The following is a 57,671-nucleotide window of genomic DNA, read 5'->3' on the forward strand; positions in this document are numbered from 1 at the left end:
AAGCCGCGGACGCCTTCGACGTGCACGTCCCTGCGTAAGCCGGCGCTGCCGCCAACCCCAGTGCGAGGATGAGTAAGGATCTCGCGTGCCTCAGCTGCACCCGTAGGGAGGCTGCATCGCAGGGTTGCCGTTGGGGTCGCGGCAATAGGAAACCCGGGCCGAGAGCTGGCGTTCCACCTGGGCCAGACCGGCCCCGTAGGTTGCGGTCGACTTCAGCTGAAATACGCGGATGTTCCTTCCGACCTCGGTGAAATCGGCACACGAGCATTGGAGAGTCACGGTGTAGCCGGAAAGAACCGTCGCGGCCAGCGGGCCCGAGGGCATGGTGGCTGAAGTGGGGGAAGCTGCCGCCGGGCACGCATTGCCGACCGCGCCCGGACAGTTCGGCAGCGGCGCCGCGCCGGCACTGGCCGTGACGTTGAGCGGGTCGAGCACCTGGTAAGCGCCCCAGTCGAGTCCTGCACGGGCGGCCTGGTAGGCGCGCGACCCCTGCATGTCGCGGGCATGCCCGGTTTCGGTTTGCGTGGTGAGCAGGGTGATGGCCAACGCCAGCGCGGCCAAGACCACCAGGATGAAGATCGCGCTGACGATGGCGAAGCCGCGTTGGCCGCGCAAACTACGGCGTATTGTCAACATGGATCTGGTGCAGAAGGCTGACGCTCTCCCCGCTGTTCTGAAGCGTGATCCATGCCGACAACAGGCTGTCCCGCTCGGACGAGCCGGTGGTATAGGAGAAGCGGGCCGGCACGCTGCCGGCGACGACGGCGGGGCAGGACACATTGGTCGCCAGCGGGACTTTGCTGGTGGCGTTGGACAGCGGAGGCGCAGCCAGCGTCGAGACCTGGTGACGACCGCCCTCGATGCGCTCCAGGATTTCCAGCGAGCCGTCGGCGCTGACGGTTAACTGGTCCACGCCCTGGAACTGGTCGGTGATGCCGAGCAGTTCGCCGACGATCTGCAGCGTCGCGCCGGCGCCGCGGCTGGCGGATTCCCAGCCGCCGAAGATGAGCAGGCGCGCGGGATCGAGTGCGGGAATCGCCTTGATGGCAGCGGCGAGCGCAGCCGCGGTGGAGTGCGCGTCGGTGAAGCCGCCGGCGGGACCGTCGAGTGCGATCAATTCGAACGGAACCTTCTGCGCGACGGTCATCATCACTTGCTGCAGCTTTGCCTTCGGACCGAGGCTCAGCAGTGTGACCTTGCTCCCGGGATTTTTGGCGGCCAGATTCGCGGCTTCGTAGAGTGCGTGTCCGGCCCAGGGATCGAGCACGGCGGGCAGCATCATTTCGTTCTTCAGCGCGGGGCCGGTGGGTGTGCTGACCGGCTCCAGAGTTTGCAGCGGATCGGGAACAACGCTGCCGAGGACGATGATTTGGAAAGGCATAATCGAGGTTTCAGTTTCAGTTTCAGTTTCAGAAGTCCCGAGACGCGAGTCGCGAGCCAATAAACTCGGGACGCGGGACTCGCGGCTCGGGACTAATTCAACGCCGAATGCAGGCCGCCGGCGCCGGCGCGGAACTCGATGTTGGCGCTGTCGTCGCTGTTAAGCGTCTGCACGCAGTTCCACAGGCAGGCGCCGCAGTGTACACATTTTTCGCGATCGAAGACGGGCAATCCGCCGTCGCCGGGCGCGATTGCCTGGCCGGAGCACATCTCGATGCAGAGCTTGGCCTCGCACGCCTGGCAGACCTCGGGAAAGTGAAACACCACGTGGTCGGCGTACCCGGATGGCGCCTGCACTTTTCCGCCGAGCAGCAGCGCGTCCTGGTGCGACACCAGCAGCTTGTCGTCGAAGGGGATCTGCGGCCAGCCGCAGCGGTCCATTAATGCATCGTGAAGCGATGTGTTGGCCTGGACGCAGCGGCGGCGGATCTCTTCGAGCTCAGCTTGCGGGAAGCGCCCGGCGAAGTAGTGCTCGAGGGTGCTGACGCGGTCGTTGACGGAGCGCGGCTCGTGGCCGAGCGGAAAGCGGCCCTTGGTCAATCCGGCGAGCGCCATGCCGAGCACGCCGGTGACGACGCCGCGCTGGAAGCCGTCGCGGGCTTTTTCGGCGACGCGGCCTTCCTGTTCCACCCAACTGGCGCGGCGGCGGGCAACGTAGGCGCGATCAAGATTGTCGCGGGTGAACGGTTCGCCCGCGCCGAGTAATTCGACGACGGCTTCGGCGAGCAGCGTGCCGGTGGTCCAGGCTTCGTCCACGCCCGAGCCGGTGAGAACGTTGGTGCTGCCGGAGCCCTCGCCAATGCGCGCGTAGCCGTTGCCGGCGAGCACGGGCTCGCCGCGCTTGCCGGATTCCTGCAGCGACTTCGCGCCCCAGGAGCGCAACGTCCCACCCTCAAGGTAGCGCCACAGGTACGGGTGCATCATGAAATGCTGCAGGTAGCGATAGGCGGTGCGCACCGGGCTGCCGAACCACGAGGGCACGAAGATGCCGACGGAGGCGAGGCGGTCGGGATGGATGTAGAAGAAGCCGAAGATTTCCGGCTCGGGGAAGCCGAAGGTGTGGAAGACGGTGCCGGGTTCGAGGTCAACGCCCTCACGCAGCTCGACGACGAACTTCATGCCCACTGCCCACTCGCGGCGATGGTGGCCTTCGGGCATGCCGAATTGCTGGTCGAGTTGGCGGCCGACGGGCCCGACCGGACCGTCCGCGATAACGGTGAGATCGGCGCGCACGTCCATGCCGGGCATGAACGCGGCTTCGGGATTGCCGGTTTTGTCGGTGCCCTGGTCCACAAGGCGGATGCCGGTGACGCGGTCGTTTTCAATCAGCGCCTGCGCAACCGGCATTCCGGGCCAGATCTGCACCATGCCGCCGGCCGCGATTTGCGAGCCGACCCACTGATTGAACTGGCCGACAGAGAGGACGAACCCATTGTCCTTGCGCAGAAATTCGGGAAGGTAGGGCAGCTCGAGCGCGTGATCTTTGATCGGCAGCGCGAAGCGGAGCGCGCGAATCGCCGCGTCGGCGGAACGCAGGACGAACGACCGGCGGCTGGCGCCCAGCGGATCGAGAAGGTAAAGCATCTTCTCGCTGGTGACGCGCGCGGCCATGGGAATCTGCGCGGGATCGAGATCGGGGAAGCTGGCGCGAATGCCGCGGGCGCGCGTGACCACGCCGGAAACGCCCACTCCGAGATCGTCGGCGCGCTCGTAGCAGATGACCTGCGGAGGAAGGCCGCCGGAGCTCTGCAGGGAGCCGTCGGCGAGGGCGCGCGAGAGCGTGGTCAGGAAGCCGCCCATGGCGGGGCCGAAGCCGACGCAGGCGATGTCCACGGCGACGGATTCGCGCTCGATGATCTCCGTTTGCGCTTCCGGGCTCAGGTCCATAGGAGCACTCATGCCGGATAATCCAGCGCCTCGGGGATCATGACGCGGGCCACCGCTTCGGCGGCGCGGTCTTTCGCCAGGCGCGCGCCGGTGAGACAAGTGTCGAGCTTCTGCCGCAGCCAGAGGAACTGCGCGGCGTTGCCGGAGCAGCCGGCGCACGGGCCCGCCTTCGCTGGATGCGAGCCGTCGGCGGCGATGACGTCGGTAGCACAAGCGGCGATGCCGGGGATGAGGCCTTCGAGCGAATCGAGGTCCTCGGCCTGGAAGCAGCCGCGGTAGCCCTCCTGGTCCCACGCGGGATGGCGGTTGAAACCGAAGACCAGCTCGGCGCAGATGCGTCCCACTTCACCGGAGGCGCGCGCCGATTCGACGTGGCAGAGGTCGGTGAAGAAATTGACGAAGCCGGGCAGGCCTTCGGCGAGCGCCGAATTTTCCGCGCCGGCGTTTTCCAGTTCGAGCACGTCCAGGATTTGCTGGCGCGCGGCAAGCAGCCAGCAGAGCGCGTCGGCGAGGGGGAAGGTCACGCCCTGCCGCGGGCCGTGGTAGAGCCTGGCGCCGTTGGCGTCGGTGGAGACCTGGAGGTAGTCGAGCGACCACAGCCACATCATCATGGCGGTCGCGAGCGTGCACGCGCCGGTGCCGGGATGGGTGGAGGCGATCTGGCGCATTTCCTTAATCCAGTTGCGGAACTGCGCGAGGAAGACCTGGTTGGTCATGGTGACGGAGAGCTGGCGGCGCTGCACGCACTCGGGGCCTTCGTAGGTGGCCTCGAGTTGCGCGTCCATCCACTTGTGGCCGAGGAAGCCAGGGCAATCTTCGGTGATGCCGTAGCCGCCCATGAGGGAGACGGCCTCGCGCATCATGTTGGCGCCGTGGCCGGTGTTCCACAGTTTGGCGGCGGGGCAGAGGACGCCGGCTTCGCTGTCGAGAATGGCGAAGCGGACGAGCGGGTCGGACTCGAGCTGGAGGCGGGCCTTACTGCCAACCGGGAACGACAGAGCTTCGAGGGCGCGCTCCTCGGCGGCACGCATGGCTTTCATCTGGGCGCGCCCGCCGGTGATGTTGCGAAGCTGGAGAATGGAATCCTTTTCGCGCTCGAGAGGATCGACGACGTCGAAGGCGCGGGCGGCGGCAAAGGCGAGTGAGGCGCTGGCTTCGCCGGTGGCCCAGATGTCCACCAGGCGCTGAAGCGCGTCTTCGCGCTGCTGCAGGCCGAGCTCATAGCGGACGGCGCCGGGCGTGGCCTGCTCGGCGCCGCGAAAACGTCCGCGCTGGTAGCGGATGACAGGTTCGATGGCGGAGAGCAGTTTGGCCGCAGTCATGACGCCGACGGTGACGCGGGTGCGGCGGAAGACGGCCTCAATGATCTCGCCATGGCTGTAGTTGGGAACGATGACGCCGTCCTTGACGGTGTAGCCGCCGATGATGCGCGAGGCGGGAATTTTCAGGCTGAAGATCGGGTCGCCGGTGGAAGAGAGCTGGTGAACGAGCTTCTTGGTGGGCGTGCCGCGGTCGAAGATGCCGGGATCATTCTCTTCGAGGATCACCATGCAGGAGCCCTTGATGCGCGCATCGGCGGAGTCCACGGCGGCAGTGACAAAATTGGCGTAGGCGATGTTGGTGATGAAGCGTCCGCGTTTGTCCACCTGCAGCACAGGCTCTTGGCCTTCCTTCCACTCCGCGATGCGCAGTTTGCCGTTCAACATGCCGGTGTCCACGCCGACGTAGGGGATGGGCTCGGTGAGGCAAAAGGCGCCGCGCCAGTGCGGGCGGTCCTCGCCGGGAGCGGGCGGCACGGCGAGGCGCATGTAGTGTTCGACCTGCTCGTGCGTGCCGCGCTCGTGAATGGGCGCCAGCGCCAGACATCCGGCGAGGGAGGCAGTGGCGGCGCCGCCGTCAACCCAGGCAAGTTCAAAGGCCACCAGCGCCAGCGCGAGGTTCTTGGGGCCGGCGATGAAGCCGCCGTGCTCGGGGTCCATGAAGACGGCGGTGATGCCCGCGGCGTCGTAGGCCTGAAGCAGTTCGGACTTGCTCTTGGTCCAGTCGTGCGAGTGGCGTTCGCCGGCGGCGACCAGCCGGGCGACGGGGCCGCGGGCGACCGAGCGCGAAGACTGCACCAGCATCTGCAGGTCGTAGCGGTCGGCGAAGCGCCACATCAATTGGCGTACGTCGTCACCGGGAAGGGTGCGCAGGGTTTCCGGTTTGGGCTTCACGGCAGAGGTAGCCATGTGCAGGTCCTTTCGCGAGGCTTCCCATTCTGGAATCTGACCGCACTTGCGTCTGTGATATACGGCACAGGCTGGCGTGACATGGGCACAATCCGGGCATCGCTGATTGCCGATTGTGTGCCTGAAGCGAGCGCGCGTGATTCGGCGGGGTCGGAAGCGAGTTTACGACGCTGAGCAGCGCTTCGGGAGACAACGAAACACCGACAAATCCAGCCCGCCCTGTCGGCTCACTTTGGGTCATTTTGGCAGCAGTTCACGGGCAGGAGGCGGGAGATGTGCTGCGTTATAGCGATGCAAGAGGAGAAGAGCGCAGCCGCGCCAGCTTCGCGGCGGACGGCCCCGGGCCAAGGCACGTGATGCAGGTCACACTGCGGGCGAGGTAAGGGAGGTACGCTCTGGAGGAAGCAATTGCAGTCCGGACCCAAGCATTGTCCGGAGGCAGGCATGACAATTGCAGTTTACGTCGGCATTTATCTTGGCTTGCTGATCTTTCTCGCCGGATGCGTTCACCGCGTGATGCAGTATGCCCGAGCGCCGATCCACCTGCGCTGGGAGTTGTATCCGGTTCCGCATGAGGACCCCAAACTCGCCGCGCACGGGGGTTCCTCGTTCGAAACCAGCAACCGGTGGACCAGGCCGCCACACTTCAACTGGCGCGGCGAGCTGCGCGCCACGCTTCCGGAAATCGCCTTCCTGAAAGGATTGTGGGAATACAACCGCCGGCTGTGGTACGCGTCGTTCCTGTTCCATGCCGGCCTCTACCTGACGATCGCCACGGGGTTGCTGATCGCCGCAGCGGCGTCGTTGGGCTTGCATGCGAGCTTGGTTTTCTGGATGCGCGGCTTGTATCGCGCCACGGCTTACGCCGGCGTGGTGTTGACGTTGTGCGGAGCGGTAGCGCTCTTGTTCCACCGGCTTACCGACCCTGAACTGAAGAACTACACCAGCGCGGCCGACATTTTCAATTTGCACTTTTTCATCTTGACGTACGGGCTGGTCGCCGCGGGATATCTGGTTCGCAGCGAAGGGACAGCCAATGCCAGCGCGCTCTTGCGGGGACTGGTAACGTTCGACACTTCGCTGGCCATCAGCACCGGCTTCGCGGCCGGTCTGCTGCTGGCCTCGGCGCTGGTTGCCTACATCCCGTTCACGCACATGGCGCACTTCATCGCGAAGTACTTCACCTACCACGGCGTGCGCTGGGATGACCGAGCCAACTTGCGCGGCGGGCGGGTGGAAGCGAAAGTCGCCGAGTACCTGGCTTCCAAGCCGACCTGGGCGGCGGCACACATCGGGGCCGACGGGCAAAAAACCTGGGCGGAGATTGTGGCGGCGAATCCCGCGCAGGAGGTTCGCAAGTGAAAAGCCTGCTGAACATCGCGGATGTCGCTCGCCGCGATCGCGAGCCTGTCGCGCATCTCGAGAACAGTGACCTGATGCCCCTGCCTCCGCCGCTGGACGGCCATGACCGGGCGTGGGGAGCGCTCGCAGCGCAGATTCGGGACAAGTACGAATGCGGGCTGGATGACACTTGCGCGGTCAGCGTGCCGCAACCGAAGACGGCGGCCGAAGAGCAGCGCCTGGTGGCGCAGTTTCTCTCCGGTCTGGAAAAGCTGTTTACCCGGGAAAACAACTGGACCTTTCTGCAGCCGCTGCTGCTGACCATGGAGCACTGCACGCACTGCCAGACGTGCGCGGAAGCGTGCCACATCTTTGAAGCCAGCGGCCGGAACGAGCTCTACCGCCCCGTGTTCCGATCGGAAATCCTGCGGCGGCTCTACTTCAAGCACGTCAAGCACGGCGGCCTGGTCTCGGCGTGGCAGCACGGCGACGTGGAATTGAACTGGCCGCTGGTGGCGCGGCTGATTGAATTGTCGTATCGCTGCAACCTGTGCCGCCGTTGCGCGCAGACGTGCCCGATCGGCGCCGACAACGGGCTCGTCGCCCACGAACTCCGAAAGCTGTTCAGCCAGGAAATGGGAATCGCAGCCAAGGAACTGCACCAGCAAGGATCCATGCTGCAGTTGCAGGTCGGCTCGTCCACCGGCATGAGCCCGGAGGTGGTGAAGGACAATGTCGCCTTCATTGATGAAGACATCAGCGAGAGGACCGGCATCGAGGTGCACACACCGTGGGACGTCGAAGGCGCGGATGTGCTGCTGATTCACAATGCCGGCGAGATCATGGCATGGCCGGAGAATCCGGGAGCGTTCGCGCTGATCCTGAGCATGGCCGGAGTGAAGTGGACCATGTCGTCGGAGCTGGCGGGATACGACTCCATCAATTACGGCCTGTGGTACGACGACGTGCAATTCGCCCGCGTCGCGTTGCAGCACGCGGAAATCGCGCGCCAGCTCAAGGTCAAGAAGATCGTCGTAGGGGAATGTGGCCACGCGCACAAGGCGCTGTGCGTTGTCGCCGACCGCCTGCTGAGCGGTGACCTGAACGTTCCGCGCGAGAGTTCCCTCACCTTGCTGCGCGACATCGTCATGAGCGGGCGCATCAAGTTCGATCCTGCCCGCAATGACTTTCCTGTGACCTTGCATGATCCCTGCAATCTGGTGCGCTTAATGGGCGTGGTCGAGCCGCAACGCGAAGTGGTGCGCGCCTTGTGCCCGCGTTTCCGGGAAATGGAACCGCACGGCGTGGACAATTACTGCTGCGGCGGCGGCAGCGGCTTTGCCATCATGAGCGGGCACAACTTTCCCGATTGGCGGTTTCATGTGGCTGGGCGCAAGAAGCTGGAGCAGGTGCTGAACGCATTTTCCGACTGCCTGGAAGCGGAAATTCCCAAGTATCTCTGCGCGCCCTGCAGCAACTGCAAGGGCCAGTTCCGCGACATGCTGGCGTACTACAAGCTGTGGGAGCAGAACCGGATCCTCTACGGCGGTCTGGCGGAGCTGATCGTAAATGCGATGGTGGACGTGAAGCCCGGCTTCATTGAGTGGGAGTGGCGCTGAGCTGCAAGTTCAGCGGCCGGCGGGGGTGGTGCCGGCCTTCTCCGCAGCGGCCGCGCGGCGGCGGACAAAATCCTCATATGCTTCGCGGCTTGCAATCTGCTCCAGCAGCTCGCGACGCTGGTCTTCGGACATGTCACACGCCAGGATTTTTCGCCGCTCGCGGCCCACCTGCTCCACCCATTCCCCGTACTCAGGCCCGAACTGCTGTTCCAGTTCCACGCGCAGCCGGTGCGCCAGGGCGGGGCTGTGCCCGCCGGTGGAGATGGCGATCTGCAAACCTCCCCGATGCATCACAGCGGGATAATAAAAATCGCAATGCTCGGGATCGTCCACCACGTTGCACAGCACTCCGCGTTGCTTGCCGGCGCGAAAAACTTCTTCATTGACCGCCGGGGAATCGGTGGCGGCAATCACCAGGAACGCGCCCTCCAGGTCGGCAGGAATAAATTCGCGACAGCGCCATGTCAATGCTCCCGCGCGCGCCTGCTGCTGGACCGAGTCGGCGGCGTGCGGAGCGATCACCGTGACGTGTGCGCCGCAACCGAGAAGTGTGGCCGTTTTGGCCGCGGCAATCTCACCGGCGCCGACGACAACGCATTTCCTTGATTGCAGCCTGACCATAATGGGAAACAGGTCCATCTCATCCCTCGGCGCGAATCATCGCGCCGGCACCATGGTACCCGAGTGAGAGCCGCATCAACAGCGGTATTGACGGTGTTTTGGACCCGACCGCGACCGGCGTGTCGCGCGTCACACGCCACTGGTGACGGCGGATTCGCCCTCGCGTGATGTCGGCGGCATCACATCGGCGTTTGACCTCTATCACAGTATTGCCGCCCGTCCAGGCCTAGGCTCGGCTGTTAGAGGATTTGCGCCCGCACGGATCCGGGCGCAGGCAAGGGAGAAGCCAATGGCCGATGCCAAGAACGGAAAGCCGAAGACCGAGTTGCTCGACGAGCTGGAAAAGGGACCCTGGCCCAGCTTCGTCAAGGAAATCAAGTCTGCCGCCGAAAGCAGCGACAAGGCAGCGGGCCTGCTCCAGCAACTGGAACTCTCCTACAAGGAGAAGAAAGGACACTGGAAGCACGGCGGGATGGTCGGCGTGCTGGGCTACGGCGGAGGCGTGATCGGCCGCTACAGCGACCTCCCGGAGAAATTTCCTCAAGTCGCACATTTTCACACCATGCGTGTGAACCATCCCGCGGGATGGTTTTACACCAGCGATGCGCTGCGGACGATCTGTGACATCTGGGAGCGGCACGGCTCGGGCCTGACCAACATGCACGGCTCCACCGGCGACATCATTCTTCTGGGCACGACCACCGACCAACTCGAGCCCGCGTTCCAGGAACTGGCGCAGAACGGGTTCGATCTCGGCGGGTCCGGTTCGGCGGTGCGCACCCCCAACTGCTGCGTGGGCATGGCGCGCTGCGAGTGGGCCTGCTTCGACACCATGAAGCTGTGCTACGACGTCACTCAGAACTACCAGGACGAAATGCATCGCCCGGCATTCGCGTACAAGTTCAAGTTCAAATTTGCGGGCTGCCCGAACGATTGTGTCGCCTCCATCGCGCGCGCCGATCTTTCCGTCATCGGGACCTGGAAGGACCAGATCCAGGTGGACGATGCGGAGGTCGCGAAGTACGCCGCCGCGGGCGTGGATATCCAGAAAGAAGTCTGCGACCACTGTCCCACGAAAACCATGGGCTGGGACGGCAAGAAACTCGCGATCGACAACCGCGACTGCGTGCACTGCATGCACTGCATCAACGTGCTGCCGAAAGCGCTGCGGCCCGGCAAAGAGCGCGGCGCGGTGGTGCTGATCGGAGCCAAGGCGCCGATCATGCAGGGCGCGTTGCTTTCCTCCGTGCTCATCCCGTTCGTTCCCGCCGCCGAGTTGCTGGACACGCTGAAGGAACTGATCAAACGCATTTGGGATTTCTGGGACGAGTACGGCAACAACCGCGAGCGCGTCGGGGAATTGATCCAGCGCGTCGGCATGCCGGCGTTTCTTGAAGGCATCGGGCTGGACCCGGTGCCGGAGATGGTGGCGGCGCCGCGCGATAACCCCTACATCTTCTTCGAGACCAAGAACGGAGGCGCGAAATGACGACGGCAGCGAAAACTCCCCGCATCACCGATATTGGTCCGCCGCATTACGAAAAATTCCTGCCGCCGCTGGTGAAGAAGAACTACGGCCAATGGAAGTATCACGAAGTGCTGGCGCCGGGCGTGCTCTGCCATGTTGCCGAGTCGGGCGACCGGCTCTACACGGTGCGCGCCGCCACGCCGCGGCTGATGGCGGTGCAGACGCTGCGTAAGTTCGCTGACCTGGCGGACAAGTACTGCGGCGGGCACCTGCGGTTCACCAGCCGCAACAACATCGAGTTCCTGCTGGAAGACAAGAACAATATCGAGCCGCTGAAAAAAGATCTGGCAGCACTGGGATTTCCGGTAGGCGGGACGGCGAACTCGATCAGCAACGTGGTCCACACGCAGGGGTGGATCCACTGCCACTCGGCGGCCACCGATGCGTCCGGAATCGTGAAAGCGGTGATGGACGCGCTCTACGACCGCTTCACGCACCACGACCTGCCGGCGAAGTTGCGCCTGGCGCTGGCCTGCTGCCTGAACATGTGCGGCGCGGTGCATTGCTCCGACATTGCCATCCTCGGCATCCATACGGTCCCGCCGAAGATCCAGCACGCCACGCTGCCCAAGGTCTGCGAGGTGCCGACGCTGATCGCATCCTGCCCCACGGGCGCGATCCGGCCGGCGACGTATGAGGGCAAGCCCTCGGTGGAGTTGATCGAGGAGCAGTGCATGTTCTGCGGCAACTGCTACACCGTGTGCCCGGCGATGCCGATGAACGATCCCGAGCACGACGGGCTTTCGATCTGGGTGGGCGGCAAGGTGAGCAACGCGCGCAGCGCGCCCAGGTTCTCGAAACTGGCGGTCCCGTTTCTTCCCAACAATCCGCCGCGCTGGCCCGAGGTGGTGGATGCGGTGGTGAAGATCGTGGACGTGTACGCCGCGAACGCGCGTAAGTACGAACGTGTCGGCGAGTGGATCGAGCGCGTCGGCTGGCCGCGGTTCTTCCAGCTCACCGGGTTCGAGTTCACGCGCTACCACATTGACGACTTCAAGCATGCCGGGTTGACCTACGCGCGGTCGGCGCAGATCAAGTACTGACCGGGCGTGAGGCCCGCTGCGGCGGGAATGGGCTCATGGGGCTGTTCAAGGAAGTCAAGAAGCCGGTCATCAAGGGGGGGACAGCGGGCACTGGCGATATCAGCCCGTTGCGCCCCCGCTTTGTCGAAAGGACGCCGCCTTGCGCCGACCGGTGTCCTCACGGCAACCAGATTCGCGAGGTGCTGGTTGGCATCGCGCAGTACCAGGCGTACGGCCGGACGGCGCCGCAGGCGTTCGAACTGGCATGGAGACAAATCGCCGAGCGCCATCCATTTCCCGCGGTCTGCGGCCGAGTTTGCCAGCATCCTTGCGAGCTGGCGTGCAACCGCAAGGCGAAGGAGGGAGCGGTCGCCATCCACCAGATCGAGCGCTTCCTGGGCGATTATGCGATCGCGCACGGGTTCAAGCTCACCAAGTTGAATGGCGCATGCGCTGAAAAGGTTGCCGTCGTGGGCGCCGGCCCGGCTGGACTCTCCTGCGCCTACCACATGGCGCGGCGGGGCTATGCGGTGACGGTGTTCGATGCCGCGCCGCAACCGGGCGGCATGATGCGCTACCGAATGCCGCGCAGCGTGATCCCGGGTGAAGTGCTGGACGCGGAAATCGGCAACCTGCTCGAGCTCGGCGTCGAGATCAAGTGCGGCACGGCGATCGGCCGAGACGTAACTCTCGCCGACCTGCGCCGCGATCATGCCGCCGTGTTCTTTGCCGTGGGTTTGCAGAAGCCGTCGCAGCTCGCTCTACAACGCGAGGGCGAAGGCGCTGCCCTCGTGGGGGAACCTCGCACCGAGGCTCCCGCCGGCCCGTACACGGAAGTAAGCGAATTGGATGCGCGCGTCGCCAATACCATCAGCCCCGCCATTGCCCAGGGACGCGCCGTGGCGGAAGCGATGCACGCTTTTCTGCGCGGGCGCCAGCCGGAGAGCAAAGCGGCGCCTCCACCCGTGATCAAGCAGGAGCAGATGAAGCTCGAGTGGTACCCGACGGCGGCGCCGCACGCCGAGGTTCCCGCGGAAATCCAGCTCGGCCTCTCCGAAACCGAGTTGGTGGAAGAAGCCAAGCGCTGCATGTCGTGCGGCATGTGCATGGACTGCGAAACCTGCTGGATGTACTGCAGCGCCAATTGCTTCGTGAAACTTCCCAAAGGCGAGCATTACAAGATCAAGCTCGAACTCTGCAACGGCTGCAAGAAGTGCGCGGAAGCATGCCCTTGCGGATACATCGAGCTCAACTGAGAGCGAGGTCAGAACCGTGCCGGTATTTGAAATCGAAGGACGGAAATACGAAGTGGATGAAGACGGATTCCTGCAGGAGCCTGAACGCTGGAATGAAGACGTGGCCAAGGACTTTGCACAAACAGAAGCGGTCACCGACCTCACCGAGGGGCACTGGAAGGTGATCAATTACATCCGCAACTACTATGTCCAGTTCGGCATTGCGCCCATGGTGCGGAAGCTCTGCAAGGAGACGGGATACAAGCTCAACGAAATTTACCAGCTCTTCCCGTCGGGCCCGGCCAAGGGTGCGTGCAAGCTGGCGGGACTGCCCAAACCAACGGGCTGCGTGTGATGGTATGGCGAGCAGCGATGAACTTGTGGAGCAGTGGTTCGCGCAAACCCTGGAATCCTATCCGCACCTGGCCTCCCCGTTTCTGGCGTCGGAAAAGGATCCGTTCCGCAACCCCGTGGGCCACGCGTTGCGCAGTGGCATGGCGATCCTGCTGCAGGAATTGCTCGGCAACATGGACGCCGCCAACATCGCGCCGGCACTGGACAAAATCGTGCGCCTTCGCGTGGTGCAGGATTTCACGCCCAGCGAAGCCGTTGGGTTTGTATTCCTGGTGCGCTCTATCCTGCTGGGAACAAATCCGCCAAGGCCGGCCATGATCGAGGCGCACATCGATCAGCTCGCGCTCATGGCCTTCGACCAGTATATGAAATGCCGCGAGCAGATTGCCGAGGTTCGAGCCAACGAAGCCGGGCGCAGATTGCGAGTACGGCCGGCGCTTCACCGCAAGTGAGGTAGAAGGAATGCAGGCGGTCTATTCATTGGGCGCGGTCGGTGCGGTCATCGTTGCCGCCGCGCTGGCGGGACAGGTGATCGGCGGGAATGCATGGATGTCAGCCGTCGCCTACGCCGGCTTTGCCGTCTTCCTCGCCGGCTTCTGCTACCGCGTGGTGCGGTGGGCAGCAGCGCCCGTACCCTTTCGCATTCCGACCACCTGCGGGCAGCAAAGGTCTCTGCCCTGGATCAAGAGCGCCGCGCTGGAGAACCCCTCAACCACGGGCGGCGTGCTGGGCCGCATGGCCCTTGAAGTCTTCCTCTTTCGCTCGCTGTTCCGCAACAACCAGACGCGGCTTGATCAGGGGCGCGCGATCTTCACCGAGCAAAAGTACCTCTGGCTGGCGGCGCTGGCTTTTCACTGGTCGTTACTGACCATTCTCGTTCGCCACCTGCGGCTGCTGGTGGAGCCGGTGCCCGCCGTGCTGCTGCGAATCGAACGCGTGGACGGATTTTTCCAACTCGGCGCGCCGCCGCTGTATCTCTCGGACCTCGTATTCGCGTGCGCGCTGGCTTACCTGCTGCTGCGCCGATTCCAGGACCCGGTGGTCCGCTACATTTCCCAGTTCAGCGACTACTTCGCGCTGCTGGTGTTCATCGGCATCGCCGCATCCGGGATGCTCATGCGCTACGTGACCCGCGTGGACGTGGTCGGCGTCAAGCAGTTCGCGCTCGGCCTGGCGGCGTTTCACCCGGTGCGTACGGCGGCGCTGGGTTCGGTGTTCGCGGTCCACCTGGCGCTGATCAGCGTACTGGCGGCGTACTTCCCGTTCAGCAAGCTGATGCACATGGGCGGAGTGTTTCTCAGCCCGACGCGCAATCTGGCGAACAACAACCGCGCGACGCGGCACATCAATCCGTGGAATTACCCGGTCAAGACCCACAGCTATGCGGAGTGGGAGGAAGAATTCCGGGACAAGTTGAGAGGAGCGAACCTTCCGCTCGAGGCCGACCATGCCACAAGAGCTTCTGCAGATTGAGGCGAGGAAGCCGGACGGTGACTGGAAGAACCCTGCGGTTCAGTTCCGCAAGGGCTTCTTCTGCTATGGCGCCGCGGCCAAGAACGTCCGCTACCTCGGTCTGCCGAACCCGCGTGAGTGGCAGCCCTTCGATGCCGATTGGAAACTTCCGCCGGACTGGAAACAGATTCTGCTGGCGGGCATGAAGGAGCGGCTGCAAAAGTACCGCTCGTTCCGGCTGTTCATGGACATCTGCGTGCGCTGCGGCGCCTGTGCCGACAAATGTCATTTCTACCTCGGCTCCAGCGACCCGAAGAACATGCCGGTGGTGCGCGCCGAGCTGATGCGTTCCGTGTACCGCCGGTATTTCACCCTGACCGGCCGCATCTTCGGCGCGCTCGCGGGCGGGCGCGAGCTGACCGAGGACGTTGTCAAAGAATGGTTCTTCTATTTCTACCAGTGCACCGAATGCCGCCGCTGTTCTGTGTTCTGCCCTTACGGCATTGATACCGCCGAGATCACCATGATCGGCCGCGAGTTGCTGAACCTGATCGGCTGCAACACCAACTGGGTGCTGGAACCGGCGGCGAACTGCCTGCGCACCGGCAATCACCTCGGCATCCAGCCGCACGGTTTCAAGGACAGCCTGGAATTCGCCGCCGACGAACTGGAAGAGATCACCGGCATACGCGTCGAGGTGCCCATCAATCGCAAGGGCGCGGAAATCCTGTTCGTCATGCCCTCGGCCGACTACTTCGCCGAGCCGCATTACTACACCCTGCTCGGCTACATGATGCTGCTGCACGAGATCGGGCTGGATTTCACCTTCAGCGCCTTCGCCTCCGAGGGCGGCAACTTCGGGTTGTTCAGCTCGCACGAGCTGATGAAGCGCCTGAACGCGAAGGTGTACGAAGAAGCCCGGCGCCTGGGCGTGAAGTGGATCCTGGGCGGCGAGTGCGGCCACATGTGGCGCGTGCTCCACCAGTACATGGACACCATGAACGGCCCCGCCGATTTCCTGGAAGAGCCGGTCTCGCCGATCACGGGAACGAAGTTCGAGAACGCGCGCTCGACGCGCATGGTGCACATCTGCGAGTTCTCCGCCGACCTGATCCACCACGGCAAGCTGCGGCTTGATCCGGCGCGCAACGACCGCTGGACCGTGACCTTCCACGATTCCTGCAACCCGGCGCGTGCCATGGGCCTGCTGGAGGAGCCGCGCTACATCATCCGCAGCGCCTGCAACCGTTTCCATGAAATGCCGGAAAACACGATTCGCGAGCAGACGTTTTGCTGCGGCAGCGGCGCCGGCCTGGGTACGGATGAAAACCTGGAAATGCGCCTGCGCGGCGGTTTCCCGCGCGCCAACGCCGTCAAGTACGTGAAGGAAAAGCATGGCGTCAACCTGCTGGCCTGCATTTGCGCCATCGACAAGGCGACGCTGCCGACGCTGATGGATTACTGGGTGCCGGGCGTTCAGGTCGCCGGCGTGCACGAGCTGCTCGGCAACGCGCTGGTCATGCGCGGCGAAAAAGTACGCACCACCGATTTGCGCGGCGAGCCGCTGGCGGCGGAGGTGATCCATGCGTGACCGTGTCCTGATCGCCGTCGGCCTGCTCCTGTTCGTCTCGCTGGTGACGTACCCCGTGTGGCATGCGGTCTATGCAAGAACCACCACGGCAGGGCCGCAACTCAAACTGCCGCAGCAGTCGAAATCCTGCGTGGCGCCCGTGGCCCTCATGCGCGCCTCGCACATGAAGCTGCTCACCGACTGGCGCGAGGGCGCAGTGCGCGAGCGCCGCTTGGACTACACGTCGTACGACGGCAAGAAATACCGCGTCAATCTCTCCGGCACCTGTCTCGGCGAGTGCCACACCAATAAAGGGGAGTTCTGCGATCGCTGCCACACCTACGCTGCCGTTTCAGGCCCGTACTGCTGGGACTGCCATGTGGACCCGGCCTCCGTAGCCCGGAGGACGCCATGAAGATTACGCGCAAGGAGTTTCTGCGGATTGCGGGCTTCTCGGTGGCGGGAGCGGGCGCCGCCAAGGCCGTCCAGGTGATTGGCGCTGCGGATCGAGGGCCGCAATCTTCGGGTGCGGCAAAACGCTGGGGCATGGTGATCGACTTTCAGAAATGCCGTCCCGGCAACGACTGCGACGACTGCCTGAATGCCTGCCGCCTGGCACACAACCTTCCCGAGGTTCCCGAGCGCGACCGGGAAGTGAAGTGGGTGTGGAAGGAGCGCTACGAAAAAGTGTTCCCCTTCCAGCAAACCGACTACACGCGCCGCGCCTACGAAGGCCACGTCCTCCCGGTGTTGTGCAACCAGTGTGCGGAGCCGGCCTGCGTGCGCGTCTGCCCCACGGCGGCCACCTGGAAGCGCGAAGACGGAATCGTGATGATGGACTGGCACCGCTGCATCGGTTGCCGCTACTGCATGGCGGCGTGCCCGTATGGATCGCGAAGTTTCAACTGGTCGGATCCCCGGCCGTACATCCACAACCTGAAATCCGATTTTCCCACGCGCACCAAGGGCGTGGTGGAGAAATGCAATTTCTGCGAGGAGCGCCTGGCCAACGGCCGCGCGCCCGCTTGCGTTGAGGCCTGCCGGCAGAAAGCCATCGTGTTCGGTGACCTCAATGACGAACAGTCGACCGTGCGCCAACTGTTGCGCGCCCGCTATGCCGTGCAGCGCATGCCGGAACTGGGCACCGGGCCTTCAGTTTTCTATTTGGTTTGACCGCCATGTTCATGCTTGAAAAGGCGATGGCAGGCAGCCGCCGATACTGGGGCTGGCTCGCGTTCCTTCTGCTCCTGATCGCGCTCGGCGGTGCCTGCTACTTCCGCCAGCTCAGGGCCGGGTTGGCCATCACCGGCCTGAGCCGCGACGTTGCCTGGGGCCTGTACATCGCGCAGTTCACGTTTTTCGTCGGCGTGGCGGCGTCAGCGGTCATGGTGGTGCTGCCGTACTACCTGCACGACGTCAAGGCGTTCCGCAAGATCACCATTCTTGGCGAGTTGCTCGCGGTCTCCGCGGTGACCATGTGCCTGCTCTTCATCCTGGTGGACATGGGGCAGCCGGCGCGTGTGCTCAACGTGCTGCGCTATCCCACGCTCAGTTCGGTGATGTTCTGGGACATGGTCTCGCTCGCTGGCTACCTGCTGCTGAACGGCGTGATTTCCATCGTCATGCTCAGTTCCGAGCGCAGCGGTGTGCCCGCGCCGCGCTGGATCAAGCCGGTCATCATTGTTTCGATTCCGTGGGCCGTCTCCATTCACACGGTTACGGCATTTCTCTATAGCGGTCTGCCGGGCCGCACCTTCTGGATGACGGCCATCCTGGCGCCGCGCTTCTTGGCTTCGGCATTCGCCTCGGGGCCGGCGTTGCTGATCCTGCTGTGTCTGCTGCTGCGGCGGCTGACCTCGTTCGACGCCGGCGAAGACGCGATCCGCAAGCTCGGCGTGATCGTCGCCTACGCCATGTCGCTCAGTGTTTTCTTTGTTCTCCTCGAGCTGTTCACGGTCTTCTACAGCCGAATTCCGGAGGAGATGGAGCACTTCCGGTTCTTGTTCGTTGGGCTCGATGGCGATCGCCATCTGGCTCCCTGGATGTGGATATCGGCCGTCACGGGCATCGTCGCACTTGTTCTGCTGCTGGTCCCCAAGCTGCGCAACAACGAGACGATGCTGGCGGCCGCGGCCCTGCTGGTTTTTGTTTCTCTGTGGATTGAAAAAGGACTGGGGCTGATTGTCGGCGGCTTTGTTCCTTCGCCGCTGGGATCGGTCACTCGATACTCGCCCACCGCTCCGGAGTGGATCATCGTTCTGGGGGTGTGGGCGATAGGGGCTCTCTTGATCACCGTGTTCTACAAGATCACGGTCTCTGTTCGTGAGGTGAGGTGAACCATGGCAACATTGGTGGAAGCACCACCAAGACCTGCGCCACCGCCAGAAGTACGTCCTGCGGCTCCGCCACCACAACCGTGGCTGAGCGAGGATTGGCTGGCAGTGATCCTGGGTCTGGGGGTGTTCGTACTTTCCCTCGGCCTGCTGTTCGGGGCCGACATCCTGGGGTGGGTAGTCACGACGGCGGTTTGGACCGCGCCGACGAAGGCGCTCAACCCTGTGTCGAAAGCTTACAAATCCTTGCCGGGCCTGGTCTCTCTGCTCGGCACATATATATTCTTGCTGGCGATCCTACTGGCTGGCGCGAAGGCCTTGCGCGCCAACCTGAAATCATTCGCGAAAGGCTTTACCGGGGTTTTCTTCATCAGCTACTTGTGCTGGTTTCTTGGAAGCTGGGCCTACATTGCAGCCACTCCGGACAAACGGGCGGCGTTGAAGATTCCCTGGTCCCTGAACCTGACCAACGAGTCGGGATTCATTCTCGCCTTGCTGGCCGGGTTGATCGTAGGAAACTTCCTGCCGGGCGTTGCCAAAAGCATGAAAGAGGCAATCCGGCCCGAGCTCTACATTAAGACGGCGATTGTCATCCTGGGCGGGTTCCTGGGCATCGCCGCGCTGGAGCAGCGGGCTCTTGCCACTTCCGTGATTTTCCGCGGCGCGTGCGCCATCGTCGAGGCGTACCTGATTTACTGGCCGATCGTGTACTTCGTGTCGCGCCGGTATTTCGGGTTCAGCCGCGAGTGGGCGGCGCCGCTGGCGTCCGGTATCTCGATCTGCGGAGTGTCGGCGGCGATTGCCACCGGCAGCGCCATCAAGGCACGCCCGATTGTGCCCATCATGGTGTCTTCGCTGGTCGTGATTTTTGCCGTCGTCGAACTGATGATCCTTCCCTTCGCCGCGCAGCATTGGCTCTACAACCAGCCGATGGTGGCGGGCGCCTGGATGGGATTGGCGGTGAAGACCGACGGTGCGGCAGTGGCCAGCGGCGCGATTGCCGATTCCCTGATTCGCGCCAAGGCGATGGCCGCCACCGGCGTCAATTACGCTCCCAACTGGATCATGGGCGTCAGCACCACGGTGAAGGTGTTCATCGACATCTTTATCGGCGTGTGGGCATTCGTTCTGGCTTGGGTGTGGTCGGCAAAGATCGAGCATCGCGAGGGCGAGAAGGTGAAATTCAGCACGATCTGGCAGCGCTTCCCGAAATTCATCCTGGGATACGTGGCCACGTTCGCGATCGTGCTGGCCGTCGGCGTGCTGGTTCCGGCGCTGATCCCCAAAATCAAGGCTTCGATGGGGCAGGCCAATGTCCTTCGTGCCCTGTTCTTCGTGCTGACGTTCTTCGCCATTGGTGTGCTCTCCAACTTCCGCAAACTCTGGGAGGAAGGAATTGCCAAGCTGGCAGCCGTCTATGTGCTGTGCCTGTTCGGGTTCATCATCTGGGTCGGCCTGCTGATTTCCTGGCTGTTCTTCGCCGGAGTGTTGCCACCAATCGTAAAGGGGTGATGTATGGCAGATGTGCATTTGAAAGATGAAATGAAGAGAATGGAAGTCGAAAAGGAGCCCCTGCTTCCGATTGAGAAGAAGCTGATCTGGTACACCTTCGGAACCGGGGTCATCCTGCTGTTCGTGCTGGTTTTCATCAGCCGGGCATACCTGTAGAACACAGCGGGTTGCGGGCCACGCGCAAGCGCGGTCCGCAACCCAATGACGAATTTCATAGCCTCCGGACATTTATGCCGAAACTGGGAAAAGTCTATTTGGTGGGCGCAGGACCGGGACATCCCGAGCTGCTCACCATCAAGGCCGCCGAACTCATTAAGACCGGCGACGTGATCGTCTACGACCGTCTCATCCAGGAGGAAGTCATCGCCCTGGCACGCCCCTCCGCGGAGCGCATCTACATGGGCAAGCCCGTCGGCAAGCACGACTCGCGCCAGGATGAAGTCAACGAACTGCTGGTGCGAAAAGCGCGCGAGGGAAGAGTCGTCATCCGCCTCAAGGGCGGCGATCCGTTCGTCTTCGGACGCGGCGGCGAAGAGGCCGAGTACCTCGCCGACCACGGCATTCCGTTTGAAGTCATCCCCGGCGTCTGTTCCGCCTTGTCGGCGCCGTTAAGCGCGGGAATCCCCGTGACCCACCGCGATGCCGCATCCTCGGTCGCGATTGTTGCCGGCCACAATGCGAATGGAACGGAAGGGCGCATTGATTGGAACGCTCTGGCGCGAATAGACACCCTGGTTTTTCTGATGGGTGTTCACAATGTGGGCAAGATTGCGAAAAAACTTATTGCCGCCGGACGCTCTGCCGAGACTCCCGTGGCGATCGTCCAGATGGCGTTCTGGCCCGGTGAGCGCACGATTACTGGAACCCTTGCCACCATTGCCGAAGACTGTCGCCGGGCCCGGATTGAACCCCCGGCCACGCTTGTCATCGGCGAAGTAGTGCGTCTGCGCGAGAGGATCAGGGATGGAGCGCGTGATCTGGACCGCGCATGCGACTCAGCGGTCGTCGCTGCCGCCGCAGATTAGATTTCTCAGGAGGCCCTATGCCGGAAGCGGTACCCGTGGACAAAATTGCTGAAGAGATGTTCGCGCTCATTACGGAATGTGCTGGCAAGAAAAACCTGAAAGCCGGCGACCTCACCAAAGCGATGATCGCAAAGTTTGGCGAGGCAGCCTGCAGCAAGGAACAGTGCAAGCAGGCGATCCGAATCCTGATTGATTCCGGACGCTGCATCTACAGCTATCTTGGCGGTTCCTATATTCAGTTGCCGCCGAAAGAAGAAGAAGTGGGGAGCGCCGGATAACTGAGGCAGCGGGGATGAGCAACGATCACACATTGCCGCGCGTAGTAGTCGCCGGACTCGGTGGCGGCGCCGGGAAGACTGTCGTCTCCCTGGCGCTGGTGCTCGCGGCGCGCCGCCTCGGGAGGCAGGTGCGCGCGTTCAAGAAGGGTCCCGACTACATTGACGCGGCCTGGCTCACCTGGGCTTCGGGCAGTCCGGCGCGAAATCTCGATACCTATCTGATGGGCTTCGGCACGGCCGTCGGTTCCTTCGTCAGCAACGCCGTTTCCGATGGCTTGAACGTCGTGGAAGGCAACCGTGGCGTGTTCGACGGCATGGATGTGGCGGGCACGCACAGCAGTGCCGCGCTCGCCAAGGCGCTCGCAGCACCGGTGCTGCTGGTGCTGAACGTCGCCAAAGTGACGCGGACGGCCGCGGCGTACGTTCTGGGTGCTCAGAAACTCGACCCTGAACTCGACATTCGCGGACTGGTGCTGAACTACGTTAACGGACGGCGGCACGAGCAGATCGTGCGCGATGCGATCGCCTCCGTATGTGACATCCCGGTCGTCGGCGCGGTGCCGAGGCTGGACGCGGTCGGTCTCATCTCCGAACGTCATCTCGGCCTCATCATGCCCGAGGAACACGGCGGGCAGGAAATGCTCGAGCGAACCCTGCTGGACGAAGTTGTGCCCGGCCTCGATGTCGAAGCCATCTTGCGGATCGCGAGTGCGGCGCAGCCGCTCGGCGCCGAAGCGGTCACACTCGCCGGCTTGCCGGATGGCGCCGGGTTGAAGATCGGATACTTCAAGGATGCCGCGTTCAGTTTCTACTACGCCGAGAATCTTGAGGCGCTCGAGCGCTCCGGCGCTGAACTGGTGGCCATATCGCCGCTCGCCGCCGCTGCGTTACCGGCCGATCTCTCCGCCCTGTACATCGGCGGAGGGTTTCCCGAGGTGCAGGCCTCCGCGCTGGCCGCGAATCCCGGTTTCGTGCGCTCTCTGCACGAAGCCGCGCAGAACGGGTTGCCGATCTATGCCGAGTGCGGCGGGCTGATGGTGCTGTCGCGGGCGATTGTGTGGCAGGGCTCAAAGTATCCGATGGCCGCCGTGCTTCCTTTCGAGGCGCACGTGTGCAGCACGGCGCAGGGTCACGGCTATGCGGAGCTTCTCGTAGATCGCGCTAACCCGTTTTTCGCGACGGGCCTGAGCATCCGCGGCCACGAGTTCCACTACTCGAAAATCGTCCTGGAAAATGGCCGCCTTGAAACCGCATGCGAGGTGCGGCGCGGGAATGGCATCGGCCAGGGGCGGGACGGCGTCATCTTCAAGAATGTGTGGGCCGGCTACACGCATGTTCACGCGTTAGCCACACCGGAATGGGCCGCCGGAATGCTGCAAGCCGCGCGGCAATTCGATACTATGCACGGAACAGCTGACGGCCTAACAGCTGTGGTGTAGGTGGTTGGCGACGTGAAGAGTGTACGGGATCAGTGACGCGGAGCTGGAATCAAACTGCAGTGGAACAGGAGAGAAATTAAAAGGGCCGTGACATTGGTTATGGTCTAGCCGCCAACTCCTGCGAGGGAGTTGACAACGTGGACGCATGTACCGTCACAGCCCCTTGATGCGATCACTGCTTTCGCAGTTCCGAACCCCAACGTTACCTCGCAGCAACGTCGGTTTTTTCAGGTCCGGTCGCTCAACGAGTCGCCCCGTCTTGCGAATCACCCAGCTTACTTTGGACTGGCGACCGATGATTGGCGCCAACCCTTTCAACCGTCGACGCGCCGGATAGTAACACTGAACCAAAAGCTGTCAACGCCCAACATCGGGGCAGCGGAAACTAATTCCACATCGTTGTGCCCACAGCGCTTAGCGAAGATTTCCTCTAAGTTTCCACATCCGAGCGCTTCTTGAGCATTCGCCGCCGAAGAATTGCTCTTGCTTTGCGTGCGGAATCGATGTAGTCGAAGCAAGCGAGGCTCGCCATGCAAGAGCGCTTGGAATCGCTGGTGGTGCAAATGCACAGAGGTGGCATCCTCTATCAGGAAGCCGTACGCGAGTTCAAGAAGACCTTCATTTCTGCTGCGCTTCGAGACAACAAGGGCAATGTCAGTAAGACGGCGCCGGTCCTGGGTCTGCATCGCAACACCCTCGCGCGCATCTCCCTCGAACTTCAACTCGATATCCGAGGATTCCGGCCAAGCTCCCGTCGGCCCCCGAAGAGCGCGAACACAGCCCAGGTACCTAAACGGGCAGCTCGGTAACCTCTACGGCCCCGTGCGCAACCCTTGTGCGCACGGCGAACTGCTCGGCCGCATCTCTCGCCGGCAGGTTCATGGCCCGGCGACCAGCCATTCGATGCCTACCCATCAGTTTGCGAGTTCGCAGCGGCGGAAGATGCGAACACGTCGACTTGGCATCACGACCTGCGACAGTGTCTCGGCTACGACGCCACTCCGGCAAATTCACGGCGGTCGCCCAAGATGAAGGCTTCCATTGCGTTCGCGAATCCTTCATCTTCATTCGAGCTAGTCACAAATTGCGCCTGGCGCTGTACGTCGGCGCTGGCGTTCCCCATCGCGATGCTGAGTCCGCTCTTGCGAAACATGAGTACGTCGTTCGGCATGTCTCCGATCGTTGCTATCTGAGCTGGCGGGATAGACAGCACTTCGGAAAGCGCGGTGACCACGTGACCCTTGTTGGCATCGGGATGAGTGACGTCGAGATAATACGGCTGCGAGCGCGCCGCCGAGACGTGGTTGCCGCACTCGTGTTGCACGTCTGCTTCGCACGCGGCCACTGTCGTGTAGTTGTCGCTGACGCCGACGATCTTGGCCACGCGATCCAGGTGCGGAGCGAAATCGGCAACAATTCTAGGGGCGAACTTCACCGTCCATTGTTCACGCGCGACATGTGGAGCATTGGCGTCGCGCGCCAGCCAGTCACGGTCGGTGTAAACCCACACGTCCAGTCCGTGGCGCAGAACCGCGGTGATGACCTTGGCGGCAGTATCCGCCGGTAAGAAGCTCTGCGCCATCACCGACAGGTCGGGGTGGACGAGCACGCCACCGTTGAAGGCCGCTATAGGCTCCGTGAGGGCGAGCGCGTCAATCAACATTGCCATGCCAAGCGGTGGCCGGCCGCTGGTAATGCTGAACGCGATGCCCGCCCCCCGAAGACCTCTGACGGCCTCAATGGAGCGGGCCGTCAGTACCTTGTTCTGGGTAACCAGCGTGCCATCCACGTCGGCGATCACCAGCCGAGTGTTACTTCTCATGAAAACCTCATTTCCTGCCGGGCGACGAAACACATGGCCTTACTGCTCCTCATACGACCAGAGCAGGCCGCCATCCACGAACAGGGTGGTGCCGGTGATGTAATCTGCGTCGGCCGAGGCCAGAAACGCGGCCACCCCGGACACATCTTCGGGCATTCCCAGCCGCTTCAGGGGAATGTTTTCCAGCAGCGGCTTGAGCTTGGCTGGATCGTTCAGCAGCGCCTTATTGATGGGCGTTTCGATGGCACCCGGCGCGATGTTGTTGATGGTGATTCCGAACGGCGCGAGTTCGACGGCAAGATTGCGCGTCAACATTTTCAGCCCGCCCTTGCTGGCGCAGTAGGCGGCGAAATGCGGGAACGGCAACTCTTCGTGGACGGAACTGATATTGATAATCTTGCCCGCGTGTTTGGCGGCAATCCATTGTCGGACTACCGCCTGTGTGAGAAAAAACACGCCCTTCAGGTTCACATTGAGTACGAGGTCGTAGTCCTGTTCGCTCACCTCCCAGAAATCGGCGCGCCGCTCCAGGCCGGCGTTGTTGACCAGGATGTCGGCCGTCCCAAAGCGATCAAACACGGCCTCAATGAAAGTTCGCGCCTGCGTGATGTCGCTGAGATCCGCCTGCAAGGCCAGCGCTCTGCGGCCATTCCCCGCTCCCGCACCTCCGGCCGTAATGCGGTCCACCACTTCCTCGGCGCCGGCGCGGTTGGCGCGGTAACAAAAAGCGATGTCGGCGCCTTCTGCGGCCAAACGCAAGGCGATGGCGCGACCGATGCCCCGGTCGCCACCGGTGACGATCGCGACCTTTCCTTCCAGACGTTTGGTCACAGCGCTACTTTGCATGGTGGTGTCGCCAGTTAAGCGCGCCGCCGTTGGCGGCCGGTATCCGACACCAGGGCCGCAGCCGCGTCGTCCACCAGCCAGAGCAACTTGCCTTCGGGAACGATGAGCTGAGCGGGCAAACGCTCAGGGTCACGAGGGCCGAGCAGGACCTCGCGCAGGACCTGCGCCTTCTCTTGGCCCGCTACCAAGAACGCCACGGTGCGTCCGCGATTCAGCAGGGGAGCGCTCAGGCTGATGCGCCACGAGCTGACCTCGGCCACAAAGTCGGCCAGCACCAGCCGTGATGTTTCCTGCAGCGCCGGCGAGTGCGGAAACAACGAGGCCGTATGGCCGTTAGTGCCGAGTCCGAGATAGACGAGATCGAACTGCGGCACGGAAACGGAGTCCCGCAAGCTTTGCCGGATATCTTCTTCATACGCGCCGGCAGCGGCCCGAGGCGGGCTGATCTCCGTCGGCACTCGGTGAATGTTCGCCGAGGGCAGTGGAACGTGCCGCAACAGCGCCTCGTAAGTCATGCGGTAGTTGCTGTCGCGATCATTGGCGGGGACATAGCGCTCGTCTCCCCAGAAAATGTCGGCATGGTCCCAATCAACGCGGCTGCTGAACTCGTTTGTCGCCAGCAACTCGTACACGCGGCGCGGTGTGGAGCCCCCGGAAAGCGCCACCCGGAAACGGCCGCGCGCGCTGATGGATTCCGTCGCCACTTTGACGAACAGCTCTGCTGCGGCGCTGGCGAGTTGCTCAGCATCGCCATATACGAGAAGCTCGCTGGGGTACGCGGTCCTGGGTGCGCTCGTCATGTTCCCTCCGAACCCAACCTCACTATGCAGCGCGGCGTAGCGGCGGCGCGATGGTATGCCAGCCGCGCAATTCTTCGCTGATCAGCTCATTGGCGGGGTTGGGACCTTCGCTGCCGGCGGCATAGTTTGGAAATTCCGGCGGCGGCAGTTGCTCCCACGCCTCCTCGATCGGCGTAATGATGTTCCATTCCGCCTCAATCTCATCGCCGCGCGTAAACAGCGTGGCGTCGCCACGCATGGCATCGAGCAGCAGGGTCTCATAGGCGACTGGCGTGCTCCCGTCGAAAGCCGTGCGATAAGAAAAGTTCGCCTGCACGGGCACGACCTGCATGTGGCTGCCCGGCTTCTTCGCGCCGAACTGCAGCACAACACCTTCGTCCGGCTGGATGCTGATGACCACAACATTCGGTTCAATCTGCTCGTCGGGGGTGCGCGCGAACAGCGCCTGCGGCGTGCGCTTAAAGTGCACTCGCACTTCCGTCAGTTGGCGTGGCAAGCGCTTTCCCGTGCGCACGTAGAACGGCACGCCGGCCCAGCGCCAGTTATCGACATGAAATTCGATCGCTACGAAAGTTTCGGTGGACGAACCTGGGCTGACGCCCGGTTCGTGCCGGTACGCCGGGACAGGGCGGCCATCGATTTCGCCCGGACCGTACTGGCCGCGAACCGTCCGCCGTGCCACTTCCTCCCGGGTCATCGGACGGATGGAGCGGAACACCTGCACCTTCTGTTCGCGCACCGCGTCCGCCTCGAATGCGATCGGCGGGTCCATTGCGGTAATCGCGAGCAGTTGCAGCAAATGGTTGGCCACCATGTCGCGGAGCGCGCCGGTTTCCTCGTAGAACGCGGCGCGGTTTTCGACGCCCACGGTCTCGGCCGCCGTGATCTCCACATAATCGACATAGTTGCGGTTCCACACCGGCTCGAACAGCGAGTTGGCAAAGCGGAAGACCAGCATGTTCTGCACGGTCTCTTTGCCGAGATAGTGGTCGATGCGATAGACATCGCGCTCGGCGAAGGTGCGCAACACGGTGGCGTTGAGTTCGCGCGCGGTGCCGAGGTCGCGGCCGAAAGGTTTCTCCAGCACGATCCGCGACCAGCCGTTCGCATTGCGGTTCAGCCCGGCGGCGCCCAGACCTTCGATGATGGGATGGGCAACCGAAGCTGGGGTCGAGACGTAGAAAAGGTGATTGCTGCTGCTGCCAGCCGCGCGCATCTCTTCCAGTTGTGCGCGCAAACGCGGATAGAACTCCGTGTCATTCGGGTCGCCTGCAAGGTAGGACAGCCGTTTCTCAAACTCGGCCCACTGCGCTCCGCTGAAGTCGCGGGCTTCTTTGGAAGCCGCAGCGGCGTCATGCATGCGGGCGCGGAACTCTTCCGACGTCATCGGCGTGCGGCCAATGCCGAGGACATCGAACTTGGGATTCATGCAGCCCAGGCACGCCAGGTCGTAAAGTGCTGGAACCAGCTTGCGGCGTGTCAGGTCGCCGGATGCGCCGAAGATGACCAGCACGCAGGAGTCGCCTTTGGGCCATTGCGCCACGGCAGTGCGATCCATGGGAGTGGCTTCGATAATGGAGCTCATTGTTTTCCTCCGGATTGCTGGCGATCCAAACTTCTCCCGGTCCCGGTCCCAGGCTCTTGCGCGGCAGAGCGGCCCTAACCGCCACCGCCCTCGCATTGCTACTTCTCCAGAAGCCGGTGTTCCAGCGCCATGACCTTTGCCAATCGGCGGCGGTGGCGCTCTTCGCCGGTGAAGCGCGCGGCCACGAACCCGCGCACAAGGTCGAGCATCAGCTCTGGTCCGATCACGCGGGCGCCCAGGCAGAGAATGTTCATGTCGTCGTGCTCTACTCCCTGGTGTGCGGAGTAGATGTCGTGGCACATCCCGGCGCGAATGCCGCGAAACTTGTTGGCTGCAACCGCCACCCCTACGCCGCTGCCGCAGATCAGCAATCCGCGCTCGCAGCGGCCGCTTGCCACTTCCTCTGTGACCGCGGCCGCGTAGTCGGGATAATCATCCGGCTGCGTGGGATCGTGCGTGCCCAGATCGACGACCTCATGCCCGAGCCGCCGCAGTTCGGAGATCGCGGCCTCGTTCAGCGGGACGCCGGCATGATCCGCTCCCACGGCAATACGCATGACTACCTCACAATCAGCGATCGAGCTTCGCTGGCAACGTGCTCCGGCGTGAACCCGAAATGCGTCAGCAAATCCTTGATTGGGGCCGAGGCGCCAAAGTCGTAGCGGGCGATCACGCGTCCTTCGGAGCCGACGTACTCGCGCCAACCCAAGCCTGTACCCGCCTCGACAGCGAGGCGCGCGTGGACCTGAGGGGGAAGCACGCTGTTCTGGTACTCCTGGGGTTGCTGCTTGAACAGCTCCCAGGACGGCATGCTGACCACGCGGCTGCGAATACCCTCTGCCGCCAGCCGCTCGTGCGCCTGCAGGCAGAGCTGCACCTCCGAGCCGGTGCCCATCAGGATGACTTGCGCTTCTCCCGCTGAATCTGCCAAGACGTATGCCCCGCGCCGCAACCCGTCGGCGCTGGCGTACTTTGTGCGATCCAAGGTCGGCACGGCCTGCCGCGTGAGCACGAGCGCGACAGGCTGCTGCTTCGTCTGCATCGCCATGCACCACGCCTCGGCCGTCTCGTTCGCATCCGCGGGACGAATCACCACCAGTCGCGGGATCATTCGCAACGACATCAGCTGCTCGATCGGCTGGTGCGTCGGTCCGTCCTCGCCCAGACCGATCGAGTCGTGCGTGAACACGTAGATGACGGGCAAGTCCATGAGCGCGGAGAGCCGGATCGCGGCCCGCATGTAGTCGGAAAAGATCAGGAAGGTCGAGCCGAATACGCGCAGCTTCGACAACGCCATGCCGTTGAGAATGGCGCCCATCGCGTGTTCCCGTATGCCGAAATGAAAGTTCCTTCCCGAGTAGTTATCGCTCTCAAAATCCCCGGCTCCGGCAATCAGCGTCTTGGTTGAGGGCGCTAGATCGGCCGATCCGCCGATCAGCCACGGTACGTGTTTTGCAATCGCATTCTCTACGATGGATCCCGTGTCTCTCGTCGCCTTGCCCTTCGGGTCAGCGGGAAAGCTGGGGATCTCGGCATCCCAGCCGGGCGGCAGCTCGCCCCGTTGCAACCGGTCCCATTCCGCGGCCAGAGCAGCATCGCGATTGCGGAACTCGCTGAGCGCATCGTTCCATTCCCGCTCCCAGTAATCTCCGCGGTCGAGGGCCTTGTGCATGTATTCGAGCACCTCGGGTGGAACCAGGAAGTGCTCCTCCGGCGGCCAGCCATAGGCGGCTTTCGTTAGGCGAATCTCTTCTTCTCCCAGCGGCTCGCCGTGGGCGGCAGAAGTGTCGTGTTTGTTGGGCGCGCCCCAGGCGATGTGGCTGTCCACGATGATCAGCGACGGGCGCTCCTCTTCCCTGTGTGCGGTTCGGATCGCCACGTCGAGCAGTTCAAGATCGTTCGCATCACCGACTCGGAGCACGTTCCAGTGGTAAGACAGGAACCGCGCCGCAACGTCATCGGAAAACGCCAACGCGGTGTGGCCTTCGATGGTGATGCGGTTGTTGTCGTAAATCCAGATGAGGTTGGATAGACCCAGGTGCCCGGCGACCGAGGCGGCTTCTTGTGAAATACCTTCCATGAGATCGCCGTCGCCGCAGAAGGCGTAAATGCGATAGTCGATCAGTTTCTGTGCGTCGCGATTGAAATGTGCCGCGAGCCAGCGCTCCGCAATCGCCATGCCGACCGAATTCGCCACGCCTTGCCCCAGCGGGCCGGTGGTGGTTTCTACGCCCGGCGTCAGCCCGTATTCCGGATGACCCGGCGTACGCGAGTCCCACTGCCGGAAGTTCTGCAATTCTTCAAGGGTTAGGCCATAACCGGTCAAGTACAACAGCGAGTACAGCAGCATGGACGCGTGGCCATTGGACAGGATGAAGCGGTCGCGATTGGGCCACTGCGTATTGGCCGGGTTGTGCCGCAGATGGCGGTCCCACAACACGAAGGCCACTGGCGCCAGCGCCATCGGCGTGCCGGGATGACCGCTATTGGCCTTCTGCACCGCATCCATCGCGAGCGTCCGGATGGTGTTGATGCAGAGCAGTTCGAGCCGTTCCAGTGGCTTTTTTGCCGCCGGGGCGCCGCGAGGGACGCGAGTAGCTGTGTGCGCTTCGATCATGGCCGCCGGCGCACTAATGCGAGCTTCATGCGACTCGGATTGCGGGTTCGCCATATACTGCCCCTCTGACCCGCTGCTCCGCGCGGGCCTGCAATTCAATTGAGTAGTCTTTTCCTTCCCATCGGTTTTCATCCAGCCATAAGAATGTGAAGCGAATCGCGCCTTCCTGTTCGGGCAGCGGGAGGTCAACAAATTCAAGACCCACGCCCGTGGCTCTCGACCGTGCATCGGTTGAATGCTGCCATTCGTCGCTCGTCCAATGCAGCAAGAACGGAGAGTTCGCTTGGATGCGCAGGCGCGTGCCGGCAGCGGCCGTGGGCGCCTGACGATTGAATTTCCACACCTCGATCGCGTTGCGTTCCTTGCCGCCGCGCACATAGCGATCGTAGGCTGCTTCAATCAAATCAAAGATTTTGCGGTCCGCGGCGGAGCGTTGCAGTTTCAGGTATTCGGCATGAGCCCAGAGCAGAGGTAGAGCGGAGCCGGTCGGTCCGCCAAAGCGGAGATGGCGCGAAGGCAGGTTCGGTGCATCCCAGATCTGCTCGGGTATCAGGCCTATGCCTTGAGCGAATTTCTCAAGGGCACGCAGATAAGGACCAGCATCATGACCGGCGGCGATTTCGTAGTGGCCTCTCTCGCCGGTCAGCAGCGGCCACGCACGTCCGATTCCCCAAGACTTGAAAGACCCGCCGTCCTCTCGCTGGCCGTAGCCGTCGTGGTTGTAGCGCCGCCAGCAAGGGCCAAACGGTGTGTCAACCTTGAGTACGGCGTCGACGACGCGCAGTGAGTCTTGAATGATGGCATCGTCCGCGCTGCGAATCCCGTAGCGAACCAATTCGAGGAAACCGGGGTCCACGATCTCCTTGGCGGGAAACTCAAAGGGCGCACCGGGCGGCTGGTTTGCCAGGATCAAGGTTCCACAGTTCGGATCCTCATCCGCACCGTGGGCAACGTCGCCCGGGTTGATGCGGATGTAATGGCGACTGATTCCCGGTACGAGCGTTCCCTGGGTCGTGACCGTCCAGCGCTCGATGTGCGATTCCAGGAAATCGGCATAGTCGCGGACGAATTCTGCCGTGCCCGGGTCGCCCCGATCGTCAAAGAACTCGGCCGCGCATATGAGCGCGGTGATGTGGACCGCCAGCGTGGATGGCGAATAGCCGCTCGCTTCCTCCCAGCGATCCTGGGCCGTAACCGGACCCTCTCGGATGAGGAAACCGCAGGCGCGGCGAACCATATCGTAAGGATCGAAGTTGGCGAGCGCGCCGTGCTTCCACAGACGCCACGCCAGCAAGATCGGAAATGCCACCTCGTCCAGTTGTGCGCCCAACCAGTATGGCCGCCCGTCGATCCAGAAATTCTGGTAAAAGCCGCCGTCTTCGCGCTGCGACACGGCAAGATAAATGAGTGCGCGCAAGGGCGTGCTCAAGTCGCCGACCGCCAGCAACGCGCTCACGCACTTCACCATGTCACGCGTCCATACTAGATGGTAGCCGCCAAGCTCTTCGTCGCTCTTTTCATCGCCCCAGGGGATACTGAGCGACGCGATCATCGCGCCGGGATACGTCTTGTCCTCATGCGCCAGCAGTAGATTGACGCTGCGCTCGAACAGCGTGGAATTGTTGGATGCGGCCGCCAGAGCAAACCGCTTGGACGTGCGCTCCCATTGCCGGATGAAAGACTCGCGTATCTGCTCGAAGGGGATGCTCAACGACTGCACCAGTGAACTGAGAGCGTCGTGCCGGGTAGTGCCAAATGCCAATCCAACCGTGAATTCGGCGCCCCGGGAAAGATCGAGCCCGCCGGTCAAAGCGATGTTGCCGTCGAGTGCCGCCTCGTATCGCCAGTCCAGGCGATAATTGTCAGCCAGATCCGTCCATCCATCGTTCACGCCCACATAACCGCAGGAGCACTCGGTCAACGGAACGGTGGCGCCAAGCACCAGCCATGTATTGCCTTTGTGGGCGACCAGGACTGTGCGCCCTTTTGTCTGCAGCACTTCTCCGTTGTTGTGCCAGCCTCCAATCTCCAGGTGCGGCGCACACAGCACATACATGCGCAGCTTGGCCAACAATTCCGGAGGCGCTTCCAGCCGGGTGTGAATGAGAAGGCAGTTCTGATGCGGGTCGCCAAGAATGGTCTTGTGGATGGCGTAACGACCTTGTTTCTCTCGCTTGGTGACTTCAAAGCCGAGCGCCGCTTCTGCAATGCAATCGATCTGCCCGACAAAGTTCCTGCGCTCGTCGTGGAAAAAACTCTCGCCGTCAGTGATCAGGAACTGCAGATCACGGATCTGGGGTGAATCGATCGTCGGATAATAAACCTCGGTCACACACCCGTAGTCGAGCGTGTACCAGACGCGGCTGGAAGTTGAATAGGCTGTCCCAACGCCGACTTTAGCGCCGCGCGTCCACCGAGGTTCAATTCCCGGTCCACCGGGCGCGAGGCGTGCAACACTGGGGCTAATCGCCATGGGACTTTGCAAGCGGCCTCCACCTCTTGATGAATGTCAACGCGATTTGGTCGCAAGGTCGCCGGAGTTATTTCTCACCAACAACAGCGTCCGGCTGAGGCGCAACGAATCGGTCGGACGCTATTGCACATCGTCAGAACTACTTTAGAAACTTCCCCTGTTCTAGTTCCTCGAATGCCTGCCTAAGCTGCTCCTGCGTGTTCATCACAATCGGGCCGTACCATGCAACCGGCTCCTGCAGCGGCTTTCCCGAGACTAGGAGAAACCGGATGCCGTCGTCTCCCGCTTGTACCGTGACCTCGTCGCCGCGATCGAAGAGGATGAGCGAGCGGTTGTCGGCCTCGGTCGGAGGTGCAGTATCCGCCCATTTCACCGCTTCCGTCGGCACCGCCAGTGGACCCGATGCATTGCAGAACTTTCCGCTGCCCGCGAAAACATAAGCAAACGCGTGCCGATTGGTCTCGACTGAGAGGGTCTTCCTCCGGCCAGGAGATACCGCAACGTCAAGGTAGATGGGATCGGCGGCTATCCCCTCCACGGGGCCCGTCTTCCCCCAAAAATTGCCGCAGACAATTCGAACGTGAGTGCCATCGTCATCCTTGACCTCTGGAATTTCAGGCGCCTTCACCTCCTGATAACGCGGCGAGGTCATTTTGAGTGAGGACGGTAGATTCGCCCACAGCTGGAAACCATGCATCCGCCCCGTCTGGTCACCCTTCGGCATCTCCTGGTGGATGATTCCGCTACCCGCGGTCATCCATTGCACGTCGCCGGCCGCAATAACCCCGTTGTTTCCCATGCTGTCGCCGTGTGCCACGGTTCCAGCCAACACGTAAGTGATGGTTTCAATGCCGCGGTGCGGATGCCACGGGAAGCCCGCCAAGTAATCTTCCGGAACGTCATTGCGGAAGTCATCCAAGAGAAGAAAGGGGTCGAAGTCAGACGTGTTACCGAAGCCGAAGGCCCGGCGCAAATGCACGCCTGCGCCTTCGAGAGTCGGCTTCGACTTGATGAGCCGCTTCACTGGTCGAATCGACATGTCCGTCTCCAAATGCTGAGAGTCTCCGTAAATGAATACGGCCCCGGCGTCCGTCAGGGCGCCTTCGCGCGTCTCGCAGAAGACTTCTTAGATGCCTCCATACACCGGCACGGCTGCACCATGGATCAATTTGGCATCGTCGCTGCACAAGAACAGGATCACGCGTGCTATTTCCTCCGGCTTCGGCAGCAACAATCTCGTCGAGAGATCTGCCTTGCCTTTTGAGAGTCGCCACCTTCTCGCGGACGGGCACGAGCAGGTCGCGGTAGAAGGTGAGTTGAGACTTGTTGCCAACCTGACCGTGTCCTGGGATGACGATCGTCTTGTCCGTGACTTTGGCCTCTCCGGTGCCACCTGACTTCACGGGGGAGGCCGGCGTTCACAATCCTCCTTATATCTGTGAGCGCGTCTGCGTTTGACCGCTCAGTGTTCTGCAATGTCAGTGGTGTTCAGCTCGCTCGGCGATCCCGCTGAATTTCGGATAAGAACCACGTGCGGCGTTCCGTCTGGTCGATCCAGTTTTCAATCAGGCTGGCTGTGGCCACATCGTTGTTCCGATCGCAAATCTCGTGGGTTGCACGCAGGAACCGAGTGAGTCGCCGGTTGTCAGCCGCCAGCTCCGCCAGCATGTCCAGGGGAGCGACAGATTCCTCGTTGTTGTCTTGCAACCGTTGATGCCGTGAGATATCGCTGATGGAGCGCAGCGTGGTCCCGCCGATCTTGCGTGCGCGTTCCGCGATGTCGTCGGTCATGGTGAAGATCTGGTCGGCGTGCTCGTCCAGGAGCAGGTGGAAATCTCTGAAGTGGCGCCCGCTCATGTGCCAGTGGAAATTCTTGGTTTTCAGGTAGAGTACGAATACGTCGCCAAGCAATTGGCGCAAGGCAGTTGTAATTTCCGCAACTTCACTCGGGTTGAGATCGCCGGTGATCCCGATCGTAGCTTTCTCTCGCCTCTCCAGTCGAACTGCATTACTTGCTCTCATTGGTTTGTTTTCCTTTCGGATGAGGATTTTCCACTTCTGCCCCCACTGTGTTGGCATCAGCTAAGCACTTCTGTCTTGCTCCCTGAGGATCCACTCGCGTACATCGCGGCGCAGAGGTCCCGCGATGGACACGCTCTTCGGACGCGATTTGCAGGGCGATTCGTAGTCTTCCGAATAATTCATTCCGTTGCATGATCTCTGGGCACGTTGGCTGGTTGTTATCTCCATTCGAATCAAACAACCGCTCTATCCCGGAGCGTCCGCCAGCGGGAGCCACACTTGAAATCGTGTATCGCCCGGCTTCGATGTGACCTGAATATTGCCTCTGTGCTTCCTCACAATTCGCTGCACCGTATCCAGCCCCAGTCCGGTGCCCTCCCCGACTCCCTTGGTCGTGAAGAAAGGCTCAAAGATACGCGGCTTGATCTCGGGCGGAATTCCCGGGCCGTTGTCGCCGATCTCGACGACCACGCACGTGTCCTCTCGATATGTCCGGACGCGAAGCTCGCCATTGCCCCCCATCGCGTCAATGGCATTGTCGATGATGTTGGTCCAGACCTGGTTCAGTTCGCTGCCGAACGAATTCACCAGGAGGGAGACCTGCTCGTACTCGCGCCGCACCACAACGGCGCGCCGCTTGAGCTTGTGGTTCAGTATTGTAAGCGTGTTTTCCAGGCTCTTCACGATGTCCACGTTCTGCAGCGGCGCCTGGTCCATGAACGTGTATTCCTTGATCGCCAGCACCAGCTCGGAAATCCGCGACGTGCTGCTCTCGATTTCATTCAGCAGCGTCGCCACTTCCAGCGACGCCGCAATCCTCACCAGCGCGGCTCGGGCGGTATCGGGATCGAGTGTCGCAAACAACGATTCCAAAACTGCCGGCTTGATATTCTTGCTCGCCAGGTCGGAGGGCAATTGCCACAGGTCGTTTTGCCCGTGACCGTGCAACCACGACTCGATCTGCTCTTCCAGGTCTCTGATCGTCAGGGCATCGGGCGGAGGTCCGTCCAGTGTGGTAAGCGAAGCTTCCAGCTTTTCGATTTCCGCTTTTTGCGCCGGTGTCAGCTCGCGCCGTCCTAGCTCGTGACTCGCGTCTCTGATCCGATTCAGGATGTCACGCAATTGGCTGGCGGCACGTTTGGCGGCGGACGCTGGGTTGTTGAGCTCATGCGCCAGCCCAGCCGAAAGCTTTCCCAGCGCAGCCAGCCGGTCTCGCTGTTGCTCGATGCGCGTAACTTCGCGGATTCTGTCCGACATCACGCCGACCAGCCGTTTGGCCAGTTCCGGCATCTTCTGCACCAGTTCTGGAAACAGCGCTGCTGGAAAACGCAAGAGGCGACTTGCCGAAAGCGCCCGCCCCGTGACCATGGCCTGCTTCATCCTGGAAAACGGGAGCGCGCCGGTCACATCGCCCGTCTTCATTGGAATGACGACGATTTCGCCTCCAAATTCTCCCCGCGCTTGCAGTTCTCCTTCCAGAATCACAAACATCGCATCTGCCGGATCATTCGCGCGCACGTAGGTTTCTCCGGGGCTGAAATGCAGCTCTTCCGACTGGCTGAGGAACCAGGCAAGCTGGTCCTCAGGCAGGTCGGCGAATGCCGGGACGCGAAGGAGTTCCGATGTCTCGACCATTTAGACCTTGCTCAGGTACTGATGGACGAATTGCACAGCCACCGATCCTTCACCGACTCCGGAAGCCACGCGCTTGACCGACCCATGGCGCACGTCGCCCACCGCAAACAGCCCGGGAACATTGGTCTCCAGCAGGAACGGATCCCTGTCCAGCGTCCATCCCTTGGCACGTTGTCCGTCCCGTGTGAGATCGGGGCCGGTCAGGATGAATCCGCGTTCGTCTCGCTCAACCACATCCGTCAGCCATTTCGTTCGCGGCAGCGCTCCGATAAAGATGAACATGGCGTTCGCCGGCACGCGCTCGGTCTTGCCGGTGTCCGAACACAGCACCGAAACTTCCTCCAGGTGATTGTCACCATGCACTTCGACCACGCTGGCTTGGCTCCACAACTGAATGTTGGGTGTCTCTTTGATCTGGTCGATCAGGTACTGTGACATGCTGCTTGCGAGCGACGTTCCCCGCACCAGGATGACCACGCGTTCGGCATACTTGGAGAAATTCATGGCGGCCTGGCCTGCCGAATTCGCGCCGCCCACGACATACACGATCTCGCCCTTGCACGACAGCGCTTCGGTTGCGCCGCCGCCGTAGTAAACACCGGCGCCCTGCAAGCGGTCGATTCCCGGAGCTTCCAGTCGCCGCCACTGCACACCCGCCGCAATCATCAGTGCGTGGCAGGAGATCTCGCTGCCGTCCGCCAGCTTGATAATCCGGTACGGCCCTTCGATGCGGACGCCGACCGCCTCCTGCGGCGACAGGATCTCCACCCCAAAACGCTGCGCCTGCACCACCGCGCGACGCGCCAGGTCGCCGCCGCTGAGCCCGTTCGGGAACCCCAGGTAATTCTCGATGCGCGAGCTCATTCCTGCCTGGCCGCCTGGCGCTTCCCGCTCAATCATCACGGTGTGCAGCCCTTCCGACGCGCCATACACGGCTGCCGCCAGTCCGGCCGGTCCTCCGCCCACAATGGCCAGATCGTAAAAGTCGGTTTGCGCCCGCGTCCGCAATCCAATCCTTTGCGCAACCTGTGTCGGCACGCTGTCCAAGAGCTTGGTCCCGTCGGGGAACAGAACCACCGGCAGATTCGCCGCCTCCGGGCCCAGCGCCTCCAACAGTCGCTTGGTTTCCGGATCGTTGGCGGAAAGCTCCACGTCGATCCACTGGTACGGCACATGATTGCGCGCCAGGAAATCCCGCAGTTCATACGAGCGTGGCGACCACCGAGTGCCCAACAGCCGGATACCATCGAATGTCGGGCGGTAGGAGGCTTGCCAGTCGTCGAGCAAGTCATCCAACTGCGGATACAAATGCTCGTCGCACCTCTCCGATTAGTTCGGACGCGATGCACAGTTGCGATCACACCACGAGCCTCAAGGCGAATCTATTGGACGATAGTGTCGGTCGATACCTTCGTATCAGTCAGAGTGACGAGCGGCATTCGATGCGCCAGGACGAAGGTTAGGTGCCCCGCGGGACCTTGAAATTGCGAGCCCGATCATGCTCATCTGCGTTTCCCACTTCGGCGTGCCGTTCCATAGCGGTACGCCGCTGCGTTCATGGCGCGCGGCGTCAATTATTCCGGCCACTTCCGTTTCCATCCACGGCTCGGACAGCGCGCGAATCCCCTCGCGCAGCACATCGCCATCCTGCTCTTCGAGGAGCTTGCCAACTTAGCCTCGCTATGAAGATGTCGAAGCGACTTCCATCGCGTTCTTACATTCAAAGGCAGCGCTCAGCAGCCATCTGTCGTCGCGAACCCGCTCCGGGAGTTATCGCATGGTGAGATTCCGCGGAATTACTTGCTCGCGAAAGCCACAGGCGGAGCCGAAATGAGATTCCAGACGCCCAGAAATGTGCCGGGCAGTAGCATGAACGCGATACCGCTGCCGATATAGGCGACCAGCAGGCGAGACAAACCGATTTCCCGCGCCAGCGCCATCTGAAAGACGTACTCCGGTGCTGACGCGGTAGACGGGTCAGAAGTGATCTTCTGCGTAGCCACTGCTATTTAACCCGGTGTTCGTGCTGGGCTTGCTCGATACTTTCGTGCTCTAGCGCGACTCCAGTCGTGCAGATGAGGTGCTCCAACTCTGTCATTTTCGCAGCGAGGGTGACCTGCTCTTCTCTCGAGAGCGTGGAATCGGCAAGTCGCAGCAGCTGATCCTCTTCATCCACGATGTGGTGTTGGATCACGTCGCAGAGCTCTGTCGAGAAGCGAACAATCTCCGCACGTTGCCGCTCATCCGGACAGCCTTGGATAGATTCCAGAAGCCCGACGAGGTGCCGTTCAACCTCACGGACATACTCATGTTGCTCGTCCAACTGTGACAGCAACTCCGGCAGCTGAGAGCGCAGGGAAGGATAAAAGACGTTTTCCTCCTTCTGGAAGTGAGGCCGTGACAGGTACTGTATGCCAGACAGTACCCGGCGTACGTCGGAAACGATATCGCCTGCGGGGTGCTTGACCGCGTGCAGAAGCTGGTCGATCTGCGTCTCAACCAGGCGATGCTCCGAGCGCAGCAAATCAGAAGCGGGCGTGACGCTCATTTTGTGCCTCCCGAGCACGACTCGGAACTAATTTCGGAAGAGCTAAATGTGCTGTTTCCGCCAGTATCGCGGGGCTGAAGCTCTTGCACTGCAAAGCTGCTCACGTTGCGGCGCTTCGCCATCTCTTGTGCAATCTCTGCGCTCTGGGCTGGGGAGAGCACTCGGGCTGCGAGCGGGAAGAGGACTCTATCCTCGAACTCAATATGAGTGCGGTACATGGACTCCAGTTTGGCGACAGCGGATTGGAATGCCTGAGCCTGGTTCCTTGCGAGTCGGCCTTTAAGAAGCCACTGCTGCCCTAAACGATCCACCTCCGCGTGCAACGGAGCTGCCCAGCGGTGCTCCTGCTCAAGTCGGACAACATCCCCTAGCGCCGAGTGCACGTCAGGATCTGGCACACCGCGGAGACGAGGAAACAGGGATTCCTCCTCGTCAGCATTGTGTTTCGGTGCAGCTTCGCGAAAGTAGCGCAGCGCCGTATCGAGGGCCCGTCGCTCATCTTCGGCAAGTTGCCGGCCACTAAAATCGGCTGCTGCCCTGAGAGCGTTCAGGAACATTTCAATGCGACGATGACAATCGGACATCAGCCCCGTAGGATCAGAGAAGTCGCTCGTTTTGCTTCCAATCTGGACCGGCATGATCGGTAGTCTCCTTCGTCGCCCTGACCCTTCTCAGGACCGGATCATGATAAGCAGCATCTTGAACTTGGAAATTGCTCGCAGCGCGTGTGGCTGGTTAGCCGGCATCAAGATCACCTCGCCGGCGCCAAGTTGGAACGGCTTGCCGGCAATCACAATTTCTACCTTACCTTCCAGCACATGTACCAAGGCGTCGAAGGGCGCAGTGTGCTCACTCAGCTCCTGACCTTCGTCAAACGCGAACAGTGTGACATTCCCTGTGCTGCGCCGGATGAGAACACGGCTGACCACCGATCCTTGCTGGTAACTCGCAAGTTCCACCACTCGATCTGCTTCGGCCGGGATAATCTCCCCCTTCGCTTTTAAATTTGCAGTTTGTTGACGGTCAGTCGGCTGTGCGGAAACCCGGAAGTCACTCATGGGCACCCCTTTCGGCCAGGAGCGGCACCGCGACGGCCGCTCCTTGCCATTGCACTCATGTTCTATGGTACTGATCGCATCACGACATGATGTGACTTTTGTCACGACGTGCGAGTTGCTGCCAAAACTGGAAACTCACGCGGCTCTGTCGCGGCTCCATTCTGAGGATGCTTCCACTCGCAGCGAATCGATCGAGGGGTTCGGAAGCGAAGAGGGTGGATCGCTCGCCGGATACGAGTCGGCCAATGTTTTGTCCATCATCTTCTCACGGATGGCTGCTGTGTCTCCGGGCGCAACGCAACGATCTTCCGGATCACGGTCTATTTCGGCGACTATGAGTGCTTGATCCCGGCGGCTTCGCAAATCGCTTTCACTCGCCATATATTTGCGAAACCTCAATTCTTAGATTCCTCCTGGGGCGTCCCGGGTCCAATAAGTCGGTCGAAGCTGCGGACCTCCTCTTTCCCAGACAAGTTACGACTGAGAGATCGAACCACCGGCATGATCGAGATGCGGACTTTAGTCACAGCATATCGTGTCGCGATATTCTAGGATCATGGTGTTGGAGGTCGCATATGCATACAAGCAATCATTCAATTCGCTCGGTTTTGCAGCGCTCATGACCGTATTGCTTTCGTTCCTCGCCCTCGGTGGGAGCGACGCGGTGGCCCAGGGGATGGAGGCCATGAAGGGCATGGAGGGCATGGCTTCATCCCGGCATGCTTCCGCCCAGGTGGTCGACGTCGTCCGCGATGCCGCCGATGTCCCGCCGCCGGTCGGGAACCGCCCGCCCACCACGGTAAAGGTTGAGTTGACGGCCGCGGAAGTCGTCGGTGAGTTGGATCCGGCTACCGGCACGACTTATCGCTACTGGACCTTCAACGGCAAGGTCCCCGGCCCCATGATTCGCGTTCGCGAGGGCGACACCGTCGAGGTCACGTTGCACAATAGTCCTTCCAGCCACATGGTCCATTCCATCGACTTCCATGCGGCCATCGGACCCGGAGGCGGTGCTGCTTTCTCGCAGGTTCTGCCCGGCACGGAGAAGACGTTCACCTTTCAAGCGACCACACCGGGCCTGTTCGTCTACCACTGCGGCACGCCCATGATTGCCGATCACATTGCCAACGGCATGTACGGGCTGATCCTGGTCGAACCGCAGGGTGGATTGTCGCGCGTCGATCACGAGTACTACGTGATGCAGGGCGAAATCTACACCACCGCTGCCAAGGGGAAAACGGGAATGCAAAGCTTCAGTGAAGCCAACCTGATGCAGGAATCGCCCGAGTATTTCGTGTTCAATGGCGCTGTGGATGCGCTGACCAAAAAGTATCCTCTGCAAGCCCACCCCGGCGAGACCGTCCGGTTTTTCTTCGGCGATGCCGGCCCGAATGAGACGTCTTCCCTGCACGTCGTGGGCGAAATTTTCACCCGCGACTACCAGCTTGGCTCCCTCACTTCGCCTCCGCTCAATGGCGTCCAGACCGCAAGTGTCCCACCAGGCGGTGCGGCCATCCTCGAACTCAAGGCCGTAATGCCCGGACAGTTTAATTTCATGGACCACGCCATGGCTCGCATGGCCAAGGGCCTGATGGGCACGCTGAAGGTACAGGGCGAGATGACCGCACAGCTGATGCATGCCGGGCCCGCCTCGGCTGTCGCTGATGTCCACCAATCCCCTGTGGCGGGGCCGACCCCGATGGTCGAGATCGTCGGCAAGGGCGGCATGGATGCGGCGTCTCCGCCCTTAGCGGCTTCCGATACGAGCGGCTCGGACAGCGAGAACAGCCACATGCGCATGATGAGGGAGATGAATCATCCAGCGAACGCAACCGCTACGGCGACTATACCGGGCTCAAATGTTCGGGACCACCGCGGGCGGGTGCAGCGGCCGGGAGCAGCACAGCTGGACGGCTGCCTCACCTTCGCTGGCCCAATCGGAATTCCCAAGCTGACGTTATTTCATTCGCAAGAATCGTATGAGTTGGAGCCTAGATCCGGCCTGTTGAGGGACAGTCCGCTGGCCTTCGCGCAAAATGTAAATGCACTGGTCCATGTCACCGGACACTTGGATCGTGACCCGGGCTACGACGGTAAGCATTGGTTCATCGTGGAGGCGATCGATCAGCTCGCTCCGTCTTGCCACACGAATGAGTCGTTGGCGCAATTGCGCAGCTCAGAAAAAAGACGATTGGCACGGGCGAACGCCGCTCCCGCGGGCGCCGTTACCGTGGGGATGGGGGATATGACGTTCCTGCAACCGGACATCATCGTCAACGTGGGCCAGGAAGTCGTATGGAGGAACACTTCTTCGACGATCCACAACGTGGTTGCAGACCCTGCCAAGGCGACTGTGGTAGCAGACGTCCATCTGCCACGTGGTGCACCAACGTTTGATTCAGGCTACCTGCAACCGGGACAGACCTTCGTTCATACATTCACAGTGCCGGGAGTGTATCGCTACGTGTGCACGCTTCACGAGGCCAGCGGGATGAAAGGCGTAGTCATCGTGAAGGCAGCGGGGGCCACAAACATGGCGCGCGCCACGGAACCAAATCACCAATAGATGTCGTTTCCGCCGAACGTTCGGCGGTTTTGCAGGCGTGGGCAAAGCGGCCCCCACGCCTGACTTTTTAACCAGCCGCAGATGATCAGCATGAGCATGAAAACGGGATCCGCCCTGCGGCGATGTTGTTCACCTCAGGCGTTGTTGGCTTCGCACTCCCAGCGGCATGTTCTGCTGATTCAGGACGATGTCCTTGCGGGCAATCCTCAGCCCACGCCTGTTCCACAACACGACCAGAGCCTCTGCTCTCTGCGAATGTATGGTTCGCCGCGCGACGGCAAGGGGGAAGATCGAAACCGCATCGCTACACAATAGGCGGATTCTTCAGTCGGAGCGGGATCATTCTCCTGGCCTGGGGGGCAGCGGCCATCCCTGTCTGGGCCGGCGAAAAAGCCAACAGCGGGCTGATGACCGCAATGGCCGTACCTGCTGGTGACCTGGGGATCTTAACGGCAGGCAAGGGGCTGAGCGGTCTTGGCCGTTCTTATTCCAAAAGTGCACCATGTGTTGCCCAAGGTTGATATATCGTGATACGATATTGTGATGGATTTGATCCATGGGAAAAGCACTCACACCGAGGGACTACAAGTCCTTGGCCGATTTGCGGCACCAGATTCGACGCTTCCTCCACTTGAGTGAGGTTGCTGTTCGCGGACTAGGCCTCGAACCCCGCCAACATCAACTGATGTTGGCTCTGAAAGGCCTTCCACGCGGAACGCGCCCGCGGATTGGGGAACTGGCAGAGCGGCTGCAAATCCGGCACCCCAGCACGGTGGAACTGGTGAACCGTCTTGCCACCCGCGGATATGTGCAGCGACAAGAGGGCGAGAATGACCGTCGCGAGGTCCTCCTCACGCTCACTCCCAAGGGAGAGAGAGTGCTGCGCGAACTATCGCTACACCACCGGGCCGAACTGCGCAAGGAAGGTCCCGCATTGTTCGGAGCTCTCCGGCGAGTGATGAGTTCGATCAAGAACACGAGTGGGCGGGACGCAGGCCTGCCTGACAGAAACGGAGAACAGGTTAGGCATGTCGGACCAGAACGGCGATCAACCCCTTCCCGGGCGAGATAGCAGTAAGAATTCCCAATTCATGAACGGCGGCAAACTTGCAGTCGCGCCGACCGGAGCATCCTTCGTTACACCGCCCGCCCAATTTCGGATGGCGCTGGTGTCTTTGCTGGCCGGCGCGATCGGCCTGATCGCCGGCGTGATTGCTTACGCTCTCTACAACCTGATTGCGCTGTTCACGAACGTCTTCTTCTATCACCGATTCGCGTTCGACTTCACCAGCGCCCGGCTGAACCATCTTGGTCTGTGGGCGATCGTCACTCCCGTCATCGGCGGGCTTATCGTCGGCCTCATGGCGAAGTATGGAACCTCGAAGATTAAGGGGCACGGGATTCCAGAGGCGATGGAGGCTGTTCTGATGAACCGGAGCCGGATTGCACCACGAGTCGCGATCCTCAAGCCCCTCTCGGCCGCGATCGCCATTGGCACCGGCGGGCCGTTCGGCGCGGAGGGACCGATCATTCAAACCGGGGGCGCGATGGGCTCGCTGGTCGGCCAAGTCCTTCATACCACGGCAGCGGAGCGGAAAGTGCTGCTCGCCTGCGGCGCAGCAGCCGGAATGTCCGCTACCTTTAACACTCCGATCGCTGGGGTGATCCTCGCCATCGAATTGCTGCTCTTCGAATTCAAATCGCGGTCCTTCATTCCCCTGGTGATCGCAAGCACCTTGGCTACCGCGGTACACGTCCAACTGCTCGGGGGTGGTCCCATGTTTAAGGTCGCCCCTGTCGACTTTGGCATACCAGGGGCGCTGCCTTTCTACCTCCTTCTGGGAGTGATCTGCGGACTGGCTGCGGTTGGGTTCAGCAATGCGCTGTACTGGGTCGAGGACCAGTTCGAGAAGCTTCCGATTGACGAACTGTGGTGGCCCGCCATTGGTGCGCTCGGGCTGGGCATCATCGGATACTTCGTTCCCCGAGTTTTCGGCGTCGGCTACGACACGATCGGCGACATCCTAAACGCCAACCTCGCGCTCAAGTTGCTCCTGGTCGTCATGATCGCGAAGGCGGTGGCACTCATTGTGTCACTCGGGTCGGGGACCTCCGGCGGCCTGCTCGCTCCGATGTTCATGTCGAGTGCGGCGCTAGGCGGAGCCTACGCCATGGTGATCGACCGTTTCTTTCCGACGGCCGGGCTTGCACCGGGAGCGTTCGCACTGGTAGCGATGGGAGCCGTGTTTGGCGCTGCTTCGCGCGCGGCATTCACCTTCATCATCTTCGCGTTTGAGATCACCCGTGACTACGACTCAGTGCTGCCTCTCATGCTCGTCACCGTAATCGCTGATGGCATAGCGATGCTCTTCATGCCGAAATCCTCGATCATGACCGAGAAGCTCGCCCGCCGGGGTCTGCGCATCCATCAGGATTACGAAGCCGACGTGCTCCAGCAGGTCGCCGTCGAAGAGACGATGGACGGAGATATCCCGGCAATCTCGAGCGCAATGCGTGTTTCGGAACTTGCGGACCGCATCTCGCGCCACGATCCGGCCGTCAGCGGCCATCAAGGCCTGGTGATTCTCGATCCCGAGGGCAACCTGGCGGGCATCATTACCCGCGGCGACGTCCTTCGCGCCCTCGACAAACATCCAACGGGCGACCTGAGCGTGCTGGATGCGGGCACGCGCGATGTGATGGTCACGTATCCGGAGGAGTCGTTGCACGACGCATCGAACAAGATGCTGCGCCACAATATCGGTCGTTTACCCGTGGTCGACCCGAAGAATCCCCGCCGAGTGATTGGCTACCTGGGACGTTCGGGCATCATGGCCGCCCGGCAGCGCCGAATGGAAGAAGAAGACGTGCGTGAGCCCGGTTGGATTGGTTGGTCCTCGCGCCGAAACACTTCTTAGCACAGTGGAGTGACTAGAGGGTGGAGCGAGGCTAGTATCAAGGGCCTGGTCCTGGTGTCCCACGTCAGCGGAAGTGAGACTGCCTGGTTCTGAGAGTTAAGCTACAGATTTGACGTTCAGTTCACCCGAAGAACGGGAGTGGACTGCCCGAAGCAGCGGGCCCCAGCCAGCCCTGTTTTGGCTGGCTGGAGTGCTGCGCAGGGCGGACTACTCCGGCGCGCATGGGACTTCCCTAGCTGCCTGTCTGTCCAGAACCATAACACCAGTAACCCCCAGCAGGGAGTTGCGCCCATCTGCTCGGGCTCGTAATCCCTGCATGGTGATCATTTTGGTTCAGATGTGTTGACGCGCGCGATGACTGGGGTAGCATCGTCTCTATCTACGAAGGGGAAGGGGTGCTCCCATGGAAAGCTGGTGGTGCGAGGCCTGTGCCAGGGTTTGCACCCTGGATTGCCACGGTCGTTGTTCGGATTGCGGCTCTGACCTGCTGATCAGTCAACCCGGTCAAGTAGAGACGGTCCATTCCGCTGAGGCGCTTAGGTAGGCGCGTAGGTAGATTCTCAATCCTGCAGCCGCGGAAACCCACACGCCCGACGGGGAATGGGGCAGCCAGCACCCTAGCCGCCGAGTATCGCAGGACATGTGTCAGGACGCGGATACTGACATGCACCGTTCGACCCGTAAGTGTTGAGAACCCGCAACGCCCCAACTCCGATTGCAGCCCGAGATCGCACGTGGGGTGGTATACTCCTCCGCTTCCCGGGCCGCTGCGCAAATCGACAAATAGGAGAACTCTGTGGACCTTAGCCGAATCATCGACGAACTTAAGGCAGAACGAGCCCGTTTGAATCAGGCCATTTCTGCGCTTGAAGGTGCGAATTCAGCAGGACGACGCGGTCGAACTGCTGGACTCCGATCTGTCCCAAGGAAGCGCCGCCGTGGCCACATGACCGCCGCCGGCCGGAAGCGCCTTTCCGAGTTGCTGAAAAAGCGCTGGGCACAGGGGAAGATGGGGAGGAAGAAGAAGGCGGCTTAGCCCGGCGCAACGGCTCAGAACATCGAAGCCGCTAGGTAGGAAGCAAGTCGGGATTCCCGCGGTGTGGCAGGGGCGACCCCGCACGGCACTTTCGGTTTGTCCCCTTCGGGAAATGCGCCGGGAAATCGCAGTCATGTTCCCAGTCGGCAACCCAACTAGCCGCCCACTGTGGCCTGCTTGACGTGCCATGCCCACGGCTTACGCCGTCCAAGTACTCCCCACTTTTGGACTTCGCAGCGGCCATCAGATTCCTTCCTAGCGACTTTTTCAACGCCCACGGCCCTGTTTTCACCATCAATAATGCCCCGAATTCCACTGTTCGCCATCGGCCCTGTGGTCGCAAATCAAGCTCACTGTTGCGCTCGCGGCAATGAGGCGTGGCCACGTCATCGTGGTGATCTTGATGACTTCGGTGGCCTTCATCCTTGGGGCGCTGCCGCTGGTGTTCGCCAGCGGAGCAGGATCCGCAGGGCGTCGGCACCACGGTATTCGGTGGGATGGTGATTTCCACGATGCTGAACCTGTTTATCATCCCGGTATTGTACTTGCGGGTGCGCAGCATTCCGCCCGCTAAGGCGAGCAGCCGCACGACGTTGTCGGAAGCCGAAGCGGACCAGGCCGATAGCGCGGTGACGCCACAGCGACAGGTGTGTGCGTGAGGTTCTATTCTCGCGGTAAATTCCCGATCCCAAAAAGAAACATACGGTGGTTAATTGCGCACGTGGCTCGTTGACTCGCTTGTTGAACGGACGTAGCATGAAAGTGAAGTACAGGGCAGGGAGCGCCCCCAGGCGAGAATTGCGGTTCCGCCGCAAAAGCGAGCTTGGGGACCAGTACCGAATGCGGTTGTCTGGAGCTCCTCAATGTCTCGACTGACAGAAACCCGATCACTTCCCACGATCGCGGGCGAGAATGATCATTTTTTTTTCATAAAGGGTGGTGACCAGAGCATGAATTGCGCCGGGGGCGCAATCTCGTGTGAGGTCGGGGTCTGGTCCGAGTTCGCTAGTCGTACTCCGGACGGCCCTTATATCTCGACGGCACAAAGTCTGATCTCTCCCAGCGGTCGTCCGATACGCGAACCAGGATTGGCAGCGCCTAGGGCCCAAGCAAAGAGTTTGTGCGGGCGGCAACCTTGTTGCGGTTGCGATTGAGGGTATGCGATTTCGGCCCCTGTGAGGATTTTCGAGCGGTAGTTTCGGCTGCGTAGGTGCTTCGCAAACAGCCGAAGGACATCTGCGTCGGGGCTCGCCCCGAGCCCAGTGCTTCAGTCTCGGAGGCGCCTGATGTCTTCTGCGTCGGAAACCCGTTCACCGCCTATCGCCCCAGATACCGATCACGCATCTTCAGAGCCTAACGGAATGCCCTGGTTGCATTGTTGTGCTTGCAATCTTAGGTGCGCCATTCCTCCGTTCGATGGCTACCTCGCCTACGGCATCAACTGCCTGTCGAAGCCTGAGGACCTGAACCCGGAGCAGTGGCTACAAACTGATGTTCAGCAATGGCTACATTAGCCAGGAGTACCGAACTTATTTACTTAATTGGCGACGCAAATCACCGGCATACATAACCGATCTTCACGGCGTTGGCCGGGGTTGACGCGGCGCTTGCAACGCGCGTCTCCGGCCAGCGCCGAGGAAGAGGGGATCCAACATGGGTACGGAGAATGAAGAGAACAACGGCGGGCTCGTGCAGATCCAGGACGCAGCGGCAGAGATGGTTGCCCTGGATGAAGCGACCGCTAATTGGGCGGTAACTTTCGCGCACGGCCCTGGCTTTGAGCCGAAGATTTTGGCTTTTGTGTGCAACTGGTGCACCTACACAGGAGCCGATCTGGCGGGTACCAGCCGGCTGAAAATGGCACCGAACGTACGGGTTGTCCGCCTGCCTTGCAGCAGTCGCGTGAACCCGCTCTTTGTCATGAAAGCGCTCGAGCGCGGCGCTGATGGTGTTATCGTCAGTGGTTGCCATCCCGGAGATTGCCACTACAGTACGGGCAACTACTACGCGCGACGCCGCCTTGCCATTCTGCATGACCTCCTTGCGTTTCTGGGCGTGGACCCTCATCGTGTGACCTTTTCCTGGGTATCCGCCGCCGAGGGAGGAAAGTGGCAACAACTGGTGAACGAAACCACGGAACGTGTCCGGCAGCTTGGACCGCACCCGAGGAACCAGCGTAGTTCCACCGGGGGGGTGGACACTTACCATGAAGGAGCTGCGTGAGCTTGCTCAAAAGCTTCTAATCGACGGCTCGGTCAAAGTTGTAATTGGATACGAAGAGGGCCCGCGCGGAGTACGCCCCGTCTTCGTCACCGAACCGGCGCAAGCGGAGAAGCTCATCTTCGACACGCGCTGCGTACACAACCTGGCCGCCTATCTGAACCCGCGGCGGCGCCAGATCGCCAAGCTTGGCAAACCTGCCGTCGTGGTCAAAGGGTGCGACGCGCGCGCTGTTGCCGGCCTGATTCGTGAGGCGCAGATCAAGCGCGAAGACGTGGTAATCATCGCTGTCCGTTGCGGCGGCGTCGTGCGGGACCCTGCCCAGAGCGCTGCGTTGACCGTCGACAACGTCTCCGATCGTTGTGCCGGCTGCAACGTCCGCGAGCCAAAGCTTTTCGATCATCTCCTCGGGCCGCTGCCACCGGCTCCACCACAAAGTACGCGGCGTGAGGACAAGCTCGCAGAGCTGGCAGGAATGACGCCCGCCGAGCGTTGGGCCTTCTGGAGCGGACACCTGGATCGTTGCATCCGCTGCCACGCCTGCCGGGAAGTATGCCCCATGTGCTTCTGTGTGCGCTGTACGGCGGATAGGAGCCGGCCCCAGTGGATTGAGTGTTCGCCCACGCCGCAGAGCAATCGTTCCTGGCAATTGATGCGGGTCTTGCATCAGGCCGGCCGGTGCGTGGATTGCCTGGAATGTGAACGTGCCTGCCCGGCAAATATTCCGCTGGGGCTCCTTAACAAATATGTTGCCCAGGTTGTGGAGCAACGTTTTGGTTACAGAAGCTGCGATGACCCGACGGTACCGGCGCCTCTGGGAGTTTTTTCTACCGATGACCAACAGGAGTTCATCCAGTGACGGCGACAATTTTGTCCCCATCGGATTTATCGGTGCTCGTGGCGAGTCTGGTCGCGGATGGGATTCGCGTGATCGCACCGGTGCGTGCCAAGGATGCTCCCGAACGCGCCGACTACCTGCCCATTAAGCGTCTCGAGGAAGCCGATTTTGCCGGCCCGCTGCCGCGACGGTCGCTCAAGGAATTCTTCCTCCCTCCATCCGAAGTTCTTTTGTGCTATCGGCTGCGGAAAAATGACGTCGAGATTGAGGAAATTCCAATCACATCTCCGCCGAAGGTGCTGCTCGGTGTCCGGCCATGCGACGCTGCCGGAATTGAGATCCTCGACCGCGTCATGGGTTGGGATTATCGCGATGAGCTATGGTTCGGGCGGCGTGAAGCGACCACCATTGTCAGTCTCGCCTGCACCGTCGCTGATGACTCCTGCTTTTGCACGGCCGTGGGGCTCGGACCGGATTCCACCAAGGGTTCCGATGTGCTGCTTGCTCCGCTGGAGGGAAGCTTTCTTGCCCAGGCCGTTACCCCGAAAGGAGAGGCGCTGTTGAGGAGACAACCGCTCGCGCCGGCAGCCGAAGCCACCGACATCCAGAAGGCAGAGGCCCTCGCGAGCACAACGCAGAAAAAGGTGGCGAAAAACCTGCCCACTGTTCCCGATGAAATGCCCGCTTGGCTGGCGGGGAAATTCGACCATGACGTTTGGAAGTCGATTGCCTTGCGATGCCACGGCTGCGGTATCTGCGCCGCGATCTGTCCAACGTGCCACTGCTTCGACATCGTTGACGAGCACGAGCACTACGATCGAGGCGTACGCCGCCGGAACTGGGACTCGTGCCAAACCACGAAATTTACGCTGCACGCGTCCAACTACAATCCCCGAAGTTCGCAGGTCGAACGGTTCCGCCAGCGAGTCATGCACAAGTTCTCGATCTACCCGCGCCGATTCGGCGCGTTCTTGTGCACCGGCTGTGGCCGCTGTTCTCGCGGCTGCCCCGCCGGCATGAACCTTCCCGAAGTCGTGGGCCAGCTGATTGAGCTTGCGAGGGCGGAGTCCCAGGGGGGCAGCAGATGAACCTCTATCAGCCACGCCTGATGCGCATCCAGGAAATGAGGGACGAGACTCCTGACATTCGCACGTACAAGTTGACCTTCCATGAACCGAAGGTCGCGGAGAGGTTCGACTTTTTCGCCGGGCAATTCGGCGAATACTCCGTCTTTGGCGAAGGAGAGAGCACGTTCTGCATCGCCTCACCGCCCACGCGCAAGGGGTACATCGAATGCAGCGTCAAGGCTGTCGGGAAGGTGACGTGGGCCTTGCGCCGGCTGGGTGTGGGAGACACGGTGGGTTTTCGCGGCCCATATGGGAATTCTTTCCCGATCGAACAGATGAAGGGGCACTCGATCGTGTTTATCGCCGGCGGTATCGGCATCGCGCCAGTGCGCAGCCTGATCTGGAACGTCCTGGATATTCGCGACCAGTTCAAGGATGTGACGATCGTTTATGGGGCGCGCACGGTGGCCGATCTTGTCTACAAGCAAGAACTGGAGGAGTGGTCGAAACGGACAGACTTGAAGCTGTGGGAAGCGGTAGATCCAGGCGGCCAGACGCCAGACTGGAAGGGCGAAGTCGCCCTCGTTCCCGTGCTACTGGAAAAGGCTGCGCCTGCGGCCGCCGACAACTTCGCGGTCATCTGCGGCCCGCCCATCATGATCAAGTTTACGCTCCCGGTACTCACCAAACTGGGGTTCCCGGACGACCGCATCTATACCACGCTCGAAAACCGCATGAAGTGCGGAATCGGCAAATGCGGGCGTTGCAATGTCGGGTCCGTCTACGTTTGCAAAGACGGGCCGGTGTTCACGGCCGCCCAGATCAGGAGCTTGCCGAAGGATTTTTGACGCTGCTATCGAGGAGCACGAGGAGGAGAGGGTTCATGGGTTGGGGGAAAGGAGAGGGTCCATGAGTTCCGAGTCGCGGATCGGGGTTTACCTTTGTCATCCCGCCGGCAGCGATCAAGGCGTGGTGGACCTTGAGGCAGTCGCGGAATATGCGGCGCAGTTGGCTGGTGTCATGGTGGCGCGGATTATGCCCGTCCCTCGGCGTCTGGACCCCGAGGGACTCGCCGCCGAGATGCGCCAGGCCCGCTTGAACGCCGTGGTCCTGGCCGGCGACTCGCCCGGGTTCTACAAGCCCGCGTTCGCACGCGCGCTTTCTCTGGCGGGCGGCGACCCGGAGCAGGTCCGGCTGGCTTCTTTCCGCGAACATGGAGCTGTGTCTGACCGCACTGCTGGACGCGCTAAGGCGGTGCTTGCGTGCGCGGTGTATGGCGTCCCATTTACGCTCGCGGCTGAACCGGGGTGCGTGCCTGTCCAGACCGACACGCTGGTCATCGGAGCTGGGATAGCCGGCATCCAGGCTGCTTTGGAGATCGCGGATGCGGGTTACAAGGTTCACTTGATCGAACGCGCGGCAACCATTGGTGGTCACATGGCGATGTTCGACAAGACATTTCCCACCCTCGACTGTGCCGCCTGCATTCTCACGCCCAAGATGGTGGTCGCCGGCAAGCACCCCAACATCCATCTCATGGTCCTGTCTGAAGTGCAGGAGGTCTCGGGCGGGCCGGGCGCATACCAGGTGAAAGTGCTCAAGCATACCCCGCGAGTTGATGCCGAGGCATGCACGGCGTGTGGCGAGTGCGCGCAGTTCTGTCCCGTCTCAGTGGCCAGCGAATTCGACGCCGGTATAGCGACGCGCAAAGCGATCTATCTTTCGTTCCCGCAGGCCGTCCCCAACGCTTACGCCGTCGACCCGCGTTCCTGTCTCTGGATCCAGAGCGACGGCAAGAAATGCGGCGCATGCGTCAAGAAGTGCGACAAGGGCGCGGTTTGCCTGGATGCCAAAGATGAAATTGTCGAACTCAACGTCGGCAACATCATCGTTGCGACGGGTTACGATGTCCTCGATGCGCGACGGGTTGAGCGCTATGGGTATGGGATCTATCCCAACGTTCTCACCGCACTTGAGTTCGAACGCCTGAGCAATGCCTCCGGGCCGACCGCCGGCAAGATCGTTCTGAAGACCAAGCGGCAAAATAAAAGAACGAAGACGGACGAGTGGGTCTTGGATGCTGACGGACCCAAGCCTAAGGCGGTGGCGATCATTCATTGTGTGGGGTCTCGCGATCACAATTACAACCCTTATTGTTCGCGCGTCTGCTGCATGTACTCCCTGAAGTTCGCGCACCTCGTCCGGGAGAAGCTGCCGGAGGCGAAGTGCTACGAGTACTACATTGACATGCGCGCCTTCGGAAAAGGCTACGAAGAGTTCTTCGAGCGCATTAAGGAAGAGGGCGTGTGCGTCGTGCGTGGCCGCTCGGCCAAGGTCATCGAACGTGACCGGCAGATGTTTGTCCGCGGCGAAGACATCGTGGCGGACCAGTTGACGGAAGTGCCGGTCGACATGGTTCTGCTCGCGGTGGGAATGACGCCGGCTGCCGGCTCGGTGAAGCTGGCGGAAATGCTCGGCATCGACCGGGAAAGCGACGCCTGGTTCAACGAACTGAACTACAACACCGAACCGAACATGACCGAAAGAGGTGGGATCTTCGTGGCCGGGGTGTGCCAGGGACCGAAGGACATCCCGGACACGGTGGCACAGGCTTCAGCGGCTGCGGCGAAGGTGCTGCGCGCCATTGTTGGCGGCAAAGTCCAGCAGGGCCGGGCTGACCTCACTGTGTCGGAGATCGAGGCCAAGGCGCAAGTGTTGGCGCAACTCTGATCGGAGAAGGGACAATTATGGCAGCTCGCGTGAACCCAATGTTCATCGGGGACCTGGAACGCTATGGCGCGGAGGACGTCGCCAAGTGCTACCACTGCGGTAATTGCACCGCTATCTGCCCGTTTTCCCAGGAGCCATTCCTTTTTCCGCGGCGCAGCATGCGCTATTTGCAGATGGGCCTGGAGAAGCCGCTCCGCTCCTCGCTTGAGCCCTGGCTTTGCTATTACTGTGGCGAGTGTTCGGAGCAGTGCCCGCGTGAAGCCGAGCCCGGCGAGACCATGATGAGCATCCGGCGCTGGCTCATTTCCCAGTATGACTTCACGGGCCTGTCCAAGTTGTTTTACCGCTCCTGGAAGGCGGAGCTTGCGGCCATAGCGATCGTGGCCATTCTCACCGCTGTCGGCTTTCTGGCCTACGGCTTCCATTTTGGGGGCGGAAGCTTATCCGTCTACGACGGCCCGAAGGCATTCCTTCCCGCGGAGTCGGTGCACATCTTCGACTGGATCATGGGCACGACTCTTTTCCTGCTGCTGGCCATCAACGCTGCGCGTATGTGGCATTGGACGATGCGCGGCGAAGGCGCTCCCCGGGTCTCTGCCTGGAGTTATGTCCGCTGTCTGCCCCTGCTGGTGGTGCATTTCTTCACGCAGAAACGATACCGCGAGTGCGAAAACAGGCGACCTTGGGCACTCCACCTTGTGCTCATGCTCAGCTACGTGACCATGCTGGTGCTGATCATGTTTTTCCTGCGGGCCATGCAGTACGGACCGGCGATACGCTGGCAGGCGCACATCTTCGGCTATGCCGCTTCCCTTGGGCTGGTTGTCACCAGCGTCGCGGCACTCCAAGGACGCCTGAAGAAGAACACGCCCGCACACCGACATTCGCACGAGTCCGACTGGATGTTCCTCGGCTTGCTCATTTTTGTGGCGCTGACGGGAATCCTCCAGCACGTGCTGCACCGGGCGGGACTGCCGGCGGCGGCGAATGTCACCTACGTAGTGCACCTCCTGGGCGTGGTTCCGATGCTGACGCTGGAGGTGCCGTTCAGCAAGTGGTCACACCTCGCCTATCGGCCACTCGCGATGTATTTCGCGGCGTTACAGCAGGAGGCCTACGCGACGGCGCAGGCAGGGGCTCGGGTCGAAGCGGCGAAGCGGCACCTGGTGGCGTAAGGGTTCAGGAGACGATATGCAAGGCGAGCGGATCGGCGTTTACATCTGTAACTGCGGCACCAACATCGCCAAAATGGTCGACCCGGATGCGGTTGCCGAAGCGGCAAAGGAGATTCCAGGTGTCGCCAGCGCCCGCTCGTACAAATACATGTGCTCCAATCCCGGCCAGGAAATGATTGCCCAGGATATCCGGGATCTTTCCCTGACCCGCGTGGTGGTATCGGCATGCAGCCCGCGCATGCACGAAGGCACGTTCCGCAAAGTGCTGGAACGGGCAGGTATCAATCCCTACTTGCTGGAGATGGCCAACATACGGGAGCAGTGCAGTTGGATCCACGAAGACAAGGTGGCGGCAACCGAGAAAGCCAAGGACCTGACGCGTGCCGCCATTCAGCGAGTGAAATACCACGAACCGCTGGAGAGCCGTTCGGTGGCGATGTGCCCCGCCACCCTGGTGCTCGGTGGCGGCATTGCGGGCCTGACGGTTGCGCTCGAACTGGCCGAGGCCGGACAACAGGTGTACTTAGTCGAGCGCGACCGCCAACTCGGCGGCAACGTGGCGCGGATCGACTCCACCTTTCCTTACCTCGATTCCGCCCGCGACATTATCAGGGAACACATTATTCGGGTCGGCCACCATTCACGCATCCGCATTTTTCTAGAAAGTGAATTGGTTGAGTTGAAGGGATATGTCGGTGACTTCCATCCGAAAATCAAAACCGACGCCGGCGAGGTGGTCGAACTTAGCGTCGGCGCGGTGGTGGTCTGCACCGGCTTCCGGGAATTCGACCCGGCCCGCATCGAGGAGTACGGCTACGGCCGCCTGCCGAACGTGATCACGTCGTTCGAGTTGGAGGCGATGCTGCGAAGCGGGCGGATCGAAACTCGCGACGGTAAGCGCCCGCGCTACATTTCGATCATCCACTGCGTGGGTAGCCGCAGCTCGCAGTTCCATCGCTATTGCTCACGCGTCTGCTGTGCGACCGCGCTCAAATACGCACACCAGATCAAGTCGGCGATTCCGGACGCATATGTTTCCGACCTGTACATCGACATGCACGCCTTCGGCAAAGGCTGCGAAGACCTCTACAAGAAGAGCGCCGAAGAAAAAACCCTGTTCCTGATGTACGCCAAGAACCAGGCGCCGTCGATCCGCTTCGCGAGCCCGGGGGACAACTGCGGCATGTTGATACAGATGAGGGAAGTGCTATCGGGCAAGGAAATCGAGATTCCGTCGGATTTGGTGGTGCTGATGGTCGGCATGGAAGCGCGCGCGGATTCGGGCAAGGTCGCGCGCCTGGTCAACATCAGTCGTGATAAGGACGGCTGGTTCATCGAGAGCCACCCCAAGCTGGATCCGGTCGCCACCACGACCGACGGCATCTTTATCGCCGGCGCTTGTCAGGGGCCCAAGGACATTCCCGACACCGTATCCCAGGCGCGGGCGGCGGCGGCACGCATCCTGGCAAAGATTGCGCAAGGAAAAATCGCGGTCGACGCGGTGTTTTCCGAGGTCGAAGACCAGTTCTGTTCGGGATGTCGCACGTGTGGCGCGGTTTGCCCTTATGGGGCCATCGAGTACGACGAGAAAACCGGCCATAGCCGCGTCATCAGCGCGGTTTGCAAAGCCTGCGGATGCTGCGTCGCCGCCTGCCCCTCAGGAGCAATCAAGATACGCCACTCTACGGACGAGCAGATTTACGCCCAACTCGAAGCCGTGCTCTGAATTGTTAGCGACCATCCTCCCATCCACACGCCCGCCCAACGAGGATACCCTCAATGAGTTTACGCACCCGACTGATCCCGTTTTCGCCGAACTCCTTTGCCAGGTCCGGGCGACGCAGACCAGTGTGGTCCGCAAAAACCTCATCAGCCCTGGCGTGTATGAGAACACACGACTTCTGATCGATGGCCGTCAATCTTGTTCCGCTTGCGGCAGGCCCTGGATCACGGCTGACGCGAACCCGATTAGCCGCTCCAATGCCGGGCGTTATGCGCAAGCCTCGGCGGCAGCCGGCCTTGTCCATCTTGTCGCTACGCTGTTCGGCGTAGGGGCCGGTCTCATTCGCTTCTTGTGGTTGGGATCAACCGCTGAAAACGCATACGGTGACTTCACCTGGCTGAGGGCGGCAGTGATCACCAGCAAACGATGCGCATAGCCGGCCATCCGCCGAAGCCGGGAGACGAATACACCACGCTCGGTGGTCAGTGAATGGACCAGATCCGACAGGTCCTTTCGCTCTACCCACACATCCTCCAGTCCGACGATGGAGTAGTCGCCCAGCTTCAGCGCCTTGCGCTCGATTCCGGCAAACCATCCCGCGAAGCGCGAGCAGTCGAACGGCTTCTGCTCCCGCGTGTCCACCAGCAGCACCGGCTTGGGAGTCTTGAGCTGCGTGCCGCCGCGTTCCGCCAGCACCGGGATGCGAGGGGCAGGTGCAGGGGCTGCCATCATCTGCTACCAGGCTGGATTAAACGTGTCACAAGAAATCCGAGCAGCGAGCTCGTGAATTCGCAAGCGGTTGAAACAGGAGTCTCGACGAGTGTCGAGCGGCTCGATCTCCTGACCAAAATCAGTGGCTCTCTACCGCTTCGGCGGGCGATCTTTCGAAAAAACGAACATCCGGCGCCTGGCCCGAGGGTTTACGACGACAGTGAGAAACACAGAGTCAATCGTGGAAACACATGGCTCAGGGCTGGCGAGAGCAAATTTCTTTTAATTCGTTGGAGAGGAATGACTTGGCTCCTCAGGTAGGACTCGAACCTACAACCCTCCGGTTAACAGCCGGATGCTCTACCATTGAGCTACTGAGGAGTGTGGCGAACGCGAA

The 57,671-nt window shown here is 61.5% G+C and carries 48 protein-coding genes, 1 tRNA gene and 2 pseudogenes; 29 read left to right on the plus strand and 22 right to left on the minus strand.

Annotation, left to right across the window (positions count from 1 at the left end):
- Positions 1-90: 90 nt before the first annotated feature.
- The 4 genes and pseudogenes from LAN70_14575 to LAN70_14590 all read right to left on the minus strand — a co-directional run bounded on the left by LAN70_14575 (position 91) and on the right by LAN70_14590 (position 5,555).
- The gene (locus tag LAN70_14575) at positions 91-636 is read right to left on the minus strand and encodes a hypothetical protein (protein MBZ5512378.1); all 546 of its coding nucleotides are present in this window, start codon (positions 634-636) and stop codon (positions 91-93) included.
- 181 nt (positions 637-817) lie between these two features.
- Positions 818-1,381, minus strand: a pseudogene (locus LAN70_14580) (electron transfer flavoprotein subunit beta).
- A gap of 92 nt (positions 1,382-1,473) precedes the next feature.
- Entirely contained in the window at positions 1,474-3,327 is a 1,854-nt protein-coding gene (locus LAN70_14585) for a 4Fe-4S ferredoxin (protein MBZ5512379.1), read from the minus strand.
- Positions 3,328-3,335: 8 nt separating this feature from the next.
- Entirely contained in the window at positions 3,336-5,555 is a 2,220-nt protein-coding gene (locus LAN70_14590; protein ID MBZ5512380.1) for an acyl-CoA/acyl-ACP dehydrogenase, read from the minus strand.
- Positions 5,556-5,999: 444 nt separating this feature from the next.
- Here LAN70_14590 and LAN70_14595 point away from each other — a divergent pair, with 444 nt between their 5' ends.
- Both LAN70_14595 and LAN70_14600 read left to right on the plus strand, forming a co-directional pair.
- Complete coding sequence (locus tag LAN70_14595; GenBank protein MBZ5512381.1) at positions 6,000-6,917, plus strand: respiratory nitrate reductase subunit gamma; 918 nt, start codon at positions 6,000-6,002, stop codon at positions 6,915-6,917.
- Positions 6,918-6,991: 74 nt separating this feature from the next.
- Complete coding sequence (locus LAN70_14600) at positions 6,992-8,515, plus strand: (Fe-S)-binding protein (protein MBZ5512382.1); 1,524 nt, start codon at positions 6,992-6,994, stop codon at positions 8,513-8,515.
- Between the two features lie 9 nt (positions 8,516-8,524).
- Here LAN70_14600 and LAN70_14605 read toward each other — a convergent pair whose 3' ends face one another.
- Positions 8,525-9,154 (minus strand): bifunctional precorrin-2 dehydrogenase/sirohydrochlorin ferrochelatase, encoded by a 630-nt coding sequence (locus tag LAN70_14605; protein MBZ5512383.1) that lies wholly within the window; start codon positions 9,152-9,154, stop codon positions 8,525-8,527.
- Positions 9,155-9,425: 271 nt separating this feature from the next.
- Between LAN70_14605 and dsrA the strand changes: the two genes are divergently transcribed.
- From dsrA to LAN70_14680, 15 genes are all read left to right on the plus strand, one after another.
- The gene (gene dsrA / locus LAN70_14610; GenBank protein MBZ5512384.1) at positions 9,426-10,625 is read left to right on the plus strand and encodes a dissimilatory-type sulfite reductase subunit alpha; all 1,200 of its coding nucleotides are present in this window, start codon (positions 9,426-9,428) and stop codon (positions 10,623-10,625) included.
- Positions 10,622-11,707, plus strand: a complete 1,086-nt coding sequence (dsrB, locus tag LAN70_14615; GenBank protein ID MBZ5512385.1) for a dissimilatory-type sulfite reductase subunit beta — start codon at positions 10,622-10,624, stop codon at positions 11,705-11,707. The genes dsrA and dsrB overlap by 4 nt, the downstream gene beginning before the upstream one ends.
- A 35-nt stretch (positions 11,708-11,742) precedes the next feature.
- Positions 11,743-12,942: an FAD-dependent oxidoreductase gene (locus LAN70_14620; protein ID MBZ5512386.1), complete on the plus strand. Its 1,200-nt coding sequence runs from the start codon at positions 11,743-11,745 to the stop codon at positions 12,940-12,942.
- 16 nt (positions 12,943-12,958) lie between these two features.
- On the plus strand, positions 12,959-13,276 hold the full coding sequence (locus tag LAN70_14625; protein MBZ5512387.1) for a TusE/DsrC/DsvC family sulfur relay protein: 318 nt from the start codon (positions 12,959-12,961) through the stop codon (positions 13,274-13,276).
- A gap of 4 nt (positions 13,277-13,280) precedes the next feature.
- On the plus strand, positions 13,281-13,727 hold the full coding sequence (locus LAN70_14630) for an RsbRD N-terminal domain-containing protein (protein MBZ5512388.1): 447 nt from the start codon (positions 13,281-13,283) through the stop codon (positions 13,725-13,727).
- Between the two features lie 10 nt (positions 13,728-13,737).
- Positions 13,738-14,748, plus strand: coding sequence for a sulfate reduction electron transfer complex DsrMKJOP subunit DsrM (dsrM, locus tag LAN70_14635; GenBank protein MBZ5512389.1), 1,011 nt, complete (start codon positions 13,738-13,740; stop codon positions 14,746-14,748).
- The gene (locus tag LAN70_14640) at positions 14,723-16,318 is read left to right on the plus strand and encodes a (Fe-S)-binding protein (GenBank protein MBZ5512390.1); all 1,596 of its coding nucleotides are present in this window, start codon (positions 14,723-14,725) and stop codon (positions 16,316-16,318) included. Before dsrM ends, LAN70_14640 begins: the two co-directional genes overlap by 26 nt.
- Positions 16,311-16,712, plus strand: a complete 402-nt coding sequence (gene dsrJ, locus LAN70_14645; GenBank protein MBZ5512391.1) for a sulfate reduction electron transfer complex DsrMKJOP subunit DsrJ — start codon at positions 16,311-16,313, stop codon at positions 16,710-16,712. The genes LAN70_14640 and dsrJ overlap by 8 nt, the downstream gene beginning before the upstream one ends.
- A complete protein-coding gene (locus tag LAN70_14650; protein ID MBZ5512392.1) occupies positions 16,709-17,470 on the plus strand; it encodes a 4Fe-4S dicluster domain-containing protein in 762 nt (253 codons plus the stop codon). The genes dsrJ and LAN70_14650 overlap by 4 nt, the downstream gene beginning before the upstream one ends.
- Before the next feature lie 11 nt (positions 17,471-17,481).
- On the plus strand, positions 17,482-18,633 hold the full coding sequence (gene nrfD, locus LAN70_14655; protein MBZ5512393.1) for a polysulfide reductase NrfD: 1,152 nt from the start codon (positions 17,482-17,484) through the stop codon (positions 18,631-18,633).
- A 3-nt stretch (positions 18,634-18,636) separates the two neighbouring features.
- Entirely contained in the window at positions 18,637-20,142 is a 1,506-nt protein-coding gene (locus LAN70_14660) for a YeiH family protein (GenBank protein MBZ5512394.1), read from the plus strand.
- A gap of 239 nt (positions 20,143-20,381) precedes the next feature.
- Positions 20,382-21,167: a uroporphyrinogen-III C-methyltransferase gene (cobA, locus tag LAN70_14665; GenBank protein ID MBZ5512395.1), complete on the plus strand. Its 786-nt coding sequence runs from the start codon at positions 20,382-20,384 to the stop codon at positions 21,165-21,167.
- A 17-nt stretch (positions 21,168-21,184) separates the two neighbouring features.
- Positions 21,185-21,445: a hypothetical protein gene (locus LAN70_14670; protein MBZ5512396.1), complete on the plus strand. Its 261-nt coding sequence runs from the start codon at positions 21,185-21,187 to the stop codon at positions 21,443-21,445.
- Between the two features lie 14 nt (positions 21,446-21,459).
- A complete protein-coding gene (locus LAN70_14675) occupies positions 21,460-22,884 on the plus strand; it encodes a cobyrinate a,c-diamide synthase (protein ID MBZ5512397.1) in 1,425 nt (474 codons plus the stop codon).
- Between the two features lie 530 nt (positions 22,885-23,414).
- Positions 23,415-23,693 (plus strand): histidine kinase, encoded by a 279-nt coding sequence (locus LAN70_14680; protein ID MBZ5512398.1) that lies wholly within the window; start codon positions 23,415-23,417, stop codon positions 23,691-23,693.
- 179 nt (positions 23,694-23,872) lie between these two features.
- Here LAN70_14680 and LAN70_14685 read toward each other — a convergent pair whose 3' ends face one another.
- The 8 genes from LAN70_14685 to LAN70_14720 all read right to left on the minus strand — a co-directional run bounded on the left by LAN70_14685 (position 23,873) and on the right by LAN70_14720 (position 34,066).
- Positions 23,873-24,706, minus strand: a complete 834-nt coding sequence (locus tag LAN70_14685) for a Cof-type HAD-IIB family hydrolase (GenBank protein ID MBZ5512399.1) — start codon at positions 24,704-24,706, stop codon at positions 23,873-23,875.
- Between the two features lie 39 nt (positions 24,707-24,745).
- A complete protein-coding gene (locus tag LAN70_14690; GenBank protein ID MBZ5512400.1) occupies positions 24,746-25,552 on the minus strand; it encodes a glucose 1-dehydrogenase in 807 nt (268 codons plus the stop codon).
- Between the two features lie 14 nt (positions 25,553-25,566).
- Positions 25,567-26,352, minus strand: coding sequence for a 6-phosphogluconolactonase (gene pgl, locus LAN70_14695; protein ID MBZ5512401.1), 786 nt, complete (start codon positions 26,350-26,352; stop codon positions 25,567-25,569).
- A 22-nt stretch (positions 26,353-26,374) separates the two neighbouring features.
- A complete protein-coding gene (gene zwf / locus LAN70_14700; protein MBZ5512402.1) occupies positions 26,375-27,937 on the minus strand; it encodes a glucose-6-phosphate dehydrogenase in 1,563 nt (520 codons plus the stop codon).
- Between the two features lie 98 nt (positions 27,938-28,035).
- Complete coding sequence (rpiB, locus tag LAN70_14705) at positions 28,036-28,494, minus strand: ribose 5-phosphate isomerase B (protein MBZ5512403.1); 459 nt, start codon at positions 28,492-28,494, stop codon at positions 28,036-28,038.
- Positions 28,495-28,496: 2 nt separating this feature from the next.
- Positions 28,497-30,554 (minus strand): transketolase, encoded by a 2,058-nt coding sequence (gene tkt / locus LAN70_14710; GenBank protein MBZ5512404.1) that lies wholly within the window; start codon positions 30,552-30,554, stop codon positions 28,497-28,499.
- A 25-nt stretch (positions 30,555-30,579) separates the two neighbouring features.
- Positions 30,580-33,027, minus strand: coding sequence for a glucan 1,4-alpha-glucosidase (locus LAN70_14715; GenBank protein ID MBZ5512405.1), 2,448 nt, complete (start codon positions 33,025-33,027; stop codon positions 30,580-30,582).
- Positions 33,028-33,166: 139 nt separating this feature from the next.
- Complete coding sequence (locus LAN70_14720) at positions 33,167-34,066, minus strand: pirin family protein (GenBank protein ID MBZ5512406.1); 900 nt, start codon at positions 34,064-34,066, stop codon at positions 33,167-33,169.
- 91 nt (positions 34,067-34,157) lie between these two features.
- Between LAN70_14720 and LAN70_14725 the strand changes: the two genes are divergently transcribed.
- Positions 34,158-34,424 (plus strand): hypothetical protein, encoded by a 267-nt coding sequence (locus tag LAN70_14725; GenBank protein ID MBZ5512407.1) that lies wholly within the window; start codon positions 34,158-34,160, stop codon positions 34,422-34,424.
- Between the two features lie 91 nt (positions 34,425-34,515).
- On the opposite strand, the gene LAN70_14730 is transcribed toward LAN70_14725, so the two are convergent.
- From LAN70_14730 to LAN70_14760, 7 genes are all read right to left on the minus strand, one after another.
- Positions 34,516-35,049, minus strand: a complete 534-nt coding sequence (locus LAN70_14730) for a DNA starvation/stationary phase protection protein (protein MBZ5512408.1) — start codon at positions 35,047-35,049, stop codon at positions 34,516-34,518.
- 246 nt (positions 35,050-35,295) lie between these two features.
- Positions 35,296-36,684: a cyclic nucleotide-binding domain-containing protein gene (locus tag LAN70_14735; protein ID MBZ5512409.1), complete on the minus strand. Its 1,389-nt coding sequence runs from the start codon at positions 36,682-36,684 to the stop codon at positions 35,296-35,298.
- Positions 36,685-37,992, minus strand: a complete 1,308-nt coding sequence (locus LAN70_14740; protein MBZ5512410.1) for an FAD-dependent oxidoreductase — start codon at positions 37,990-37,992, stop codon at positions 36,685-36,687.
- Positions 37,993-38,480: 488 nt separating this feature from the next.
- On the minus strand, positions 38,481-38,687 hold the full coding sequence (locus LAN70_14745; protein ID MBZ5512411.1) for a hypothetical protein: 207 nt from the start codon (positions 38,685-38,687) through the stop codon (positions 38,481-38,483).
- A 2-nt stretch (positions 38,688-38,689) separates the two neighbouring features.
- Complete coding sequence (locus LAN70_14750; protein ID MBZ5512412.1) at positions 38,690-39,232, minus strand: hemerythrin domain-containing protein; 543 nt, start codon at positions 39,230-39,232, stop codon at positions 38,690-38,692.
- On the minus strand, positions 39,229-39,870 hold the full coding sequence (locus tag LAN70_14755) for a hemerythrin domain-containing protein (protein MBZ5512413.1): 642 nt from the start codon (positions 39,868-39,870) through the stop codon (positions 39,229-39,231). The genes LAN70_14750 and LAN70_14755 overlap by 4 nt, the downstream gene beginning before the upstream one ends.
- A 33-nt stretch (positions 39,871-39,903) precedes the next feature.
- Positions 39,904-40,290 (minus strand): cupin domain-containing protein, encoded by a 387-nt coding sequence (locus LAN70_14760; protein MBZ5512414.1) that lies wholly within the window; start codon positions 40,288-40,290, stop codon positions 39,904-39,906.
- Between the two features lie 556 nt (positions 40,291-40,846).
- Here LAN70_14760 and nirK point away from each other — a divergent pair.
- From nirK to LAN70_14815, 11 genes and pseudogenes are all read left to right on the plus strand, one after another.
- Entirely contained in the window at positions 40,847-42,856 is a 2,010-nt protein-coding gene (nirK, locus tag LAN70_14765) for a nitrite reductase, copper-containing (protein MBZ5512415.1), read from the plus strand.
- A gap of 556 nt (positions 42,857-43,412) precedes the next feature.
- Positions 43,413-43,928, plus strand: a complete 516-nt coding sequence (locus LAN70_14770; protein ID MBZ5512416.1) for a MarR family transcriptional regulator — start codon at positions 43,413-43,415, stop codon at positions 43,926-43,928.
- A gap of 19 nt (positions 43,929-43,947) precedes the next feature.
- The gene (locus LAN70_14775) at positions 43,948-45,774 is read left to right on the plus strand and encodes a chloride channel protein (protein ID MBZ5512417.1); all 1,827 of its coding nucleotides are present in this window, start codon (positions 43,948-43,950) and stop codon (positions 45,772-45,774) included.
- Between the two features lie 1,406 nt (positions 45,775-47,180).
- Positions 47,181-47,469, plus strand: a pseudogene (locus LAN70_14780) (efflux RND transporter permease subunit).
- Between the two features lie 1,057 nt (positions 47,470-48,526).
- Positions 48,527-49,033: a hydrogenase iron-sulfur subunit gene (locus LAN70_14785; GenBank protein ID MBZ5512418.1), complete on the plus strand. Its 507-nt coding sequence runs from the start codon at positions 48,527-48,529 to the stop codon at positions 49,031-49,033.
- Entirely contained in the window at positions 49,017-49,889 is an 873-nt protein-coding gene (locus tag LAN70_14790) for a Fe-S oxidoreductase (protein MBZ5512419.1), read from the plus strand. The genes LAN70_14785 and LAN70_14790 overlap by 17 nt, the downstream gene beginning before the upstream one ends.
- Positions 49,890-49,927: 38 nt before the next feature.
- A complete protein-coding gene (locus tag LAN70_14795; protein ID MBZ5512420.1) occupies positions 49,928-50,956 on the plus strand; it encodes a 4Fe-4S dicluster domain-containing protein in 1,029 nt (342 codons plus the stop codon).
- Positions 50,953-51,783 (plus strand): FAD/NAD(P)-binding protein, encoded by an 831-nt coding sequence (locus LAN70_14800; GenBank protein ID MBZ5512421.1) that lies wholly within the window; start codon positions 50,953-50,955, stop codon positions 51,781-51,783. The genes LAN70_14795 and LAN70_14800 overlap by 4 nt, the downstream gene beginning before the upstream one ends.
- A 61-nt stretch (positions 51,784-51,844) precedes the next feature.
- Positions 51,845-53,665 carry a CoB--CoM heterodisulfide reductase iron-sulfur subunit A family protein gene (locus LAN70_14805; protein ID MBZ5512422.1) on the plus strand — a complete coding sequence of 607 codons (1,821 nt, stop codon included), beginning with the start codon at positions 51,845-51,847 and terminating at the stop codon, positions 53,663-53,665.
- 17 nt (positions 53,666-53,682) lie between these two features.
- Positions 53,683-54,840 carry a 4Fe-4S dicluster domain-containing protein gene (locus LAN70_14810; GenBank protein MBZ5512423.1) on the plus strand — a complete coding sequence of 386 codons (1,158 nt, stop codon included), beginning with the start codon at positions 53,683-53,685 and terminating at the stop codon, positions 54,838-54,840.
- Between the two features lie 16 nt (positions 54,841-54,856).
- Entirely contained in the window at positions 54,857-56,566 is a 1,710-nt protein-coding gene (locus LAN70_14815) for a CoB--CoM heterodisulfide reductase iron-sulfur subunit A family protein (GenBank protein ID MBZ5512424.1), read from the plus strand.
- A 264-nt stretch (positions 56,567-56,830) separates the two neighbouring features.
- Here the strand turns inward: LAN70_14815 and LAN70_14820 are convergent, their stop codons facing one another.
- Both LAN70_14820 and LAN70_14825 read right to left on the minus strand, forming a co-directional pair.
- Positions 56,831-57,292, minus strand: coding sequence for a hypothetical protein (locus LAN70_14820; GenBank protein MBZ5512425.1), 462 nt, complete (start codon positions 57,290-57,292; stop codon positions 56,831-56,833).
- A 288-nt stretch (positions 57,293-57,580) separates the two neighbouring features.
- Positions 57,581-57,655 (minus strand) — tRNA-Asn (locus LAN70_14825).
- Positions 57,656-57,671 lie beyond the last annotated feature (16 nt).

The sequence above is a fragment of the Terriglobia bacterium genome (genome assembly GCA_020072845.1).
Classification (GTDB): Bacteria; Acidobacteriota; Terriglobia; order Terriglobales; family Acidobacteriaceae; genus JAIQGF01.

What these genes read in the sequence shown, in the direction of transcription:
- nrfD (MBZ5512393.1), top strand. Translation starts at nt 17,482, where the DNA reads ATGCTTGAAAAGGCGATGGCAGGCAGCCGCCGATACTGGGGCTGGCTC.
- LAN70_14690 (MBZ5512400.1), bottom strand. Translation starts at nt 25,552, where the DNA reads ATGCAAAGTAGCGCTGTGACCAAACGTCTGGAAGGAAAGGTCGCGATC.
- dsrJ (MBZ5512391.1), top strand. Translation starts at nt 16,311, where the DNA reads ATGCGTGACCGTGTCCTGATCGCCGTCGGCCTGCTCCTGTTCGTCTCG.
- LAN70_14800 (MBZ5512421.1), top strand. Translation starts at nt 50,953, where the DNA reads ATGAACCTCTATCAGCCACGCCTGATGCGCATCCAGGAAATGAGGGAC.
- LAN70_14575 (MBZ5512378.1), bottom strand. Translation starts at nt 636, where the DNA reads ATGTTGACAATACGCCGTAGTTTGCGCGGCCAACGCGGCTTCGCCATC.
- LAN70_14725 (MBZ5512407.1), top strand. Translation starts at nt 34,158, where the DNA reads ATGCCTCCATACACCGGCACGGCTGCACCATGGATCAATTTGGCATCG.
- LAN70_14805 (MBZ5512422.1), top strand. Translation starts at nt 51,845, where the DNA reads ATGAGTTCCGAGTCGCGGATCGGGGTTTACCTTTGTCATCCCGCCGGC.
- LAN70_14735 (MBZ5512409.1), bottom strand. Translation starts at nt 36,684, where the DNA reads ATGGTCGAGACATCGGAACTCCTTCGCGTCCCGGCATTCGCCGACCTG.
- LAN70_14685 (MBZ5512399.1), bottom strand. Translation starts at nt 24,706, where the DNA reads ATGAGAAGTAACACTCGGCTGGTGATCGCCGACGTGGATGGCACGCTG.
- LAN70_14790 (MBZ5512419.1), top strand. Translation starts at nt 49,017, where the DNA reads ATGAAGGAGCTGCGTGAGCTTGCTCAAAAGCTTCTAATCGACGGCTCG.
- LAN70_14720 (MBZ5512406.1), bottom strand. Translation starts at nt 34,066, where the DNA reads ATGTCGATTCGACCAGTGAAGCGGCTCATCAAGTCGAAGCCGACTCTC.
- LAN70_14630 (MBZ5512388.1), top strand. Translation starts at nt 13,281, where the DNA reads ATGGCGAGCAGCGATGAACTTGTGGAGCAGTGGTTCGCGCAAACCCTG.
- LAN70_14755 (MBZ5512413.1), bottom strand. Translation starts at nt 39,870, where the DNA reads ATGCCGGTCCAGATTGGAAGCAAAACGAGCGACTTCTCTGATCCTACG.
- LAN70_14815 (MBZ5512424.1), top strand. Translation starts at nt 54,857, where the DNA reads ATGCAAGGCGAGCGGATCGGCGTTTACATCTGTAACTGCGGCACCAAC.
- LAN70_14680 (MBZ5512398.1), top strand. Translation starts at nt 23,415, where the DNA reads ATGCAAGAGCGCTTGGAATCGCTGGTGGTGCAAATGCACAGAGGTGGC.
- LAN70_14820 (MBZ5512425.1), bottom strand. Translation starts at nt 57,292, where the DNA reads ATGGCAGCCCCTGCACCTGCCCCTCGCATCCCGGTGCTGGCGGAACGC.
- LAN70_14660 (MBZ5512394.1), top strand. Translation starts at nt 18,637, where the DNA reads ATGGCAACATTGGTGGAAGCACCACCAAGACCTGCGCCACCGCCAGAA.
- tkt (MBZ5512404.1), bottom strand. Translation starts at nt 30,554, where the DNA reads ATGATCGAAGCGCACACAGCTACTCGCGTCCCTCGCGGCGCCCCGGCG.
- LAN70_14775 (MBZ5512417.1), top strand. Translation starts at nt 43,948, where the DNA reads ATGAACGGCGGCAAACTTGCAGTCGCGCCGACCGGAGCATCCTTCGTT.
- LAN70_14585 (MBZ5512379.1), bottom strand. Translation starts at nt 3,327, where the DNA reads ATGGACCTGAGCCCGGAAGCGCAAACGGAGATCATCGAGCGCGAATCC.
- pgl (MBZ5512401.1), bottom strand. Translation starts at nt 26,352, where the DNA reads ATGACGAGCGCACCCAGGACCGCGTACCCCAGCGAGCTTCTCGTATAT.
- LAN70_14600 (MBZ5512382.1), top strand. Translation starts at nt 6,992, where the DNA reads ATGCCCCTGCCTCCGCCGCTGGACGGCCATGACCGGGCGTGGGGAGCG.
- LAN70_14620 (MBZ5512386.1), top strand. Translation starts at nt 11,743, where the DNA reads ATGGGGCTGTTCAAGGAAGTCAAGAAGCCGGTCATCAAGGGGGGGACA.
- LAN70_14760 (MBZ5512414.1), bottom strand. Translation starts at nt 40,290, where the DNA reads ATGAGTGACTTCCGGGTTTCCGCACAGCCGACTGACCGTCAACAAACT.
- nirK (MBZ5512415.1), top strand. Translation starts at nt 40,847, where the DNA reads ATGGTGTTGGAGGTCGCATATGCATACAAGCAATCATTCAATTCGCTC.
- dsrB (MBZ5512385.1), top strand. Translation starts at nt 10,622, where the DNA reads ATGACGACGGCAGCGAAAACTCCCCGCATCACCGATATTGGTCCGCCG.
- LAN70_14605 (MBZ5512383.1), bottom strand. Translation starts at nt 9,154, where the DNA reads ATGGACCTGTTTCCCATTATGGTCAGGCTGCAATCAAGGAAATGCGTT.
- LAN70_14730 (MBZ5512408.1), bottom strand. Translation starts at nt 35,049, where the DNA reads ATGAGAGCAAGTAATGCAGTTCGACTGGAGAGGCGAGAGAAAGCTACG.
- LAN70_14675 (MBZ5512397.1), top strand. Translation starts at nt 21,460, where the DNA reads ATGAGCAACGATCACACATTGCCGCGCGTAGTAGTCGCCGGACTCGGT.
- dsrM (MBZ5512389.1), top strand. Translation starts at nt 13,738, where the DNA reads ATGCAGGCGGTCTATTCATTGGGCGCGGTCGGTGCGGTCATCGTTGCC.
- LAN70_14640 (MBZ5512390.1), top strand. Translation starts at nt 14,723, where the DNA reads ATGCCACAAGAGCTTCTGCAGATTGAGGCGAGGAAGCCGGACGGTGAC.
- LAN70_14785 (MBZ5512418.1), top strand. Translation starts at nt 48,527, where the DNA reads ATGGTTGCCCTGGATGAAGCGACCGCTAATTGGGCGGTAACTTTCGCG.
- LAN70_14650 (MBZ5512392.1), top strand. Translation starts at nt 16,709, where the DNA reads ATGAAGATTACGCGCAAGGAGTTTCTGCGGATTGCGGGCTTCTCGGTG.
- LAN70_14715 (MBZ5512405.1), bottom strand. Translation starts at nt 33,027, where the DNA reads ATGGCGATTAGCCCCAGTGTTGCACGCCTCGCGCCCGGTGGACCGGGA.
- LAN70_14595 (MBZ5512381.1), top strand. Translation starts at nt 6,000, where the DNA reads ATGACAATTGCAGTTTACGTCGGCATTTATCTTGGCTTGCTGATCTTT.
- rpiB (MBZ5512403.1), bottom strand. Translation starts at nt 28,494, where the DNA reads ATGCGTATTGCCGTGGGAGCGGATCATGCCGGCGTCCCGCTGAACGAG.
- LAN70_14670 (MBZ5512396.1), top strand. Translation starts at nt 21,185, where the DNA reads ATGCCGGAAGCGGTACCCGTGGACAAAATTGCTGAAGAGATGTTCGCG.
- zwf (MBZ5512402.1), bottom strand. Translation starts at nt 27,937, where the DNA reads ATGAGCTCCATTATCGAAGCCACTCCCATGGATCGCACTGCCGTGGCG.
- LAN70_14750 (MBZ5512412.1), bottom strand. Translation starts at nt 39,232, where the DNA reads ATGAGCGTCACGCCCGCTTCTGATTTGCTGCGCTCGGAGCATCGCCTG.
- LAN70_14590 (MBZ5512380.1), bottom strand. Translation starts at nt 5,555, where the DNA reads ATGGCTACCTCTGCCGTGAAGCCCAAACCGGAAACCCTGCGCACCCTT.
- LAN70_14770 (MBZ5512416.1), top strand. Translation starts at nt 43,413, where the DNA reads ATGGGAAAAGCACTCACACCGAGGGACTACAAGTCCTTGGCCGATTTG.
- LAN70_14810 (MBZ5512423.1), top strand. Translation starts at nt 53,683, where the DNA reads ATGGCAGCTCGCGTGAACCCAATGTTCATCGGGGACCTGGAACGCTAT.
- dsrA (MBZ5512384.1), top strand. Translation starts at nt 9,426, where the DNA reads ATGGCCGATGCCAAGAACGGAAAGCCGAAGACCGAGTTGCTCGACGAG.